The organism is Ectothiorhodospira marina (genome assembly GCF_900109495.1).
Classification (GTDB): domain Bacteria; phylum Pseudomonadota; class Gammaproteobacteria; order Ectothiorhodospirales; family Ectothiorhodospiraceae; genus Ectothiorhodospira; species Ectothiorhodospira marina.
Genome location: NZ_FOAA01000011.1, coordinates 1 through 57,459, shown reverse-complemented (window position 1 = coordinate 57,459; position 57,459 = coordinate 1). Strand labels below are relative to the sequence as shown.

Below are 57,459 nucleotides of genomic sequence, written 5' to 3'. Positions count from 1 at the left end.
AGTGGACGATGCCTTGCTGGCCGGTGTGGCCAACATGCGCGAACAGGGCTTCGAACTGGCGCTGGATGATTACGCCTTCCAGCCGCCGCTCAAACCCCTGCTGCCGGAAGTGCATTACATCAAGGTAGAGATCAATTCCGACACCCTCCCCGTATTGGCCAGGGAATTACCCGGCCTGCGCGCCGGCGGCGCCCGCCTGCTGGCCGAGAAAGTGGAAACCCGGGAGCAGTTCGAACAACTCAAGGAAATGGGCTTCGACTACTTTCAGGGCTACTTTTTCGCCCGACCGGTCATGATTCAGTCCCGCCGAGTGGAGGAAAACGCCTCCATGGTCATGCAACTCATTGCCCGTTTGAATGACCCCAACGTCCCCATCAACGAAGTGGTCAGCCTGGTCTCTCGCGACCCGGCACTCAGCTACAAGGTGCTGCGCTATGTGAACTCCAGCGCCGTCGGGCTGCGCACCCGCGTGCAGTCAATACAACATGCAGTGGTCTTGATGGGCCTGCAACGCATCAGGGCCTGGGCAACCCTGTTCGCGATGTCCGGACTGGATAGCCGCCCCAGCGAAATCATCAACCTGGGCCTGCTTCGTGCCAATCTGTGTGAGCGCCTGTGCCGACTCATCGGTCAGGGGACGCCGGAAACCGCCTATACCGTGGGTTTACTGTCGATCCTGGATGCAATGATTGGTCTACCCTTTCCGGATTTCATGGATGAACTCCCCCTGGCCGACGAGATCAAGAAGGCCATCACCGAACAGAGCGGCCTTTATGGCCAACTCCTTAAGGATGCCGTCGCCCTCGAAAACAACCAATTGCCTCATGCGGTATGCGCAGAGCTTGATCCAAACGACACCGTCGAAGCCTTCGCCGCCAGCTCCGACGCCGCCTTCCAAACCCTGGCACTGATGGACACCTCCCCCAGCCACTCGTGATACCTCACGTTCTGGAGTGGCCCACCACGCAGGGAGGGCTGCGTGGTATTTCGCCGTCGGTCATCCATCCCGATCATGCGGGTATCGATATCTTTTGGGATACAGACCTCCTCAGTCTGATAGTTTGACTCCACCAATACGATAAAAAGCCCCGTCAAGGCCTTTGATCGGCCCCTGGGGCACACCACCAAGGGAGTCCGACATGACCATGCCTTTCAAGCGTGCCACGCTCGCCCTGTGCGTCATGGGCATCATGGGCGCATCCGCCACCGCCCAGGCCACCAACGCCATGAACATGGACGCCTACGGGGCCATTGCCGGCGGCATGGGCGGGGCTGGCCTGGCCCACGAGACAGGTAACTCCGCCGTGATGAACAACCCGGCCACCCTGGGCATGCGCCGTGGCGAGGTGAACACCGTAGGCTTGGGCTACGCCCTGCTGGCCCCGCGAGTGACCGCCGAGCACCCCCAGGCGGGCAAGGACAAGAGCCGCGCCCGCACCTTTCACATGCCATCCGTATCCTACATCCGCACCCAGGATCGCTTCAGCTTCGGCGCCGCCGTGATGGCTCAGGGCGGCATGGGCACCGACTACCGCACCGGGTCATCCCTGTTCTCCGGTGGAACATCCATGATGGGGAACATGGTGCCCCTATCGGGCGAGCCCATCAAATCGGAGCTGAGCATGGGCCGCGTCATGTTCCCCCTGGCCTTCCGGGTGAACGACCGGGTCGCCGTGGCGGCGCAGCTGGATTACGTCTGGGCGGCGCTGGACCTGCAGATGGATTTCGATGGCCAGACCTTCGGCATGTTGGCGCAACCAGGCGGCACACCCAACCTGGGCTCGGCCAGCGGCAGCATGATCACGGAACGCTTTCAGCCAGCAGTCCAGGCAGGGAACATCCAGGATGTGAGCTACGCCCGGTTCGATTTCAATCGAGATAACCGCTTTCGGGGTGAGGCTAATGGAACGGGACTGGCAGGCAAGCTGGGCATCGTGGTCAAGGCCACCGATCGCGTCACCCTGGGCGCCAGCTACCACACCCGCACCCGGCTGGACGACCTGTCCAGCAGCAGCGCCAGACTGAGCCTCGGGGTGCTGCCCCAAGGCAGTACGGACTTCCAGACCCAGACCGTCTCGGGCCGCATCCAGGTCAATGACTTCCAGTGGCCGGAAAGCTATCACCTGGGCGTTGCCTTCCAGGCCACCGACCGCCTGCTGCTGGCCGGTGATATCCGACATGTACTCTGGTCGGACGTGATGAAGAGCCTGGACATGACCTTCACCGCCGACAACACCCCCGAGAACGGCGACTTCGCCGGGGCGCAACTGGACACCTCCCTGACCCAGCGCTGGAAGGATCAGACCGTGATCGCCCTGGGCGCCGCCTACCGGGTGAACGAGCGCTGGACCGTGCGCGGCGGCACCAACTACGCCAGCAATCCCATCCCCGACGAGACCGTCAATCCGCTGTTCCCCGCCATCGTGCAGCACCACCTGACCGGCGGCTTCAGCTACCGGTTCTCACCCCAAAGCGCCCTGCACGCCTCCCTCACCTACGCCCCCAAGGCCACCGTCACCCAGACCGGCCCAGCCTTTGGAGGCACGCGGATCTCCCACAGCCAGACGGTGTATCGGGTGAACTATGGGTATCGGTTCTGAGTCGGACATCTCGGAAGGCTTGTTCAGATGACGCGGCAAACACCGCCGCGCCGGGGGTCACCCGCCCCGCGAAATCCCCCTTCATGACGCTCCACGCAATGGGCGCCGCCGAAGAATAGATTGAGGTCCTGCCACACCTGGCAGGACCGGCCACCCTCCATCAGGGCCTGGCAGACAGAAGGCGCCAGGCCGCCCTCCAGGTTCAGCAGACCGGCTTCATAATGCACGCGCGGCGCACTCACGGCCGACGCCAGCGGCAGATCATGATCAATACAATGCACCAGCACCTGCAGGATCGCATTGCGCAAACGGTTGGAACCGCCGGAACCCAGGGCCAGCAGACGGCCATCGGGCCATCGGGCCACGGTCGGGGCCATCATGGAGGTCATGCGGCTATCCGTGGGCCAGCGGTGGAACCCCCCTGGATTCAGATCCTGCTCCCCCAGCATGTTGTTCATCATCACCCCCGTATGGGGGACGACCCAGCCACTCCCTTCGCCATTGGAAAGACTCATGGCCGCTGCGTTGCCTGATGCATCCAGCACGCTCACATGGGTCGTGCCCCGATGGGCCGGCGGCAGGCCGGTGAGCTGGCTCGCGTAGGCCTGCAGGGATTCCGGCGCCAGCAGGGTCTCGTCCAGGGGGCCTGACCAGTCCGCTCGCAGGCGCTCGGTGAGTTCCATGACCCGCGACAGGCGCTCCACATGGGACAACGAACCCGGCAATGCCGTGGCCGGATCCTGCGCCTCCAGCAGATGAAGGGCAAAGGCCAGGAGAAGCCCGCCGGATGATGGGGGCGGATTGATGAGCAGATCCACCCCCCGGTACATCCGGGCGATGGGATCACGCCAGACCGGTCGGTAGGCCGCCATGTCATCCCGGTGAAGATGCCCGCCCTGCTCACGGCTGGCCTCATGGATCTGGTGGGCCACATCGCCCCGATAGAACAGATCCGGCCCCTCTCGACCCAGGTTGTCCAGCAGGTCTGACAGGTCCGGGTTACGGTATCGATCCCCCGACCGGAGCATGGCCGCCCCATCGGACGTGAACAGGTCGCGGGCCCCTGGGGTGGCTACATAGATGGGTGCGACGATGGAGAAGATGTACTCCTGAAGCGGGTTGAGTTCCACCCCTTCCCGGGCCAACTGGACTGCGGGTGCCAGCACCTCGGTCATGGGCAGGCGACCATATCGGCCATGCAACGCGAAGAGACCGGCCACCAGCCCGGGCGTGGCCATGGACCCAAGACCGATGTGAAAGTCCTGGGTGGTCGTGCCGAAATCCGCCGTGATGGGATGAAAATCCAGCTCTTCCAGCGGCCGCCGCTGCCGCGGCGTCTGCACGAAACAATCCAGCGCCAGGGGCTCACCCTCACCCTCCTGCCCCACCAGAAATCCACCACCGCCCAGGGAGGCCAGCACCGGTTCGGCCACACAGGCCGCGAACACGGCGGCCACGGTGGCATCGAAGGCGTTCCCCCCCGCCTCCAGGATCATGGCCCCGGCCTCCACCGTATCCGGGTGGCCCGCCGCGATCACGCCACGCATCCACCTACTCTCCTATCCGATTCTGATGGCATCCGGGAACAGTAACATAGGCGCGAAAATTCTCTCCTCGGTCACCGGCACATGGCTGCTCAATACAGGTACTTCCGCCAAGTGCGCGCCGAGAGCTCCCGGCTCACCCTGGAGAGCAAGCAACTGCCGGTACTGATCATCGACGAGGCCCATCACCTGCGCAACGATGTCCTGGAGGATCTGCGCCTGCTCACCAACTACGCCATGGACTCCGATCCCCGCCTGTGCCTGTTGTGAGTTCAGCGCGGGTTTCGGCTTCGTTCATGGCAAATTCCGTTTAGGTCAAGTCGCCCCAGCGCGCCTTCGACAAAGCTCTGCCCGCCCACGCTGAGGGTGTAGGGTTTGATAAATCCGGGTAAGGACTGGCCCTGAAGTTCTTCAACCACCGCATCGGGTACGGCCACCGATTCAAAACAGTCGGCCAACACCGAAAGTGCATCCAGCTTGCCGAGGAAGATCAGAGGGCTGCTGTTGCTGACTACCCTCATTGGTTTGCGAGTGCCTCGACAGTATGAATATCCTCTTCCACGACCTGTTCATCCAGTCGGAAGCCGGTACCGAAGTGTTCGCGCAGGCGGGCAGCGAAATCTTCAAAGCTGAGATCGGCCAGCGAGGCAGCAGCGGCAAAGCTCAGCTTGTAAGCATGGTAGAGGGCGGCGGCAAGGAAGAAGTTGGCCGACTCCCTGCCAAAGGGCTCCAGCACTTCTTCAAAATCGGAATTGATGGCCAAGGGCATGGCATACTCCTCCAGCAGGCCCTCGTCGTAGCGCTGCAGCAGCAGAAAGGTCTGGGCGTAGCGGCTGACGATATCCACCAGGCCACGACCGCTGCCCGCGTCCAGCGCCGGGCTTTGCGCGGCCTTGCGTACCAGCGCCAGGGCCGCCTCCAGTTCGCGAGCGTTTTCCTCGAAGCGCTGGCGGCTCAGGGTCCAGCCCTGGGTGAGGTGTTCGCGCAGGACGCGGGTGGCCCACTGACGGAACTTGACGGCACGGCCTGAGTTGACCCGGTAGCCCACGGAGATGATGGCGTCGAGGCTGTAGTGCTCGATCTGCCTGATGACCTGGCGCTTTCCCTCGGCTCGAACTGTTTCCAAAATGGAAACAGTTGCCTCCCGTTCCAGTTCGCCATCCTGATAGATGTTCTTCAGATGCTTGGATACCGCCGCCTTCTGCACATCGAAGATCACCGTCATCTGCTCCTGGGTCAGCCAGACAGTCTCGCGGTCGGTATCCAGCCGCACCTCGACGGCCTTGTCGGCATCCTCGAAAATAATGATAACGTCGGCTCGCTCAGGCGTAACGATCCGCACCCAATCCCTCTGGGTCGATCCCCGGTGTCCGTCCACTGACCACGTCGGCCACGAATCTTGACGAGCCCAGGGACATGGTCCAGCCCAGGGTGCCGTGACCGATGTTCAGGAACAGGTTGTTGTAGCGGGTATGGCCCAGGATGGGCACGCTGTCCGGGGTCATGGGGCGCAGTCCGGTCCAGAACTCCCCCGCCTCAATCTCGCCCCCGCCAGGAAACAGATCGCGCACGACGTATTCGATGGCTGCGCGGCGTTGTGGCGGCAGGTCCTTGTTGTCGCCGGCGATCTCCGCGACCCCACCCACCCGGATGCGCTGGTCGAAGCGGGTGATGGCCACCTTGTACTTCTGGTCCATCACGGTGGACTGGGGGGCCCGGTCTTCATCCAGCACCGGCATGGTCAAGGAGTAGCCCTTGAAGGGGTAGATGGGCAGGTGAATCCCGATCCCCCTCAGCACACGGGTGGACTCACAGCCCAGCGCCATCACATAGCGGTCTGCGGTCAGGGTGCCGTTGGAAGTCCTCACACCGGTGACCTTTCCATTGTCGGTGGCGATGGCATCCACCCGGGTGTTCATCTGGAAGGCCACGCCCATGGTCTCACAGGCCTCGGCCAGGGCACAGGTGAACTTGTGGCAGTCGCCGGTCTCATCCCCGGGCAGCAACACGCCGCCGGCGATCTTTTCCCGCACATTGGCAAGCGCCGGCTCCTGGCGGATGCAGGCATCCACGTCCAGCAGTGCATGGGGAATATCGTAGCGCTTCAGGATGGCCACATTCGCCCCAGCATCCGCCAGGTCCTTTTCCGTTCGGTACAGCTCCAGAGTCCCCTGGCAACGGCCATCGTAGTGCAGCGGCAGCTCCTCCCGCAGCTGCTTGAAGCACCCGGCGCTGTAACGGGCCACCCGGAGCATGCGCGCCTTGTTCACCTGGAACCTGGCGGTGGTGCACTGCCCCAGCATCCTGGCCAGAAAGCGCAGCGCCCGCATATCGAGGGCCTTGGGATTGATGTACAGGGGCGCCATGTCCTGCAGCAGCCAGCGGATGGCCTTGAGGGGGACGCCCGGCGCGGCCCAGGGGGTGGAGTGGTCGAACGACAGCATGCCCGCATTGGCATGACTGGTCTCATTGGCCGGCCCCTCCAGCCGGTCCACCACCGTCACCTCATGGCCTGCCCTGGCCAGATACCAGGCGCTGCTGACACCAATCACGCCACTGCCCAATACCAGAACCTTCATCGGTGAGCCCCCCGCGTCGCGAGATGGAAGGATTGAGGTCTTTCCTGGTAAGAATGACTCACTACCGAAAAGTTTTCCTTGGATCCAACATCCTCACTATGGATTGGCTGCCTGGAAGGCAAACGGCTCGGCCGCTTCAAACAACGCCGACACCTCACCGGAAAGCACCCGCTCCATGTCCACACCCAGGTCCAGCTTTTGGGTGCCCGCGCCTTCACTGAAATCCAATTCATCAAGGTCGACCCAGAACACGCTGGGCGAGATCACCGACTCGGCGTAATAGCGCCGCTGCTTGTGGTCGGCGACCACGCGCCAGCGGGTGGTCGACAGGTTGGGGGCATCCGCGATGCTGATACCCCAGGGCACGGAGGTCTGGCGGATGACACTGAACACCGAGGCAGCGGCAACCCGCGGGTCGTCACTCTGCACCACGGCATTGATATAGAACTGGGCGCGCACGAAACGATCGGAGGCACGTACCGTACCGGGCAGGAACTCCCGCGGATTCACGTTTTCCCAGTACTCCAGGATGGCCTGCTGCCTCTCGTAGGTGGGCTCGTTCGTCATCACCTGATAGTCGCGGCTGTGATGGATGACCATCTCGCCGTCGATGAACTCGATCACCGCACTGTCGCCCGTCGCGTCCGACAGGGACACATGCACGGTGGCGAAGCGACTCGGGTCAATCGGCAGCGGGCCCGTCACGACGTCAATGGGGTTCGATTTCAGGTCGGCGACCGCCTCCTCCACCGTGGCGTAACGGTCGAGCAGATACTGCGGGAAAATCGCCACGGAGATGCGCGGCGTTTCACCATCATCGTCAGGATAGGTGGCGTTGACCTCCCACAGGAGATTGGCCACCAGACCGGCCTCGTTCATGCCGTCGGCGGTGGAAATATCGTAGCCGGATGTGATCAGGCTGCCAAAGCGGCTGTTCCAGGTCACCGAGCGATCCCCAGCCAGTCCCTCTCTCTCCATGCCGCGGGGAAATACCCACAGGTTGCTGACCATGGGCAGCTTCCAGTCCATGCTGCGTCCGGTGAGGATCCGATCGTCCGGGCCCTGATAGACCACCCGCGTACAGCTTTCCGCGGCAGCCGATCCCAGAAGACCCGCCACCAGGATGAAGGCACAGCTGAATAACCTTACGGACATGTTCAACTCCTTTCTGAATGTCATATTCACCGCCGGCCTGACCCGGTACACAGTCGAGACGCTGCACAAAAGCGATCGAGTCGGATGAAAGGCTACAACAGGAGGGATCGACTTACCATGAAAGCCTCAGCGTCGTTGAGGTTTATGCGAACCCAGCAGCGGCGGAACCTCAGCGAAGGCAGGATGCACGAGAGCCATGGGTTCAAGCGCTTTCCAAGCGCGACGCGGAGGCTTTCGCGCCGGTGCATGGCCTGGTTATATCTCGTGATCGCGACGAGAGGATAAATACTCTCTCCAGTCTCCAAGAATCCGACCGCGGACATCACGCTCTCTGGTGTGCTGCAAGGCCCGGAATGTTTCTATGTACTTCTCCCGAATCTCCGTGAAGAGTTCACCCTCGAACTGCATACGCATCCATTCCCGCTCCTCACTTGTCGGTGCATCCAGAAATTCTTCGATCATTTCGATGAAGTCCGGCTCAACCAAGTTGGATGAGTGCCACATATCCTGCTTTGGTAATGGCTGCGCGAACAAGTGGGGAAGCAAATAGATATTGCTCAACATCGCATCCAGAAGATACCTTCTTGCTTTGCCAAGCGTTCCCACACGATAGTACGCCAATGCGGCATATAGGAAGAATGCCGGGTCACCCACATCATCGGGGAATTCCTGTTCAAACCATTCCACAAACTCGACCGCTTTCTCCGGCGCATCACTGAGAACGAAGTCTATACACACCTGGTAACGTTTCCCGGACCCGTCTGAAATCGCACCAAACGTCTCCTTCTCTTTAAGAAGAGCTCTTCGTGCCCGGTTAGCACGGTTTCGATGTCTTTTCTGTTCTTCGGTTAGCATAGAACTTACCTCAAAAGATATAACTGATGTGCTCAGGCCCGACGGTTGCAAGCGAAGCGAGTAGCCGGTCGGCTGGGACGCTGACTGGTTGGGCGTCATTCCGGATTTACCAGACGCTGCCGACCCCGCATGCGGGGTGTTGTGGAGGCCGAGGGAGAAAAACCCCCGGTTATCCGATGATGCATTATTCGTAGTGGCTCCAGAGCCTGAGAACTTTCACCACTCGCTCGTCCTCGAGCACTTGGTAGACCAGTCGATGCTGAATATTGATGCGGCGTGAATAGGCCCCAGCAAGATCACCAATGAGCCTCTCAAACGGAGGCGGCTTGCGGTATGGATCTTCCGCTATCAGCGCTAAAAGTTCCTGAGCTTTTGGTTTAAGGCCGCCGCTGGATGCCAACTTCTTTGCATCTTTCTGGGCTTGCTTGGTGTAAACCAACTTCCATGTCACCAGTCCAGCTCCTCATCGCATTTGTCCACAGGGGTGTCCATCCCCTCACGAATAGACTCCCGCATACCTGGTACGGAGAGCAGGTAAAGTGTTTCCTGAATTGCAGACCAGTCTTCCTCGGATACCAGGACGGCTGTGTTCCGCTTACCCATGATGACGATGGGTTGGTGGGACTCGGCAGTCTCGTCAATCAACCGATAAAGGTTGCTGCGCGCCTCAGTTGCTGTGATTCCCGTCATGACGCACCTTTTGCGTGTTCAAACCTCCATCCAGTGTACGCCTATAGGTACGTACGTCAAGACGAACGGCAATACTCAGCGGCGCGCGTCAGCGCGTCCGTTGAAGCTCTTTGTTGGGATCGCTTTTTTGATGAATTGGTGACGCGTGCATTCCCACACCCAAAGCACGAATAACTTTCAAAACTGTATCGTATCGTGGCTTAGCTCCTGGGGTGAGCGCCTTATACAAGCTTTCTCGTCCAAGCCCTGTATCTCGAGCAAGTTGAGCCATTCCTCGTGCCTTTGCTACATCTCCGACTGCCGCCAGGAACACATTTGGATCTTTATCTTCAAGAGCAGCGTTCAGATACTCAGCAATGACCTCCTCACTATCGAGGTATTCCGCCGCATCGAATTTGGTCACTTTACTCATCACAATATCCTCGGTACTTCTCGGCTAAGCTTGTGGCTTTGATGACATCCTTCCTTTGAGTTGATTTATCGCCGCCGTACAAAAGCAAATATATAACTTCTCCTTCCCGCGCGTAGTACACCCTATATCCAGGACCGTAATGTATTCACATTTCAGATACACGCCCTCCGACGGACTCACAATCCCCAAAATTGCCGGCCTCTGCAGACCGAATTCGCGCAACAATGCGTGCTTTTCCTACCGGATCACGAAGTTTCTTCAGCCACGTGTCGAACTCAGGTGTGCGGAGGAAGGTATACATATCGCATACCGTATCCGTATGGATACGCCATGTCAAGATTGTAGAAGATCCCACCGACCACGGCTTGGTTATGCAGCATGTAGCGGCTTGATTCGATCCACTTCTTCCTTGATCGACTGCGCGGCAGTCCAAAGATCAACAGACCGTTGTGCGTTCAGCCAGAATTCCGGCGAATTACCAAACAAACGCGCAAGCCGGAGCGCCATTTCAGGGGTGACAGCACGACGCTCGCGCAGTAATTCATTAACTGACTGACGAGAGACACCCAAAGATTCGGCCAACCCTGAAACCGTCAGTCCATAATCTGAAAGAAAATCTTCCCTCAGCATTTCACCCGGATGTGTGGGTTTGCGTTGCATACCGGTCGTATTAAGAATCGCCATATCATCACCTCACTCAGTGGTAGTCACACACTTCGACTTCATACGCATCACCATCTTCAAAACGAAAACAGATACGCCACTGATCATTGATTGAAATTGCGTGCTGCCCCTGCCTGTTTCCCGAAAGCGGGTGAAGGCGATTGCCGGGCGGCACTTTCAAATCCTCTAGCTGTACAGCCAGATCCACGTATTCAAGTTTTCTAGCGGCTCTCGGAGCCACATCCGCAGGAAATTTCTTTGACTTGCCCTTGGAGTAGAGTTCTTGGGTTTGTTTGTCGGCAAAGGATTTGATCATGAAACAAAGTGTATTGCGTCACGTGACGCTTGTCAATGAGGCATGAGAATGACTGCATAACGCCCGGCTCACGCGCCGGTTTGGAGCTGCAAAGCAGCGGAAAATCGGTCGCTGTGAAGCCGATTGTGTACGCAGTACGCCCGGCATGGGCATGAACGGATGGGTTGAAAGTCCCCTGTAGGAGTACCTGTGATGTCCGCACACCGGATCATGGAAGAAACCGGCTGGGGTGACCTGCCCCTGCCCCTGATCGCCGAGCACTTGGCCAGCGGCAGGTTGCGCGTCATCCGCCACCCGGAAGCCACCTGGTGGATGACCTTCAGCGCGCTGGAGGCGGACCAAGCCCACGGGCGCCCGGTGGTCACGTGGCTCGGCAATGCCCTGGAGACGTGGTTCACTGAGCAGGGTGACTGCTGAAACCGATCGCTCTATGGGTTGCACGCTTGCATGCGCATTGCCATGCGCATACGATCAAAGCATGGTCCAAGCGCCACCTGGAGGCCCTCATGGCGGAACTCTACGATGCAGCCGCACCCAAAAAAGCAGCGAACCTCTCAATCAATAGCGATCTTCTGCGTAAAACCAGGAAACTGAACATTAACTTGTCTGCCACCCTGGAGCGAGCACTGATAGAAGAGCTTTCCAGGCAGGAAGCAGTTCAATGGGTTGAGGAAAATCGCGCCGCGATAAAACGTTATAACGATTTTGTGGAAAAATACGGATGCTTCGGTGATGAATTCAGGGAATTCTGATGGCACAGTTCGATGTGTACCCCAACCCCAGCAAAGTCAGCCAAGCGCACTACCCTTACCTTGTCGACGTTCAGAGCAGCCTCCTGAGCGACCTGGCAACTCGTATCGTTATTCCTCTGGGGAAAAGCTCCGCATTTGGAGGCGAAGCCATGCAAGGACTCACACCGGAAATCAGTTTTGCCGAACAGAACCTGATACTGCTCACGCCCCAAATTTCCTCTGTGCCAGAAAAGCATCTCAAAAGCCCCGTTGGCTCCCTCTCCCATTTTAGAGATCAGATTGTTGGCGCCTTGGATATTGCCATCACCGGCTTTTGAGGCCGCAAACAGCGGTTTTCGGTTTAACCCAACCCAACGAGCAAAGGCTCACACCGTGCCGAGTGTTGTTAGGACTGTTGTGGCAACTGATATGAGACATTCCCGTTACTGACCTTTATGTACTTGCGACACTCAAGGTCTTTAACGATCGAAGTTAGCTGCTGCTCCGATAGCTTCTCAGTAAATAGCGAGTTGATCGTATTTGAGAGCGTCTTCACCTTACGAGGCCGCGACTGCCCACGACCGATCAAGTTCTTAACGATCGCAGAGACCATGTCCTCGGTAGAAGTGGCAGTCGACATCCTTACGATGGGGATCTCTGCTAAGTCGCTCTCGCGCTGGACTTTGATGCCACGCGTTTTGAGATGCTTGATTAGCGTATCGAAACCACTATCGCGGGAGATAATGTGGAAATAAGCGCTAGAGTCCTTGGCTACTAACTCACCAATGTAATACGCAATATGAAAATCCAGCGCATTTTTCCCAGTGCCGGCGATCTTTATGTATTGCGCTGAATCGCCGAGGGCCTGCATAGCAGCAGCCAGCTCGAATGGTACTTTTGCTTGGTTTGCACCAACAAAGACCACCACTTTGAAAGTATGCTGCTTGAGGACCTCCAGGTTGCTCGGCTGCACATTCTCAAAATCTATCAGAACATAGTTCGTTGCCAAGCAGAACCCTCCTTGCTTTTGGCTTTACCTTTGGATTAAACGCCCGCGCCTCCTGTGCGATGGGCGCAGATACGGCTTGCGCATCACAGCTGCCTCAGAATCACACCCAGCAGATCCACATTACCGGCATGCAGGCCGGTGATCGACACACCGCCGGGTAAGAGGACCGTCAGGCCGTCCGCAGCTTCCAAACCTGGAAACTGGGGCCACCCGGGCAAATCCGGAGGATGCAGATTCCCGAACGTATACAGATAAAAAGCCAGCGCTCACCCGCGCATGGGACGAGCGCCGGCTGCAGCCCCTTCGTGGGCATGATCTGGAATATGTATCGCTTCGGCATGCAGCTTCAGACCGAGCGCCTTCATGACCTTAAGGATCGTGTCGAACCCCGGAGTCCGCTCACCCGAAAGCGCCTTATATAGGCTTTCGCGAGAAACACCTGCATCACGTGCCACTTGCGACATCCCTCTCGCACGGGCGATATCACCAAGCGCCTTTGCAATAAAGGCGGCGTCACCCTCTGCCTCTTCCATACACGCGTCCAGATATGCTGCCATTTCTTCCGGCGTACGGAGATGCTCAGCAACATCGTAGCGGGACGTAGCTGTCTTTTTCATGGGTCACCCTACAGATTGCGCGCGAGGCGCAGTGCGGCCTTGATATCTAGAACAGGGACAGCCATCATTTCTTCTTGACTGAATAATACACACAACTAGACTAGAGACAAGACCGGAATCGGTTTTCAAGGAGGAAACCCATGACCCGCGCCAGACATCAACTCATCTGCCCCGAAGCCACTCCCTACTACCATACTACGATATCCCGGTGTGTCCGCCGTGCCTTTCTCTGTGGCGAAGACTCCCTCACCGGCAAGAGCCACGAACACCGCAAAAGCTGGGTGACCGAGCGCCTGCGTGAACTCGCTGATGCCTTCGCCATCGAGATCTGCGCCTATGCCATCATGTCGAATCACTATCATGTCGTGTTGCGCATCGATCAGGGCAAAGCCAAACATTGGGATAGTGAGCAAGTCATTAAACACTGGGGAAAACTCTACAGTGTGCCAGTGCTGGTCACCCGTTACCGATGTGGTGAAACCACCAGCAACGCAGAGAACATCAAGGCCGAGAAAATCATCGAGACCTGGCGCGAACGCCTGACAGACATCTCCTGGTTCATGCGCAGCCTGAATGAATACCTGGCCAGACGGGCCAATGAAGAAGACCACTGCAAGGGCCACTTCTGGGAGAGTCGCTTCAAAAGCCAAGCCCTACTCGATGATGCCGCCGTGCTGGCCTGTATGAGCTATGTGGACCTCAACCCGGTACGTGCCAAGATGGCCGACACACCGGAAGCCTCCGACTTCACCTCCATCCAGCAACGCCTACGCGACATGGCACCGAAGCAGACAAAGCCGACAGATGAGGTCCCCATCAACCCCATCCCTTTGATGAGACTGGTCCCACAACGCCATGACCCGCACCCCAACAGTATTGGCTTCACCCTACCCGACTATCTGGAACTGGTCGATTGGGCCGGTCGGGAAATCCGTGAAGGCAAACGCGGCTCCATCAACACAACTGCGCCCCCCATCCTGGAACGCCTCCATCTTGACCCCCATCGCCTGATGGATCACCTGCATGGTGAGGCGATGATAGAAACATCTGTCATGCTTGGCTCGGTAGAGAAGCTGAAACAGACTGTCGCAACATTCGAGCACAAGTTCGTGAAAGAGATCAGCGAAGCAAGGCGACTGTTCCGACCACCGATTGTTACCTGACCACCCGCAATACCGTCATCACGCGTTCAAAACCAGCCACTCCACGCAGATGTGGCGGAAGTCCTATTGTCAAAATATCCCACCTATCAATTTGCAACGCCGAGTAGACAGCTTTCTACTCCATACATGCGCTATGACGGCATGATCGACACTATCTTCTGACTGAAAACCCAAACAATGCACCTAGAATTAGCTTTTTAAATCATGCCTGTCCCAGCCTTGTTGTGTCCTCTTTGATGAGACTGGTCCCACAACGCCATGACCCGCACCCAAACAGTATTTGGCTTCACCCTCCCCGACTATCTGGAACCGGTCGACTGGACCGGTCGGGAAATCCGTGAAAGCAAACGCGGCTCCATCCACGCGGCCGCACCGCCCATCCTGGAACGCCTCCATCTTGCCCCCCATCGCCTGATAGACCACCTACGTGGTGAGGCGATAATAAAAACACCTGTCATGCTAGGCTCGGTAGAGAAGCTGAAACAGACGATTGCAACATTCGAGCGCAAGTTCGTGAAGGGTATCAGCGAAGCAAGGCGACTGTTCCAACCACCGATTATTACCTGACCACCCGAAATACCGTCATCACGCGTTCAAACCGGTCACTCCACGCAGATGTGGCGGAAGTCCTATTGCCAAAATATCCCACCTATCAACTTGCAAGGCCGAATAGAAAACTTTCTATTCAATAAATGCACTATGACGGCATGATCGACACTATCTTCTGACTGAAAACCCAAACAATACACCTAGAGTTCGCTTTTTAAATCATGCCTGTCCCTGTCTCATGTGTGTCTCATGTGTCCTGCCTCATGCTCGTTTGTCCCTGCCTCATGCTGCCTCATGCTGCCTCATGCGACTCCTCGTCACGCTCTGCTTGCCAATCGGTTCTTCACCTTGGGCAAGGAGCGGCATCGCTGCCTCGCGCACGAGGTCTCCCAGGTTCCGTACGAGAGACATCCACACATGCTCCGGGTCTACGACTCCGGGGAATCTGCCCGCTGCTCGCGTCTAGCGCAGCTGGCAGTTTTGCTTTCCCGATCAGATAACGCGGTCAGCATTCCCAACCTTGATTTCCGAGCTCAATACCGAGCCTGTATGTTCCCCTGTCAACGTTTAGCCCCTGCCCTCGCGAGCAGCCGCCCATGACTCGGGCTCCCGGCGGTTCGCTACACCTTACCGGGTAGAGGATTTGCACCTCCAATCTCTCGCCAGCTTATCCCGGCGCACTGCCTGTCCCTTACTTTGTTTAGAGTGACCAACCCCATCATATGTGACTCATAGTCCGTGGACTCATAAGCTTCAAACACTGAGAATCAAAAAAGCATTTCAAGGAGAGGACGGTCGTGGCCAGCACCGAACCAAGCCAAGTTTTTGGCGAAAACCTCAAACGAATTCGCCTGCTTACCGGGATGACTCAGGAGCAGCTGGCTGAGCGTTCTGGGCTAGATCGCACATACGTTTCCAGCGTAGAAAGAGGCAAGCGCAACATCAGCCTGAATAACATCTTCAAACTCGCAGAAGCGTTAGATGTGACTCCGGTTGAGCTGATACAAACGACTTATTCTAACGACAATTAGCAGGAGTTATAATGAGCATTAAGGAATGGTTGCATAGGGAATTCACAGAGTTAGAGCTCGAGACTGTTAGCGATGCATTTGGGGGTCAATCTATAGGAAATCGAGCACCAAATTTCGCGTTTGGACGCTTGATGGCTCATCTAGGAGAAAATATCAACTCATGCGAAGAACCATTGAGAAGCGGCTTGGATTCCTTAAAAAGGACGATGAATCCAGGCGAATTCAAGTATGCAATGGCTTGCTTGGGAAGATTCGCATTCTGTATTGAATTGACCAACCTCAAAATAACTTCCACCAAGATGAAAACAAGATGGGTTCCTGGGTCGATAACCAAAACAAGACCTGGCAGCTTCCAAAATTACCAGGGAATATTTGCTCCGGGCGAAGATGATCGAGCATCCACTTTCAATGAATGCTATAACATATTGTGCAAATGCGTAGAATTGCTGGCAAACTCCCCCCCCCACTTGATGCTCTTAAAACTATTTTCTAAAGTGCAGAGAGGTGTCTCATACGAACATGTTTTTACCTACTATAACCCTGCGTCAGCGCCTATCCATATAGCCGATAACGTTAAACTAACCGGATTAAATGACGCGTCATGGCTCGCAAAAGCGAGACCCATTATCTATCCACTACTATCCTCGGACCTGGCCAAAAAAATCAAAACCAAAAGCTATAAAACGGACAGGTCGCAAACTGGCGAGGTTCAGACTAACCGTGCTAAGCGATGGGAATGTGTGTATGTCGATTTTCAACGCGCCTCTATCGAGGAATGCTGGTCAGTCGAGAAAAAGCTACTCTCTGATGTAGCACATTTTGAGGGGTTCCCAGAAGCAGGCAAGAGGGATTTAATTATATCGGGGCTCTTTTTCGATCAGGAACCTACGGTATGCCCAATCACCTTCAAGCCACTTCAATTCTCTGAACTATTGGGGCGAGGTGGCCATGGTGAGTCTCAATTCCAAGTAGGGCATATGACGCCTCTGAAAGCTGGAGGTCGCCATGTTGGGTCAAACATTAGTTGGATATCGTACGACGGCAACCGCATTCAAGGGAGCCTCAGCGTGGATGAAACCCGAGGGTTAATTGCCGGTACCTGCAAGCGAATGGTGCAAAGGAATTTAATAAACCTTCAAGATTTTCATGATCTGTTGTAAAGTGTCTCGCTAACAGATCATGAAATGAGGGTGTAGCGTTGACTAAAAAAGCATTAAACGTGGCATTTCGCGAGATTCGAAATTACCTGGCAGGCAAGGCAATTGGTATCACTAGGGACAAATCGCTAATGCATGAGGTGGTCAAGTGCCTGTTTTGCAAGGTTAATTATCCGGAAATAGGCATTAATCGATCCGACAATGAAAGCCTGGCTAGGCTATACCATGACGCTTTCACTGACATAAAGTCTCAGGTCCAGTCGATCTTCTCTGATGACGAGCAGTTTTTGCTTGATCCTGCATCAATTGGTTTTATCCACGACACTTTGTCAGAAGTTGATTTAGACGACCCTCGCAACGATCCTCTCAGTGAGCTATATCAGGCGTTTGTTAGCTCCGATGCACGAGGCGCAGAGGGTCAGTTTTTTACACCCACAGGAGCTGTATCCTGGCTGGTGGATGCCATTGCTCCCCAAAAGGGCGAGAAGATAATCGACCCTGCATGCGGGGCGGGAAGCTTCCTTAGCTACTCAGCTCGACATATGAGAGCAAACGGCGTATCGCATTCTGACATCAACGCTGCACTTTACGGTATTGAGAAGGACACATACCTATCGAAATTAGCAAACACCCATATCGCTCTTTCAACCTTCGGAGAGAGTAATGTTGTTTGCGCCGACTCAATTGAAAGGAAGGACCGTAACGGAGATCCAATCCCGTTTGAGCTAGACGAGCATTTTGATGTTGTCCTCGCCAACCCCCCTTTCGGCTCAAAAATAAAAATTGGTAGCGACGATGCGAAACGCCAATTTGATTTGGCTCATCGTTGGACGCTGGATAAGAAAACTGGTCGATGTGTGAAATCAGAGAAGCTTGCAACGAACCCGACTCCTCAAATTCTTTTCATTGAGTTATGCCTTAAACTACTGAAACCTGGTGGCAGAATGGGCGTAGTCGTACCCGAAAGCATGCTATCAAGTTCAACCGGAAGTTACGTAGTTCAATATTTGCTTGAACATGCCCGAATTGATGCTGTAGCCGGTATGCCAGAGAATCTATTTAAAACCTCTGGAAAAGGTGGCACTCATACTAAGACCTGCTTGATGCTCGCGACTAAGAAGTCAGAAGCAAATGACGACCATAAGATTTTTATGGCTGAGGCAAAGTGGTGTGGTCACGATAGTAGGGGCAACAACATCCCGCATGATGACTTGCCTATTATTCTGGATAACTTTAGAACCAAGAAAAAACCAAGTAATGGTGAATCCCATTTAGGGTACTATCTGACAACTTCAGACATCAGAGGAAACGTTCTCGCTCCGAGATACTACAACCCTGAACCCGTCGAAGCTTTGAATCTCATGAAAAAAACCCATGACTTAATTTGCCTGGGAGACCTGGTAGAGCAAGGCGTGGTTGAAATAAAAGTCGGCGATGAAGTTGGCAAACTCGCATATGGTACTGGCACGATTCCCTTTGTAAGGACTTCTGATATCTCAAACTGGGAACTTAAGACAGATCCAAAGCACGGTCTCTCAGAAGCTATCTATCAAAAGCTATCAAAGAAGCAGGATGTGCGAGCTGGCGATATTCTCATGGTGAAAGATGGCACTTACTTGATCGGAACATGTGCATACGTCACGAAGTATGATGAAAAAATAGTTTACCAGAGCCACCTGTATAAAATCCGGGTCAAGGATGAGACGGTTATTTCACCATACTTGCTTTTAGCTGCACTTTCATCAAAGCCGGTCATTGACCAAATCCAGTCAAAGCGATTCACCCAAGATATCATTGACTCCATCGGGAAAAGGGTTCTTGAACTCGTACTACCTATACCGAAGGACAAATCAAAGAAGAAAAAAGTTGAGTCTATCGTTAAGACATCTATCGATGATCGAGTTGAATCTAGAGAACTGACAAGGAAAGCAAAGATTTATATCGCAGATATCGACTGACATCAACTGCCATGTACTTTGCAATAATGATGCAGGAGTGCTGTTGAGACTGTAAATAATTTTGTGTAACCGCTCAGACCCATTGGTTACTGGTAGTCGGCAAGCCGGTCACGATTAAAAACTCAAGAGTGCCTATCCACTGCCCCTGAATTTAGTGGTCACGCGATCGCTCCTCTCATTGAGGCATCCGCCGTAGGGACGCCGGTTAGCCGGCGCCCCCCCCTGTCACAGTCCCGGACGTGCAGTTTTCCCGCATCCGGTTCCTCGCGGCTCGGTTGTACTCGCTTTCGCGACGGACGCTCCCTTATGTAAAGGCCACATGCTCGCGCTGTCGCTCCGTAGTTCGGGGGAAGACGACATCCAACCGCTTCTGGGCCCGGTTGAACTGGGCCCAAGTGAAGCTGCTCCGCTTGCCACCGCGACGATTCAGCCACTTGAAAGCACAGCTGATCGCCCACTGATAGAAGCTGTGCAACACCTGCTCGTTGCTGCGCAGCCCATAGTAGTTGTAGTGCCCCACCAGTCTCCGGTTCAACTCCCGGATGAATCCGCGCCCCGGCAAATGCCGATGGCCCTTGATCCACTCCTTGATCCACTCCTTGCGGCGCATGGCAGCACTGTTCCCGGAGCACTGCCCGTCGGATCAGGATGCTGCTGTTGTTGGCGTTCTCCGACGCAAAGACACGCCCATAAACCGCCCCCCTTGCGGGATTGGAATTAGGCCGCCTTCGAAGCCGGCAACTGCATATTCCAGGGTAGCAGTGCTTCCAGCTTCACCACCGCTTTTTAAATCATGCCTGTCCCTGCCTCACTATGTAAGATGCTCGCCCCAAGACCGACCTCAGGCCTGTTGCTGCACAGATTCTTATATATTTTCGTTTTCCCAACTCATTGTCCCAAAAAGTCGGGCCCCCGTGTCGGTCCCACCCCTTCCGCAATATGACCTATCTGAGGCACGACCAGCGACGAATGTCACAGTTGGATTTCCCTCTGCCATAGCTTCCAGGGTAGGCCGGTATCCTACAAGCGTTGCCACGATGATGTTCTGACTACCCCTTTCTTTCAGGGCATCAAGGGCCAGTTGCATAGACCGGCCTGAGTTGATAACAGCATCAACAAGGATCGTTGGGCGTTCGCTAGGAAGCGTAGGTATGGCAGTTGTGTTTGGGAACCATGGCATTAACGCCGCTCCCGGAAGCATTTCCCAAATACCTTCGGCAACGAAGAGCCCTGCCCTCATCAGGGGCACCACGACAGGCTGGCTTGTTTTGAGCAGACGTACGCCGTCTTGCCTGGGGCCCGTGCTGTGCTCGATGATACATTCCTCTATCGCCAACTGATTAGCTATATCAGCAGCGAGTAAGCGCCCGACGTTGCGGTGCGCATTGGCGAGTTCTGGCCCCGTCACGGCGCCCTGGCGTGTACGGTCAACAGCGAGACGCATGACTGAAGTCGCGGTATTGTCGATTAGCATCGTTGCTCCATGAGATCGGATAAAAACTCCTGACTTTCTACTCGAGGAATAGCGAAGCTGCGATCATCAACAGCCAAGTGCCTCAAACTGTGGTCGAGTCCATCTAGGGACTGAAAGAGCCGGGGACTGCCCTTAAGATCTGGAACGATGAAACCTTTATCTGCGGCCAATAACATAGGAAGATCGATGACACTGTCCCCGGCAGCAATAACATGAACCCCTCGCTGCTTTAAGCACCTTACGAGGCGAGCCTTCCCTTCGGGACAGACGAAATAGCTATCTGTCCCAAAACGACAGCCCCCAATGACTGTAATCCATGGCAGACCGGCGATTTCGAGGACTCGCTTCCATAGCTGGGGAATGCCGGATGTAACAACAACAACTTGCACAAAGCCAGCGACTCTGGGCAAGAGGCTTGTCCAGAAAGGGTAGAGAATGCATTCTTTAGCGACGCGCTCGATCTCGACCATGTAGTGTTGTTCAGGAATACGCCCCCAAGCGCGAGCTGTCGCTAGGAATGCTCCACTGGAGTAACCCTGAAGCTCAAAGATTGAACGAATTTCAGAATTGAGTGCAAGCGCATGGCCGACAGCTCTCCCGGTGTCGATCTGCGTCAACGTACGATCAGCGTCGAGCACGAGAGCGGTCTTTATTTCTTCAACCGGCAACAGCTGATCAACAAGATCGTCATCGAGGCTTCTCATAGTGGACAGACCTTATTGAGAAACGCAGAGAGCGCGCCAAGACGCGCCTCCAGATTTGTTTCATTAATTACAAGCAGCGGAACATTCATCTCTCTAGCTAGCTGAGTGGCAACCAGCTTTTCCAGAGATTGATGCTGATCAATCCCCGTCACCTCCTCACCCAAACGGCAACGAGCATCCCGCGCTCTCCACTCTAGTATCTGGCAAGGTTCTGCTTCAATGAAAATCAGTGCATCGAAGAAGGACTTGTCACTGGGTGTAAATATCGGCTCTATTGTACCCGTAACCCGATTCCGCAGAGTGAAATGGCCATCTAGGACAAGGCGACCTGGGCACTCCCCGCGGATACCATTTAGGTTAAGGATTGACGATTCACGTATTTTTTCCCGACGCCATTCAGGCCAAGTGTCGAAATCGGTAAATGTCGTTGGGGCAATAAGGGATTTGATCACGGACGAGCCTGTGATCTGCCAATCAAACGGGTGACGGGCAGTGTGCTCAACCAATAGTGTGGTCTTACCTACCCCGGGTACGCCACTAACGCATGCACAAAAGCCCTGCGTTCGCTCTTCACGAGTTCTCATTTCAAGCATGATCGTTCCAGCCGCTTCTTCAAAATGTGCAGCGCCCGTGGTGCAAGCCGCTCAAGGCGTTCATCAGGCTGAACACCTGCTGGCACCCTCGGCAAACCCATCATAGGGATGCAGGTCATACATGAGGGTAGCGCACGATCCGCATTGAGCCACTCGCGAACGTCATCAAGGCTAACGACTTCCTTGAGCTGCAACCCTTCGTGGTCTCTGCCAAGCTTGGCAATGCGTGAGCACGAAAAGAGGCAGCCACGTTCGAGGGTAATGCAGTGCTTCCGATACCAGCAGGAGCGCCAGAACTCGAGCGCCTTGTCGGCTTCCACGCACGCATCGCCCGTCCACTGATCCCAGGTGGCATGGCGACGGCCAATTACCTCAGTTTCGGGAGCGACCATCTCAACCCACGCCCGCCAAGTGTCCAATAGCTCAGGGCCATCAAGGTACTCACTGATCACAAGCCGATCCACTTGATGCAGAAGTCTTGCATCAACGCGGTCAGGACTAAGGCCATTCGTGACTAATTCGAGTTCTCGGATTCCTTCACAAGCGCTGGCGTAGCGACAGACCTCGCTTAGTGTCTCTCTTGCGAGGGTTGGCTCCCCCCCTACGATGACAAGCCGCTGAACGACCAGGCCAAGCCGAAGCAGTTGATCAAGTCCCTCGGTAATCGCGACATGTGCTACGCCTTTATGGGGAACGGGCTGTTGACGCACGAAAAAGCCACACTCGCCGCAAGCGAGTGTGCAGCGATGAGTCAATGAGACTTCAAGTTCCCGGAGAACGTTCGTATGGGGTAGTGGCTCTAACAATGTTGCTCCAAATTGGCAGTCAAAATCGAATAGCTACCAGGGGTAACTCGCCGGGGCTGATTCTCCAAGGCGCCACAGGTGACGAGACACATTCTCTCGCCACTGACACCGGAGCTTGCTGGCGAACGACGTTCGGCGTGAACATGCAAGAAACGCGGTTCTTTTTCTCTTTTCACGACCTCTAACGCCATGCGAAGCGGCCGCTTTGGAGGCGCAACTGCGCCGGAAAATCGGTCCGCTTGCGCTACTTGTTACGTTTCTCTGGGTTCACTCCCCAGCCCTCAAGGATTTCAACAACTAAATCGAGTGCTTTATTTGTGAAGTGAACTCCATAACTAAAATGGCCACAAAGTATTACTCTGTCACTATCGTAAACCACAATTTTTTCGTCACCATATTCTTTAACATCATATGGGTGCTCAACAAAAACCTGCTTAAACTCTGACCAACACTCTTTCCCGAAACAGACGATTGCCTGTGGCTTCGCATTTTCTTTTAACTGCTTTATTTTGGGGTAACGAATTTCTCTTACTAGCTCGATATAATAGCCAAGGTCATTAGCTGATATTCCAAAAAGACGTTCGTAATCGTCGCTCCATTGTTGACGGGACGCCTTTCCGAGCGGTAGCAAATTGCCGTTAAATGAGCCACTTCCCCCTCTCCATAAAATCTTATCCCTATAATCCGCTACGCTTGGTGCGCCAGTGATCTTCGTTAAAATAGTCGCAGTCTTATTCGCTACTGGCCAATCCAAGTTTTTCTGCTCATCTATTGGGACGAAAGCTTTACCATCAATCTCATTAAGATAGGTTTGCTGAAATGCCGCCCCCTCTTCTAAGCCAAAAAACCAGATAGAATTAGCCGGATCGCCCCATCCAATAAAGTTCATCGCTATTTCAAGATTATGCGAAATACTCAAGGTTTACCCCAATTAAACGTAACAGTTAGATCGACAGAAACTTCTGTTTCCCGTGATATACAGAGTCTGCATAGCGTACCGGCCTGACTTCGCCGCAAACCACAGATTCGGCAACCCCCCCCACCGCTAAGACATTGACTCCACGCCGGAAGACAAGCCCGAATTGATTCGACCTAAAGGCTGTCAGGTGACCGTTGAACTGCCCGGGACTGGTGTTATACAGAGTCCGCGCAAATCGACTTAGGCGGACTAGAAAACAACGTCGATCGGGTGAGCTGCACGTACTTCGGTGAAGCGCACTGAGGGAATGCAGCTCAGGTTGAGCCGAAAGGAGGGTATGTCCATGCAAGTCGCGGCTTGACGGATCAGTGGCAACCGCGAAGGATGGTTGACACCACCGCCCCGAATGGAGCGGGATACAAAAGTGCATCGCGGCCTGGCCCTGTGCCAATGATCGTGCGCCTCGCCTTGAAGGCCGCGCAGGGTTCCTGTGTTCCATGTCCGGTCCATCGCATGACTATCGATGAAACACTACCGGATTTTGTGACGGATTTCATGTTTCAGTTCAGTGCGGTGACGCTGCTGGTGCAATGTGCTCAGGAGGTTGGGAACGGGACATGGGCTGGAGGCTCTCGACCATCGCTGCGAAACCACTCCTACACCCCCCCAGCAAACCTCCCCACCAAAAAATCAATCAACGCCCGCACCCGCGGCGGCAACCACCGTCGATCAGCGTAAACGGCATAAACAATCAGCTCCGGCGCCTGCCAGGCATCCAGACAAGTCACCAGCCGGCCCTGCGCCAAAGCCTCGGCCACCAGGAACCGAGGCACCAGCACCAGGCCCAATCCAGCCTCGGCGCCGGCCACCAGCATCTCGCCATTATCCGAGCGCAACGAGCCTTCCACCCGCACGGCCACCTCCTCCCTCCCCTGTCGGAAGCGCCATTCATGGCTGCTGGGCTCGTTGGTGTAGACGAGGCATTCATGATCCACCAGGTCATGGGGATGGCCCGGGGCACCCCGTGCTTCCAGGTAGCCGGGGGCGGCGCACAGGACCCTGTCGGTGGTGGCCAGGGGGCGGGCCACCAGGGCGGGATCCAGGGATGAGGTGATGCGCACCGCCAGGTCGACCCCCTCCTCCACCAGGTTGACCAGATGGTCGTTGAAGGTCACATCCAGTGTGACCGCGGGATAGGCCCGCTTGAAGTCCGCCAGGGCCGGCGCCAGGTGTCGGATGCCGAAACTCACCGGGGCGCTCAGGCGCAGACGGCCGCGCACGGCGTCGGTCTCCAGGGCCAGGTCCTGCTCGGCCTCGTCCACCAGTTGCAGGATCTGCGCGGCCCGGGGATAGAAGGCGCTGCCGGCCTCGGTGAGGGAGTGGCGCCTCGTGGTGCGCTGCATGAGGCGGGTGCCCAGATGCCCTTCCAGCTTGCTCACGTAGCGGCTGGGTTGGCCGCGCGCCAGGCCCAGGCGCTCCGATGCGGCGCTGAATCCCCCGGCGTCCACCACGGTGACGAAGACGCGCAGGGCGCGGATCAGGTCGAAGTCGGGCAGGTCGATGCGTTTCATGCATCAATCTTATGCGTTACGAGGGGTTTATCAACCTGCCGCCATGAATTCCAATGACATGCACGCCCCGGTCAGGGGCAGCGAATTCTTTTGCACACGGAGGCAAGGACAATGAGCAAAATTCTGGTTTTGTATTACTCCATGTATGGCCACATCAAGACCATGGCCAATGCGGTGGCCGAGGGTGCCCGTGGGGTGGAGGGCACCACCGTGGACATCAAGCGTGTGCCTGAACTGATGAATGAGGAAGATGCGCGCAACGCCGGTGCCAAGCTGGATCAGGCAGCCCCCATCGCGCAGCCCGAGGAACTGGCGGAGTACGACGCGGTGATCTTTGGCACCCCCACCCGGTTCGGCAACATGGCCTCGCAGATGCGCAACTTCATGGACCGCACCGGTGGCCTGTGGGCCCAGGGCAAGCTGGTGGGCAAGGTGGGCAGTGTGTTCACCTCCACGGGCACCGGTGGTGGCGCCGAGACCACCATCACCTCCTTCTGGAACACCCTGGCGCACCAGGGGTTCGTGATCGTGGGGGTGCCCTACACCATCCCCGAGCTCACCGATGTGTCGGAAACCCGGGGTGGCGGCCCCTACGGCGCTGCCACCGTGGCGGGCCCCGATGGCAGCCGTCAGCCCAGCGACAAGGAGCTGACCATCGCCCGCTTCCAGGGTCAGCATGTGGCCGAGGTCACCCGGAAGATGACTGGCGGAGCGGTTTGAACTGAGGCCCTTCCCATGGCAGGGCAGCCCCACACTCAGGGGCCGCCCCGCTCTCCTTGAGGCGCGATGCTTCCTTGGGTGAATGAAGGCACAATACCTTCATGACCCAACGAATGTTCTTCGCCCTGTGGCCTGACGATGCCTTGCGGGAGGCAATCCAGGCCCGCGTGCCTGACGGGCATGGCGGGCGCCGGGTCGCCCGAGACAACCTGCACCTCACGTTGGCCTTCATTGGCGCGGCCGATACGGCCTATGCCGAGTGTCTGAGCCTGGCCGCCAGCACGGTGACAATGGAGCCATTCGAGTTCGAACTCACGGGGCTTGGGTGTTTCAGGAAGCCGGGGGTGTTGTGGCTGGGGGACGTTGTCCCCCGCGACCCTCTGGTGCGGCTGGCACAGGACCTGAACACCGCCCTGATACCCTGTGGCTTCAAGCCGGAGGCGCGGGAATACCGTCCCCATGTCACCGTGGCCCGCAAGCTGAAGGCCCCCGTGGCACGGGCCCCCATTCACCCTATCCGGTGGTCGGTGGACGGCTTCTGCCTGGTGGTATCCCAACCCGGCCCGGACGGGGTGCGCTACGAGGTGGTGCAGCGCTATCCCGTGTGATCACCATGCGCCCCCGCAGTTGCAGGCTTCATGATCGGTTGAGCGCTCCCCAGGAGACGCCAAGGGCCACCACGATATAGCCAGAGAGCACCAGGGCAACGGATTCCATCGTGGCGGAGGCATCCAGAGCAAGCCCCACCGTCACGGGCATGATGGCGGTGGCGATCATCATGGCCGAGTGGACCATGGCACGGATGGCGCCCAGGTGTGCCACGCCATAGAGCACCGGCCACAGCGCCCCCAGCAGCGTACCGGCACCACCGATGGATGCCCCCAGGCAAATCATGAACACCCACGCCCAGAGCGGATGATCCAGCCAGGCCACCACCAGCAGCCCGGCCAGCATGGGGAACAGGAACACCCGCAACATCAGCCGCGCCCCAAAGCGATCCAGTACCACACCCGAGACCAGCAGCCCCACCACATGCGCCAGGGCAAAACCGGTGAAGGTCGTGGCCAACCACTGTATGGACCATCCCTTGCCCTCACCCAGATGGGCCAGGTGAAAGATCATGGCAGTCACGATCAAGGGCGGTGCCAGCACCACCGGCAGTAGTCGGTAGAAGCGCAGGTCCCGCAACACCTCGCTGCGGGTCCATTGCCGGGGACTCACAGGCACTCCGGGGGCCTGCGTGGGATTCGCGCCTGTCGAAGTGTTCTCGCCCCGCACGCCCCGCCCATGCAACAGCCACAGCAACAACGGGATGAAGAACACCACCATCACGACCGCCGAGGCCAGCCACGTATGGCGCCAGCCGATCAGGGCGATCAAGGCCACGCCGGCGGCGGGCATCACTGCCTCGGCCAGGGGCAGGCCCTTGGAGGCGATACTCACCGCCTTGCCCCGATTGGCCGCAAAATGACGGCCCATGCTGGTAGAGGCCATGTGCATGAACAGCCCCTGCCCGAAGAGTCGCAGCAGGAAAAAACCCATTCCGATCATCACCGCAGAGGCCGCCAGGCCCATCACCACGGCCCCGGCGGCCACGCCCAGCCCCACCAGCACAGCGAATTGCTGCAGGGACATGCGGTCGATCCAGGCCCCCGCCCACACCATCAGGATCCCGCTGCCCAGTGTGGCCACGGAATACAACAGCCCGTATTGGCCGTGCGTGAGATCGAAGGCCGCCCGCAACTCGCCGCCAAACACCCCTACGTAGAAGGTCTGTCCGAATCCGGAGAGGGCGGCGGCCAGCACGCCAAAGAGCAGAAAGCGCCAATGGAGGGCAACAAAACGAAGATAGTCGGTCATATGGAGACGAAGTGTATCCGATCCGGTGGGCGCGCCCGAAGCAGACAAAGCCGACAGATGAGGCTCCCATTAACCCCATCGCCTGATGGCCCCCCTGCAGGTGAGACGATGATGGAAAAATCTGCCATGCTTTTTGAATCATGCCCTGGACAGACTCCCGGCCAGGCGCCTATCCCCTGCGGTAGTGCGACCCCCGGCCTGCCCGATGGCCAACAAGGAGACGCTCGATGACGGCCACCCCCGATGCACCCTCTCAGGAAGACGCCCCCCGGCAGGATGATCCCCCCCGGGTCCTGCCCGGCGCCCCTTATCCCCTGGGCGCCATGTTTGACGGCCAGGGCACCAACTTCTCGGTGTTCTCGGAGGTAGCCGAACGGGTGGAGTTGTGTCTGCTTGATGAGCAGGGGCAACAGACCGAATCCTTTGACCTGACGGAGATCTCGGCCCTGTGCTGGCATGGCTATGTGCCCGACATCGGCCCGGGGCAACGCTACGGGTTTCGCATTCACGGCCCCTGGGACCCGGAGCAGGGTTTGCGGTGCAACCCCCACAAGCTGTTACTGGACCCCTACGCCAAGGCGATTGCGGGGCGGGTGAAATGGAACGAGGCGGTGTTCCCCTACCGTTTCGATGACCCGGAGCACAGCTTCAACGACCAGGACAGCGCCCCTTACGTGCCCCATTCGGTGGTGGTGGATACGGGGTTTGACTGGGAGGATGACCGCCCTCCCCGCACGCCCTGGCACCGATTGGTGATCTACGAGACCCACGTCAAGGGCTTCACCATCCGTCATCCGGACGTCCCCGAGGCGGTGCGCGGCACCTATGCGGGCCTGGCCCATCCGGTCGCCATTGAGCATCTCAAGTCACTGGGCATCACGGCGGTGGAACTGATGCCGGTGCATCAGTTCATCCATTACTCACACCTGGAGGAGAAAGGCCTGCGCAATTACTGGGGCTACAGCAGCATCGGCTATCTGGCACCCCACAATGAATATGGCTCCAGCGACGATCCCAATGAACTACTCCGCGAGTTCAAGGGGATGGTCAAGGCACTGCATGCGGCGGGACTGGAGGTGATTCTGGACGTGGTCTACAACCACACCAGCGAAGGCAACCACCTGGGGCCCATGCTCAGCCTCAAGGGACTGGACAACGCCGCCTACTACCGGCTGATGCCGGACGATCCTCGTCACTACATGGACTACACGGGCACCGGCAATTCCCTGAACATGCGCCATCCCCATGTCCTGCAACTGATCATGGACTCGCTGCGTTACTGGGTGCTGGAGATGCACGTGGATGGGTTTCGCTTCGACCTGGCCTCGACCCTGGCCCGGGAGCTGCACGAGGTGGACCGGCTCTCGGCGTTCTTCGACATCATTCAGCAGGACCCCATCATCAGCCAGGTCAAGCTCATCGCCGAGCCCTGGGACATCGGCGAGGGGGGCTATCAGGTGGGCAATTTCCCGGTGCTGTGGTCGGAGTGGAATGGCCAGTACCGGGATACCGTTCGTGATTTCTGGCGCGGCAAGGACCAGACCCTGGGTGAATTCGCGTACCGGTTGACGGGCAGCCCCGACCTGTACGAGTCCTCTTCCCGGATGCCCCACGCCAGCATCAACTTCGTAACGGCCCACGATGGTTTCACCCTGCGGGACCTGGTGTCCTACAACAATAAACACAACGAGGCCAACGGCGAGGATAGCCAGGATGGCGCCGATGACAATCGCTCCTGGAACTGTGGCGAGGAAGGGCCCAGCGATGACGCGCAGATAAACGCCCTGCGCGCCCGGCAGCAGCGCAACTTCCTGACCACCCTGATGCTATCCCAGGGCGTGCCCATGCTGCTGGGTGGAGATGAACTGGGACGCACACAACAGGGCAACAACAACGTGTACTGCCAGGACAACGAACTAGCCTGGTATGACTGGTCGCAGGTGGACACATCGCTACTGGAGTTCACCCGCCGTCTGCTGCGTTTTCGGCATGACCACCCGGTGTTCCGGCGGCGAGGCTTTTTCGAGGGCCGGGCCATCCATGGGCACCATGTGGAGGACATTGCCTGGTTCACGCTCGACGGTGAGCGCATGGAAGAGGATCACTGGGGGGAGGGCTTTGCCAGTTCCCTGGGGATATTCATCAATGGTGAGTCCTTGCCCTCCCCCGGCCCGCGCGGCGAGCGCATCGTTGATGATCGATTTTTTCTGGCCTTCAACGCCCACCACGAGCCCCTGGAGTTCACCTTGCCCGAGGCCAGCTGGTGCAAGCGATGGCGGGTGGAACTGGATACGGCCGAGGGATGGGTCGATGAGGATCGGCATCACGACGCCGGGGGCACGTTCACCGTGGAGGCTCGCGCCATGATCCTGCTGAGGCGTGCCGGCGAGTAATCGCTGGCACGGTGCCCCCCCGGCCTTGGTGTTGGCCGGTGCCGACACCCTGGGTCGTCCGTTGCGGCCCAATCAACCGCGACTGGGCTCGCCGGCGTAGGGCACGTGGGCCAATTCCACCAGGTCGCGATTGAAGGTGATCAGGTCGTCCCGGTCGAGGTCTGCCAGACATGACCGGCCAGTTGCACGCGTCAGCACCTGCATCAGCTGCAGGGAGGCCCCGAGGAAGCGGACGAGTCCGGCGCTCCCTGCATCCGGATCCAGGCGCTTGCGCAGTTCCGGATCCTGAGTCGCCACGCCTGTTGGGCAGCGGTTGGTGTGGCAGATGCGGGCACCCACACAGCCCACCGCCTGAATGGCACTGTTGCCCAGTGCAATGCCATCGGCGCCCAGCGCCAGGGCCTTGACGAAGTCCGTCGGGGTGCGCAGCCCACCGGTGATGATCAGGGTGACCCGCCCGCTCGCACCGCGAAGGTCCAGATAACGTCGTGCGCGCGCCAGTGCCGGGATGGTCGGCACGCTGATGTGATCCCTGAGCAGGGCCGGCGCGGCCCCGGTGCCGCCACCGCGGCCATCGAGGATCACGTAGTCAGCGCCTGCCTCGAGCGCGAAGGCCAGGTCCTGTTCAATGTGGTTCGCGGAGAGCTTGAAGCCAACGGGAATGCCGCCGGTGCGTTCGCGGACCGAATCCGCAAAGCGTCGGAAATCGGCGGGCGTTTCCAGGTCCGGGATCACCGGCGGAGACATCGCATCCTGGCCGGCCTTGATCCCGCGCACCTTGGCGATCTCTTCCGAGATCTTGGCGCCCGGCAACAGGCCGCCGACCCCCGTCTTGGCGCCTTGACCACCCTTGAAGTGGAAGGCCTGCACCTTATCGAGTATGTCCTCGGAGTAGCCATAACGCGCCGGCCCCAGTTCGAAGAGGTAGCGCGAGTTCTCGGCCTGTTCTTCCGGCAGCATGCCGCCTTCGCCGGAGCAGATGCCGGTACCGGCTTGTTCGGCGCCTCGCGCCAGCGCGATCTTGGCCTCGCGGGAGAGCGCACCAAAGCTCATGTCCGTGACCAGCAGCGGCATCTCCAGACGCAGCGGGCGCCGGGCCTCCGGCCCAATCACCAGTGCGCTGTCCACATCCGCCTCGCCGGCAAGCGGGCGGCGGGCGAACTGTGCAGTGAGGATCTGGATGTCATCCCAGGACGGCGTGCGATCCCGCGGCACACCCATGGCCACCGTGGGCCCCATCGCCCCCACCTCCTCCAGCCCGCCGCGCGCGAGGGCATGGATGAACTCCACGTGGGGTTCCGTCTCGCTGTTGCGCGGCGCGGGAGCGGCATCGTCGCCGGCCTCGTCCGCATCATCGCTCACGCCGTCGAGTTCCTCTCCCACCGCGCTCTCCGGCACCTGGGCGTGCGTGCCATCGCAATAGGGAAGATCGCCCGACTGCTTGCACATGCACAGCCAGTTCTTGCCATCCTTGCGGGGCTTGAAGGCGATCGGCTCGATGCCGGTCCCCTGATGGGACCCATCGCAGAAGGGTTGATCGCTGGAGCGCCCGCAACGACAAAAGTAATACTCCTTGTCCTTTTCGAGCGGAACACCCGCGGGTTTTACTGCCGCTACGATTGGCTTTGTCATCTCGCCCCCCAACAGTGAACTCAGGATTTGCGCGTGGTTCCATTCCAAAACGACCTGAAGCCACAATACTCCATCATTTCAGCGGCCACTTGGCCTGCAACGGCCATATCCGCCTCCGCCAGGGGTGCGGATCACGAACACGTCGTCGGTGTTCATCTCGGCCAGGTGCGTGCCTTCACTGCAAGGCAGGTGGCCCCGCATCGAGACTATCCCATGCCCGGTTTCCGGGCTTGATCATCGCGTTGATCCAGTCGCGCAGCGAAACACCGAGCGCACCCACCGCATAGAGGTGTTCATCCGATGCAAGGAAGGTATGGAAATCGTTGTCCGAACATTCCCCGCGTCCTGCATTCCCCCGCCAGCCGAAGGGCGGCCTGTGCAATCCGCATCGCCAGGTACTGGTGTAATCCACCGCTCTGGCACGCCATACATGTCGGGCCCAGCTTACTGCAACGAACTCGCGTTACGCCAATGGCTGATGACGAACCCAGTACGTGCTGCAAAGCCGCTATAGCAGGATTACTGTTGCCAGCCCGAGGAAACTGAGGAAGCCGACAATATCAGTCACGGTGGTCAGGATCACCGCGCCGGAAAGCGCCGGGTCGATGCCCACCCGCTTCAGTCCAAGCGGTATCAATACGCCGGCCAGGGCCGCAATCAACAGGTTCAGGATCATGGCGCTGGCGATCGTGACCGAGATTCCGGTACTGCCAAACCACAGGTAGGCAACGAATGCGACTACCACGGCCCAGGCAATGCCGTTCAACGCCCCGACGGCAATCTCCTTGCCGATCAGCCAGCGGACATTCGCGTTGGCAATCTGATCGAGGGCAAGTCCGCGGATCATCAGCGTCAGGGTCTGGCTGCCGGCAATACCGCCCATGCTCGCAACAATCGGGAGCAAGACGGCGAGTGCGACGATCTGGTCGAGTACCGCTTCAAAGCGACCGATCACCGCCGCAGCCAGGAACACGGTCATCAGGTTGATACCCAGCCAGAGGCCCCGCCGTCTGGCACTGGGCATCACCGGGGCAAACAGATCCTCATCTTCGTCAAGGCCCGCCCTGTTCAACAGGACCTTGTCGGATTCTTCTCGGATGATATCGACGACATCATCGATCGTGATGCGTCCGAGCAGGTGGTCCTCCTGGTCAAGTACGGGGAGCGAGATCAAGTCGCGGCGTTCGAACAGCGCCGCGACCTCGTGTTCGCTCATGTCGGCGCGGACGACTACCGTGTCCTGGCGCATGAGTTGCCCCACGATAGCCTGGGGATCACTCGTCAACAGCCTGTCGACCCCCAACGTGGCCAGGTAATGTCCCTGTTCATCGATGACCATCAAGGTATCGGTATGCGGTGGCAACACCTGGTGCCGACGCAGCCAGCGCAACACGACTGCCACCGAAACATCCGGTCGAACGCTCAATACATCGGTACTCATCAGGCGCCCGGCCGTGTTCTGACCGAAGGTCAGCACCGCCTGTAGCCGCTGACGATGATCACCATCGAGGGTTTGCAGCAGCGCGGTATGGCGCTCGTCCGGGAGTTCTTCGATGACCTCGGCCAGATCCTCGGGCGCCATGCTCCGCGCTGCAGCCACCAGCTCGACGTCATCCATCTCTTCGATGATGCTGGCACGGGCCTCATCGCGCAGGTGGCTGAGAATCTCGCCCTCCTGCTCGGCCGGAATCACGTCCCACAACCCGCTGCGCTGATCGGGTGGAAGTGATTCCAGCAGATCAGCGACCTCTGCCGCATGCGCGGCTTCCAGGTGCTCGACAATGTCGTCGCGGCGTCCGGCGTCAAGGTGCTCGACCACTTGGGCGAGCAACTCTGCCTGGGTCGTTTCGGGTGGCTTGGTATTGGCTTGCGCCACTGTCTCGTCGATCATGATGGTGTCCACTCCGGGGGGGGGCGCTGAGAGGTGTTGTGACGCTATCCTTGGCCGGATTGAGCGCCGCTGGACTGCCCCGGCACCCCGGGCTGCAACTGCTCGAAGAGGCTGTCCACAGTGAGAGCCAGGAGTCCGATCATGACGGCCCCCTGGATGATGTAGGCGGTGTTGCCGTTGACGATGCCGGAGATGATCGGATCGCCCAGGTTACTGGCCCCTACGGTCGCGCCCAGGGCCGCAGTGGCCACATTGACGGTCACCGAGGTGCGGATACCCGCCAGGATCACCGGCGCCGCCAACGGCAGCTCCACCTGGAGCAACACCTGCCTTGGGGTCATGCCCATGCCGCGAGCCGCCTCCAGCACCTCAGCGGAAATGCCCTGGATACCCGCCAGGGTGTTGCGCACGATGGGCAGCAATCCATACAGCAGCAGGGCCACGATCAGCGGCACCGTGCCAAAACCCAGCACGGGCACCGCCAGCGCCAGCACTGCCACGGGTGGGAATGTCTGACCGATGGAGGCCAACTGCGCCACCATGGGCATGAAATCGCGCCCGGCCGCCCGCGTGACCGCCACCGCTGCCGCCACGCCCACACAGGTGGCCAGAAGCGCAGCCACCGCAACCATCAAGACATGCTCACCCAGCAAAACCCAAAAATGCTCACGGTCGTAAATCACCTGGCGAAGATCTGGCTCGAACAGGCGAAACAACGGTTCCAGGGTTGTCATGCCCACCGCTAACAGCAGCAGCGCAGTCAGCCAGATCAGTGGCACGGCAAAACGCCAGCGCGAACGCCCGTTGACCGAACCGGGACCGTTGAAGGCCGCTTCACTCATGATGTGCCTTTTGCAGCAGGGCATCCAGGGAGAGTCGTCCCACGGGGGCGTCAGCGTCATCCACCACGAGCAGATGGCGAGTTTGATGCCACAACATCAGTGACAGGGCCTGGTTCAACGTGGCCTCCCGGGACACCCACGGGGCCTCGCCAACTTTCGGCGTGATGGGCTGCATGCGCTCCCCCACCCGGACCAGGGCTGCTTCCTTGAGTCCCCGATCGTCACCGCCCAGCAAGGACGCCACGAAATCATCCGCCGGCGCCCGCAGCAGTTCGATAGGGCTGCCCTGCTGCACGATACGGCCCTCGTGCATCACCACCAGACGATCGGCCAGCGCCAGGGCCTCGTCCATGTCGTGAGTGACAAAGACGATGGTCTTGTCCAAGCGATCCTGCAGATCGCGTAACTCCACCTGCAGGGTCTGGCGGGTAATGGGGTCCAGGGCCCCGAAGGGCTCGTCCATCAGCAGAATATCCGGATCGGCCGCCAGGGCCCGTGCCACCCCCACGCGCTGAGCCTGACCGCCTGACAATTGGTGCGGGTACTTGTGGGCAAATTCCGGTGGCAACCCCAGCAATGCCATCAGCGCCTCCACCCGGTCCTGAATCCGTGAACCGGACCACTGCAGCAGGCGGGGCACCAACCCGATGTTCCGGGCTACCGTCCAGTGGGGAAACAATCCGGTACTCTGGATGGCATAGCCAATGCGACGACGCAACTGATCCTCCGGGAAATCACGGATCGGCTGACCATCCAGATGGATCTCACCCTCGCTGTGCTCAATGAGTCGGTTGATCATGCGCAAAGTGGTGGACTTGCCGCAGCCGGACGTGCCCACCAGCACACAGAATTCACCCCGCTCCACCCGCAGTGAGATGCGGTCCACCGCCGTCTCGTCGCCAAACCGGCGGGTCACGTCAAAGAGTTCGATCATGCGGCCTCCCGCCGTCGCAGTCGTTCGGCCAGGGCACCCAGCAACGCATCCGCCATCAGCGCCATGGCGATTATGGGCAGTGCCCCCAGCAACACCAGATCCATTGCCGCCTGCCCCAGCCCCTGGAAGATGAAGGTGCCCAACCCGCCGGCGCCGATAAGGGCCGCCACGGCCGTCAAGCCGATGGCCTGAACAGTGGTGATGCGGACCCCCTCCAGCATCACCGGTAAGGCCAGAGGCAGACGCACCTGGAAGAAGACCTGCAAACGGCTCATGCCCATGCCACGGGCCGATTCGATCACACCCGGGTCCACCCCTTCCAGGGCCACGTAGGTGTTGCGCACCATGGGCAGCAGACTGTAGGCCACCAGGGCCAGCCAGGCGGGTGCCCAGCCGATCCCACTCACACCCAGAGCACCCAGCCAGGGCACCTGATGACTCAGCCAAGCCAATGGCGCCAGCAGGAGCCCGAACAGTGCGAGGCTGGGAATGGTCTGCAGAAAGTTCAGCACCCCGAAGCCCAGGCGACGCAGGCCATCGAAACGACGCATGGTCAGCGCCATGCCCAGACCAATCACCAGACTGGCCCCCACCGCCGCCCCGACCAGGGCCACATGGTAGGACACGGCCTCCAGAAACTGATCGCTACGGGCCTGGTATTCCTGAACCAGTGCCAGCGGTGTAAGCCAATGGCTCAGGGCAATCCCCCAGACCACAAGGACGAACAGCAGCAGGCCCCACACCCACGCGCGCCTTAATCTCAGCCGGATCCGCAACTCCACCAGCACCAGCAACCACAGGAACAGCAACACCCAGAAACCAGGCCCGATGCCCACCCGCGCCTGGGGCAGCTCTGGATCCAGCACGGCAACGACGGCACCGGACAACCACAAGGGCATGGCCATGAGCAGCCCCACCACCACCCCAAGGCTGGCCCACAGTCTGAAGGCTGTGGGACGCCAGGCCAGCCACACCACACAGACCATGGGCAGGGCACCCACCAGGGTGACCCACCACCCCAGGGCCTCAACCGGATTCAGGGGGGTCCCCTGCACCAGCCGGTTCGGCGCCACGCTGAGGGCGTCCAGTCCCAGCCAGGCCAACAGGCCCAGGCTCATCAGGCTGACCAGGACCCGATTGGGCCTGGCATCACGGATCATGGCTGACCTACTCGCTCAGGCCTGAGAGAAAATCCGCTGCGACCCGCTGGGGAGACAGCCCCTGCACAGCCACCTGGCCGTTGAGTTGCTGCAGGGTCTCCATGTCCAGCGCTCGGAACACGGGCTCCAGCAGATCAGCAATCTCGGGAGAGGCCTCGAGAACGGCCTGCCTCACCACCGGTGCCGGCTGGTAAACAGGCTGCACACCCAGGGTATCCTCCAGCACCACCAGGTCCAGGGCCTGCAGGCCACCATCGGTCGCGTAGGTCATGGCGGCGTTGACCCCGCTGGTCTGACGGGCCGCCGCCCGCATCGTGGCGGCGGTATTGCCGCCGGACAACACCAGCAGTTGATCGGAGCGCAGTGTGAAACCATAGGCCGACTGGAAGGCAGGCAGCGCCTGCTCCGACTCAACAAACTCGGCACTGGCGGCAAATTTGAATTCCCCCCCATCATTCAGGTACCGGGACAGATCTTCCAGAGTGACAAGCCCATGGGCCCGAGACAGGTCGCCACGCACACTCATGGCCCAGGTGTTGTTGGCATCAGCCGGGGTCAGCCAGATCAATCCGTTTTCTGCGTCGCGCTCCCGCACAGTGGCGTAGGCCTGGCCGGCGTCATGCCATACGTCGCTATCGGTCATATCGAAAAAGAAGGCACCGTTGCCCGTGTACTCGGGATAGATATCGATATCCCCCGAATTCAACGCACCGCGCACGATACTCGTGCCCCCCAGTTGCAGCCGGTCACGGACCTCGATCCCCCCCGCCTCAAGCCGCTGAAGGATGATCTGTCCCAACACCGCACCCTCGGTATCAATCTTGGAGGACACCACCACCGGGTTGCCCGCTTGCGCCATGGATATGCCGCACACGGCACCCAGGGCCAGTGCAAGAAATCCTTTCATGAGACGAGACATGAGTATTCCATTGATTGTGGATCTGGCGGCAGTATAAGGGCCGCCCCGTGATCGACTCCAGCGCATGGGGTATGGCTTTTCGGTTCCAGTGCCGCAACAATCCCCTCATCAGTCGGCCGATCCATGCCGCCACGAAACGGACCTAACGGGTGGGACCCATGCCCAGGCAATCCCTCGATACGCTGCTTGAAACCCTCAACACGGAAGAACATCCGGGCCTGGTATCCCTGTTGAGCACGGTGGTGGACTGGCTCCGGCCTGATAGCGCGGAGACCGCCGAGGACGTGGTGGCGCGCATCCATCAACTACATCGAGCCCAGAAAAGCCAGGACCGGGAAGGTGGCAAACCTGCCGCCCCTCACCTGCGCGATCATGTGCAAACCTCCCTGGCGGAGGCACGTCACCTCTCCCTGTACACGGAAATTGGCCTGTTCTCGCGACGGGGATTCGTGCGGGAGCTGGGTCAGCGCTTTTATGATCGGATCAACCCGCGACCGCTCGATCCTGACAACCTGCGGGATGTGCTCTCCCAGGTCTTCCACCGGCCCGCTGATCCAGCCTGGGTGGCCCAAGTACCCGATGATGCCTGGATCCTGCTGCTGGATGCACTGGTAGACCTGGATGACACCACCGGACCGGCCCTGACACGCGCCAGGGAACAGGTGCTCTATTCGCTGGAGATGCTCGCCTTGTGGGTGGCAGCCGAGGAACTGGAGCCGGAGCTGCTGCGCCTGGACCCGGGCATCACCGAACGAAACTCCCCCTTCGTGGCCCTGGAACGGGAACTGTCGGCCTATGTACGGGATTACGCCCGGTGGCTTGAAGACCCAAACCAGGAGCCCCACAACGACGAACACGCCCGGGTGCTGATGCAACAGTGCATGGATCAGGTGGATCGCTTTCACAAGCGCGCGGTCACCCACGGCAGCAGCATGAGTCTCACCCATTTGCTGGAACGCCTGGATCAGACCCTCACCCGCATCAGTGATTTGCTGGACATCCTCAAGCGCAACGACGATACCTGCCGGCGCTGTGCGGCGGCCCGACTGTTCAGGGAAATGGTGGTGCAAAACGCTCGGCAGCGCAGCCTGGGAGCCCTGTGGCAGGACAACATCAAGCTGGTGTCGCGCAGCATCACCGAGCAATCCGGCGAGACCGGTGAGCACTACATCACCCGCGATCGACGTGAGTACCTGCAGATGCTGGGTTCCGGCGCCGGCGCCGGACTGATCATTGCCTTCATGGCACTGATCAAGATTCAACTCCTACAGATGGGCCTCTCCCCTGGCGTCGAGACCTTCTGGGCGAGCCTTAACTATGGCCTGGGTTTTGTGTTGATTCACATCCTGCACTTCACGGTGGCCACCAAGCAGCCCGCCATGACGGCTGCCCGGCTCTCGGCTGCCATTGAGGCCGGCGAGAAGGGGGCAGCAAACCAGGCGCAGATTGCCCGGCTGCTTATCCAGGTAGGTCGTTCCCAGTTCGTGGCGGTGCTGGGTAATGTGAGCCTGGCGCTGCCGGTGGCCTTGTTGGTGGGCTGGGCCTCTCTGACCTGGCTGAACCAGCCCATCATGAACGAGCAGCAGGCACACTATCACCTGCTGGAACTGCGCCCGCTGGCAGGCCTGGCCGTGTTCCATGCGGCCATCGCCGGGGTCTGGCTGTTCGTGGCGGGGCTGATCGCGGGCTATTTCGACAATCGCAGCGCCTATCTGCAACTGGGGGCCCGGCTGCGGGACAACCCCCTGCTGACCCGTGTGACGCCCATGGGATTGCGTCATCGCATTGCTGACTATCTGGACAAGAACTACGGGGCGCTGATGGGCAACTTCCTCTTTGGCGTGCTGCTTGGGGTGACCGGGTTCATCGGACTTCTGCTGGGGCTGCCCCTGGATATCCGCCATGTCGCCTTTGCCTCGGCCAACCTGGGGTACACGGTATCCGTTGAGGGCATGGAGGGCATGACCTTTTGGATGTACTTCCTGTTCGTGCTGGTGATCGGGGCAGTGAATCTGTGGGTGAGTTTCGCCTTGGCCATGTATGTGGCCCTGCGCTCCCGTGGTGTGCGCCTGGGAGATCTGCGCCAATTGATGCGTGCCTACGGGCGGGAATTACGCAAGGACCCACGCGCTCTCCTCCTGCCCCCCAGGCATACCTCGGACGATCCCCCAGCCAAGGATTGACCGGACTGGCCCCCGCTCGGGCCCACGGCGTAGAATGGCGCCCCTTTCTACCGCCAACCTCTCCAGCCAACACCTGCGGACAGTCCCATGGCCAACTCCCTGCATGAACAGCTCCTGAAAGCGGGGCTGGTGGATGAGAAAAAACTCAAGCAAGCGCGGCATGCCTCGCCAAAGAAGAAAAAGAAGGGCAAGGGCGCGGCAACGACGGAACCTGCTCAGCCCAGCGCCGCTGAGGAAGCCCGACGCCGGGAGGCAGAACGCTCCCGCGAACTGAACCGCCAGCAAAAGGAGGCCGCCGAACGCAAGGCGCTGGAAGCGCAGATCCGGCAGTTGATTGATGCGCACCGCCAGGACCGGGAAGGCGGTGAGATCCCATACAACTTCCAGCACGGCAAGACCATTCGACATCTCCATGTCACTCCGGAGCAACGGGATCGGCTGGGCAACGGGCGCATGGCCATCGTCACCCTGGAAGATGGCTACGAGGTGGTGACCCGGGAAGGCGCCGACAAGATCGCCGCACGTGACGCCACCCGGGTGGTGGTTTGCAATGACCCGGAGCCCCGGGACAAGGCGAAGGATGAGGATGACCCCTATGCCGGTTACGAGATCCCGGATGATCTGATGTGGTAACACTCCATCAGCGGCCCGGCCTCAGGTGTTCTGCAGGCGTCTTTGCTGAAGCGCCAGCAGTCGACCATAGAAGTCCGCCACATCCTCACTGATACGCACCACCTCGTATTCACGTGCAAAGTCCACGGCGCGACGCGACATCGCTTCGCGTCGCGCCGGATCCTCCAGAAGCTCCAGCAAACGTGCGCTCCATTCGGCAATATCTTCCTGTGTCTTGTAACCATTGACGCCGTCCTCCAGAACATCATCGATGCCGCTGGCGCGCACGGCCACTACGGGCAGGCCGGCAGCCATGGCCTCCAGGATCACCATACCCTGGGTTTCCGACTTCGAGGCAAACAGGAAGGCACTGGCCAACAGGTAATAGGCCGTCATTTCCTCCGGTGCCACAGCCCCCACCAGCGTCACATGGTCATCCAGATCCATCTCCTGAATCCGTCGTTCCAGCTGTGCGCGCTCGGGGCCGTCCCCCACGATCAACAGCCGGAAGGGCTGGGCACACGTCTCCCGAGCCCGGTGGATGGCCCGCAACATGAAGTCGATATTCTTCTCCTGACTCAGCCGTGACACGCTCACGAAGATCGTCGCACCGTCTGCCGCGTGTTTGCGCCGCAAGGACTCAACGGTCTCGACACTCACCCTGTCGGGTGCGGAACAATCCACGCCGGTGGGTTTCACCAAAATATGGGCGGTCACCCCAAGGACATGCAGATACTCTTCCGCAGAGCGTGTGGGCACGATCACCCCTTCGCACTTGTTGGCAAAACGCTTCACCAGTGAATGGGCGATCAGATTACGAAACAGCCGTCCTGGAATGGGGACGTAATGCGCATAGTGCTCCAGCCGGGTGTGATAGGTGTAGATCACGGGAATGCCCAGGCGTCGTCCCACGAACAAACCGATTGAGCCCAGCCAGAATGGGTGGTGTACATGGATGACATGGGGTCTGAATTCCCTCACTGCCCGTGCAATGCTCGGCGAGAAGGGGTTAGCCAGTCGAAATTCACCTTTCGACCCCCAGTGCAAAAGGGAGGGAATGCGCATGACCACGTCATCCGGGCGAGCCTCCGCACCATAGGAAGGAGCCAATACCTTGAGCTGGCACCCCTGCCGAAGCAGCCCCCTCACCAGTCGATCAATGGAAATCGGCACGCCACCGATAAACGGCAAATAGTTATTGGTGAACATCATCACGCGCAGGGGCTCCGACACCACCGTCTCTTCGTCAATCCTGTAATCGCGATAGTATTGACGCTCTGCTGATAATGCCTTGTACAGACGAATCATCACCAGCAGGAAAGCACAAACAATCAAGATGAAATTGATATAACCCACATAAAAAAGTGAATAGATGAAGAACCAAGAAGTTTCCAGCCAACGGACAATCTCGCTTTGTCTCTGACCAACAAAAACCGGCTCGATGTTTGCACCTTCCTGTCCCACCATCACACGCGCGTAGTGGTGGTCGTCTTCTCCATCACCCACGACCAGGCCTCCCCCGCCACCGGTCATCAGAAATTGCGTGTCTCCACGGGCTTGCCGGTCGAACATGGAGCGCGACCCGGCAAAAACGGCCTCGACTGAATATTGATCAAGCAAGTCATTCAACTTGCTCACAAACACCGGCTCCAGTTCCAGCTCACCGTCTTCAGACAACCGATCCCGATGCTCCAAGAGCACCGGTTCCGCCATAAAAATAAAGACATGACGTGCCTCCCGGGAAAAGGCCTCCAGCTCATCTTCCAACCATGATAATTGCCATTTCAAGGGTGTCTTACCAGTGGTATCCAGAAAGATGAAACGATCCGAATGAACCGAAAATGAGAAAAAATAAGGGCCCAACATGTCATAGAACCGAACGCTTCCGAATTGACTATATTCTTTAGAACCAAAAGTCAGAAGATAAGGAATGTTCAGCTTCTGAAGTGAACCATATAACGCCTGATAGTTATCCTCTCCCCCGCCACGCAGCGCATTTCCGACGGAGACCATGAATTCCATATCAGACTCGTTGAGGTGGGGAATGATCTGCCGTTCGAACACCCCAATAGAATTTCTGATATTACCGATCACGGCGAAGCCATACTCATCTTCCGCCATCTGATGCGACTGAATCCTTTCTATCTGTTCGCTATGCAGGGCCTCCAGTGAATCATTGAAGAAAATGAGATAGATCTTGTAAGCAAGCAGCGCAATAAAAACCAACAATACCAGAAAAAAAGCCACCCGCAGGAGACCGGTGCGTTTAAGCATTGGTGACTTCCCCCTTACCGGAGAGGCGACTGATCAGATCACCCTTGATCAGCACCAATGCGATCAGCATGCCCGTATAGATCGTAAGCAATCGCCAGGCAAAGGTGAGGATGAGTAGATGTCCTGCACTCACGATATCGGAAAAGAAATGCCCGAACACACCCTCGGCAATACCTGAAGCCCCCGGCGTGGGCGAAAAATACATGATAAACGTGGTCACCACCTGGATCCCCAACACCTTCAGATAAGACAGATCATAGTCCAGCGCCAGCAGCAAGAGCATGGGGAAGGAAAAAAGGCTCAGCAAAAAGATAAAGGTGCAACAAAGTGCCAACACACTGAATAATCCCCTGGAGGAGATGAAGTCAGTGAATCCACGATTCAACAGCACCAGCTCCCTCCGTATTCGGAAATAAAGACGCCGAACCCGTTGCTGATCGAGGACTCGCCAACGGCACAGCCGATTCAGTATCCACGCGATCGGCACCAGCAGCCAGCGGTTGCGGAAGATCGCAAGCAACAGCACTGACACGTAGATCACCACGAAGGCCAGCAAATAAATGGTCAGCCGCGGGTTCCAGTTGATGGCCTCCGTCAGCGAATCCATGAAGAGCAGAAAAACCGGCGCCAATGTGAAAATGACCAGAACCGCAAGGGTTGTGCGTATTGTTGTGGCGGCCGTGGCGGTGCCGATAGGTACGCCTGCCTTTTGCAAATACCAGACTTGAACCACGCCACCTCCGGTGGCCATGGGCGTCAGATTCGAAACCAGAATGTTCACAAAAACGAGGCGTGCCATCAGGCCCGCAGGGACTTGATACCCCAGCGCCCTCACCGTGAAATAAAGGCGCAGGCCATCCGCCAGAAAATAGATGACCAGCAGCAGCAACGATGCCACAAGCAACTGGGGCGAAAGCAAGCGCCGGTCAAAGACCACCGGTCCATTATCAAGATGGAGAAATACAACCAGCACCCCCAGGAGCGTGAAGCCCAGGAACAGTGCCGTAAACATCAGCAAGCGCCGTCTATCCAGCCCCTGCGAGGCCAGTACTCCTTGATTCTCTTCCGGCATCATTATCCCCGTCCAATCGCGCAACCTGCGGCATGTCCGGATGCCCAGGCCCATTGAAAATTAAAACCTCCCAGGTGGCCGGTCACATCCACTACCTCACCAATGAAATACAGTCCCGGAAAGGCCCGGCATTCAAGGGTCTTGGAAGACAGGGCATCGGTATCCACCCCGCCCACCGTGACCTCGGCCACCCGATACCCCTCGGTACCCGAGGGCCAGATCTTCCATGACTGGCAGGCCTGCTCCACCTGGGCGATATCCGTGTCGCTGAGTTGGTCCAGGGGTTTGCTCTCCACCCAAAGATCGCACCAGCGTTGCGCCACCCGTCGGGTGAGCCGCTCTCCCAGCAGGGTCTTCAATTCCATCTTCGGGCGCTGCTGACGCACACTGCGGATGTGATCGCCCAGATTCACGCCCGGGAACAGATCGATCTCCACCGGCTGCCCGGGCTCCCAGTAGGACGACACCTGCAGCACCCCGGGACCGCTCAGCCCACGATGGGTGAACAGCAGGTTCTCCCGAAAGCACGCGCCGTTGAAACCCGCCTCGGCATCCAGGGCGATACCGCTCAGGTCTTCCAGGCGCTTGAGGGCCTTTCCTTCCAGCGTGAGAGGTACCAGGCCCGGGCGCGTGGGGCGCACGGGGATATCCAGGGACCGAGCCAGATCAAAACCCAACCCGGTGGCCCCCATGGAGGGAATGGAATAGCCCCCGGTGGCAATGACCAGGGCATCGGCCTGTACGGTCCCCGTGGGGGTATCCACCTGATATGGTGGGCCGACGCGGACATCCTTGATGGCGGTGCGGGTGCGGATCTCCACGTGGCCCATATCGCATTCCGCCAGCAGCATGTTGAGGATGTCCTTGGCAGAGCGATCGCAGAACAGTTGACCATGATCCCGTTCATGGTAGGGAATGCCGTAACGCTCCACCAGGGCGATGAAGTCCCATGGGGTGAAACGGCTCAGGGCGGATTTGGCGAAATGGGGGTTGGCGCAGATGAAATCCTCGGCCGTGCAGTGCAGGTTGGTGAAGTTGCAACGCCCGCCGCCGGACATGAGGATCTTCTTGCCAGGTTTGTTGGCATGATCCAGCACCAGCACGCGCTGGCCCCATTGCCCGGCCACCCCGGCGCACATGAGGCCGGCGGCACCGGCACCGATGATGAGGACGTCATAGTAGGGATGGGCGGTCGGCATGGTGGCGAAGTTTAACGAATCAGCGGGGGTTGATGGGATAAAACCCGGCTGAGTGCCCGCCGCTTCCCCCTCATCCCCAACCCTTCTCCCCGAGGGGAGAAGGGAGTCATAGCCCCTCTCCCGCTTGCGGGAGAGGGGTTGGGGTGAGGGCCGTCCATGGCAGAAGGGCATCGGGCTCAATCCGACTTGATGGGCCCCCGTAACGCCTTCGTCCGTCCCCGCTGAATCTTCTTCTCCAGACGTCGCCGCTTGGAGCCCAGGGTGGGCCGGGTGGGTTTACGCTTCTTGACCGGTCGACCGGCTTCCTGAATCAACTCCCGCAACCGCTCCAGAGCGTCTTCGCGGTTCTGTTCCAGGGTGCGGAAACGCTGGGCCTTGATGATGATCACGCCATCCTTGCTGATGCGCTGATCCGACATCCGCAGCAACCGGTCCTTGTACAGGCGCGGCAGTGAAGAACGCTGGATATCAAAACGCAGATGCACCGCCGAGGCCACCTTATTCACATTCTGACCGCCCGCCCCCTGAGCGCGGATCTGGCTGATCTCTACCTCCCAGTCGCCCAGCGTTACATTATTGGATATCGATAACACCATGGGTCACCGCCCTGTCGGCCGACCACTGAGGGCTGACAGGGGAATCTGACCCGTCTCCTCCATGGTGATCAGTCGGCTGAAACCACCCGCATCCAGACGCGCGCGGACCTTGTAATCCAGGTGGTCGCGATCGGTTCGGGCGATCAGGTCATTGAGCAGACGCAGGCTGTTGATCAGATCCAGTCCTGCCTCCACCTCAAAGCGGGACTCTCCAAACGCCGGAATGGTCTCAAGATCACTGGCCACCCCGGTGATCAGTTGATGCCCCTCGAAGTCCACGGCGTAGCTCATGCCCCGCAGGGGCAGACTGGCCGGGTTGGGGTTGACCACCCGCAGCCCCAGGGCAAACCGGGGTGCCATGCCCTGGTTGGGCACGGCGCGAAACGACTCCAGGCTCACCGAGGGGGTCTCGAAGTCGCTGCGCATGGCGGCACACCCGCCCAGCAGCAGGGCGCCGGAGGCCAACAGGAAGCTGCGTCGTGTGATGGGCATGAAAGAACTCCACTAGGCCATTGAACTCAATGGCCTCAGCTTAACGCAACTGCCCCCTTGAGGGCGCGGGCACTGCGCCCGTCGGTTGCGAAGCTAGCCTGCCCCATGCGAAAGTAGTCGGTTTTCCTGGCCACTTACCCGACGAACCCGCCATGCTGATGTCGCTGCTGCTCATGTTTGTCATCCTCGCCGCAGGCGCGGGCCTGCTGCTATGGCATGCGCGGGCTGCCTTTGTGGTGCAATTAAAAAATGGTGCCACCCAGGTCAAGCGCGGCACGCCCCCGCCCGGCTTCGTGCGAGGCTGCGGGGATGTGGCTCGCATGTACGGCCTCAAGCAAGGCCGGATCAGCGGCATCCGCACCGGCCAGGGAATCCAGCTGCGTTTTTCCCGAGACATCCCCGAACACACCCACCAGCCCTTTCGCAACGTCTGGACCCCTCCCCCGGGCGGCAACGGTGGCGGTGGCCGCCGAGCCGCCGGTTAACCGCACCCATTCGCGGCCAAGGGCCGCTCCCACGGGGGTAGACCGGCCTCCGGTGCCAGCCTCACTCAAAAAAAGGGGACAGACCCCTTTTTTGGCCCCCTTCCCCCGCCTGAATCACAAGGTCAGCTTTTGATGTCCACCCACAATCCCATGCAACACACCTCCCTCCTTGGTCAGCAAGGCCCCGGCCATGGCGTGGCCGTGGGCGCCCTGCTCATCGGTGCCGGGCTTTGGGGATGTTTCTGGATCCCCCTGCGGTGGCTGGAACAGGCCGGCCTGCATGGCTTGTGGTCGGTGGCCTTCATCTATCTGGGTGCGAGCCTGCTGGGGCTGGTGGTGGCAAGGCGCCATCTTGGCTGGGTGCGTCGCCACCCAGGGCGATTTGCCGGCATTGCGCTCACTTCGGCGCTGTCGGGTACTGCCTTCTCCCTGGGCGTGATCGAGGGTGAAGTGGCCAGGGTGCTGTTGTTCTTCTACCTCTCGCCGCTTTGGGCCGTCGTCCTGGCGCGACTGCTGCTGCGCGAACCCCTCACCCAGCAGGCCATGATCGCCCTGACCCTGGCCATGGCCGGCGCCCTGGTCATGCTCTGGCCCACCCACACCAGCCTGGCCATGAGCCGGGCAGACGTCCTGGGCCTGCTGGCGGGCATGGCCTTCGCGGCCACCAACATCCAGGTGCGCTATGCCTACTGGATGCCGCTCCGGATCAAGACCCTGGCGGCCTGGTCTGGTGCCCCGCTGCTGGCGGCAGGCACCGCAGGCACCCTCGGGATCGGACTGGCGCCAGACCCATGGACCCTCGCCGTGGCCCTGTTGGTAGGCATGACCATCATGACCACCATGACCCTGACGGTGCAGGTGGGCGTGACCTGGCTCCCGGTTCGGCAGTCATCGGTCTTCCTGATATTTGAGTTGATTGCCGGTGCCCTCTCCGCCGCCTGGCTGGCGGGGGAGATGCTGGCGACAAGGGAATGGATCGGTGGCGTGCTCATCGTGCTGGGCGGACTGGTCACCGGGTGGCAACGTTCCCGCTAGACCGGATCATGGGTCGGTCCAGCCGACCGGCGGCCCCGCAAGGCAATTGACGAAACCCTGGTAATGCTCAATTCTGCAGGCCTAACGGCCACTTGATGATGCCATGGAACCTGCTGCTGCCCCCCTGCCTTGCGCCGACGCCCCCCCGCTTCCTGGGGGCCTGATCCGGCCTGCCCGCATGGCGGATATTCCCGCCCTCGTGGCCCTGGAGCAGCGCTGTTTCCCCACCGACCGCCTCTCCCGACGCCAATTCCGCTACATGCTGACCAAGGCCAATGCCCACACCCTGGTACACGACGCCGGCCAGGGGCCTCAGGGTTATGTGCTCGTGCTATTCAGCCGCGGCACCTCCAGCGCGCGGCTGTATTCCATCGCCCTGGATACCGCCAGCCGGAGACAGGGTGTGGGTAGGGAACTGATCCAAGCCGCCGAGGCCGATGCCCGGGCACGGGATTGCGCCTACCTGCGCCTGGAGATCCGCAAGGACAATATGGCCTCGCAGCGGTTGTTCGAGTCACTGGGGTATCGACGTTTCGGTGAGTACGGCGACTACTACGAAGATCACATGGACGCCTGGCGTTACGAGAAATCCCTGGCAGCCGATCTGCAGCCGGAGATGGTGCGTGTGCCGTTTTACGAGCAGACCCTGGACTTCACCTGCGGCCCGTCCTGCCTGATGATGGCCATGAAGGCCCAGGACCCGGCTCTGAACCTGGACCGCAAGCTGGAACTGCGCCTGTGGCGGGAGGCCACCACCATCTTCATGACCTCAGGCCATGGTGGCTGCGGGCCCTTCGGGCTGGCCCTGGCGGCGGCACATCGGGGCTTCTCCGTGGAACTCACCCTGGGTGATGAACAGATACCGCTACTGGATTCGGTGCGCAGCCAGGACAAGAAGGAGGTCATGCGCCTGGTCCAGGAAGACATGCTGGATGAGATCCAGCGCCTGGGCATCCCGATGCACTACGGGCACCTGACCCCGACGGATCTGCGGGCGCGTTTCGATGCCGGGGGCATTCCCGTGGTGCTCATCAGTTCCTACCAGATCTACGGCGAGAAGTTTCCCCATTGGGTGGTGGTGACCGGCTTTGATGAGCACTTCATCTACGTGCACGACCCCTTCGTGGACTACGAAAACGGTGAAACCTGGCTGGATTCGTTGAACATGCCCATCCTGCAAAGGGACTTTGAGCGCATGGCCCGGTATGGGAAGGCGGGACTCAAGGCGGTCCTGGTGATCGGCCCCCCGAACCGGTCTGCCACCGCACGGGCCTGAGCCCCTGCACCACAAGACTGCGCCACAATAGCCAAGGACAAGACAAGGAAATACCGATGTCGGATCACATTCTTCTTATTGAGCAACACGGAGACTGGAAACCCCATTTCCCGGACTACCCGGTAGTCCTGGCTGCGGACTATCTCACCCACCCGGACTACTCTGCCGGCAACAGTCGGCTGCGGGTGATCAACCTGTGCCGCGGGCATCGGTATCTGAGCGTGGGCTACTACTGCTCGCTGCTGGCCGAGGCCCGTCAGCACAAGGTGGTGCCTTCGGTGCGCACCCTGCAGGACCTGTCGCGAAAGTCCATCTACAGCCTGGATACGGAGAACATCGATCGCAAGGTGGCCCGGGTGCTGGGCCGCAAGCGTTCGGGACTGGAACCCACGGCCTTCGAGATGACCGTGTTCTTTGGTCAGTGCGCGCCCAAGGAGATGCAGGAGATCGCCCAGCAGTTGTTCTCGATCTTCCCCACTCCGTTGTTCAAGGTGGAGTTCCGCCTGGTGGGTCAGTGGCGCATCGAGGCCATCAAGCCCCTGGCCCTGAACAGCCTGGATACAGAACAGGAGGAGGCCTTCTTCATCGCCCTGGATGCCTACCTGAAACGCCCTTGGCGCAGGCCGCGCGGGGCCCGCGCCTACAAGTATGACCTGGCCATCCTGCAAAACCCGGACGAGGACCTGCCCCCCTCCAATCGGGCAGCGCTCAACCACTTTGTGCGCCTGGGTCGAGCGGCGGGGCTGGAGGTGGACCTGATCGACCGGCGGGATTTTGGTCGCCTGGCGGAATACGACGCCCTGTTCATCCGCGAGACCACCCGCATCGACCACCACACCTATCGTTTTGCCCGCAAGGCGGACAGCGAGGGCATGGTGGTGATCGACGACCCCGACTCGATCCTCAAGTGCACCAACAAGGTCTACCTGGCGGAACGGCTCTCGGCCAACAAGGTGCCCACGCCACGCACGCGGGTGCTGCGCAGGGAGAACCTGCTGACCGCCGAAGAAGACATTGGGTATCCCGTGGTGCTGAAGATCCCCGACGGGTCGTTCTCCCGTGGGGTGTTCAAGGCGGAGAACCGCAGCGAGCTGGAAGACATCGGCCGACGGCTGTTCAAGGAATCGGATCTGATCCTGGCCCAGGAATTCGTCTACACGGAGTTCGACTGGCGCATCGGCATCCTCAACAAGCGCCCGCTCTATGCCTGCCAGTACCTGATGTCTCGAAAGCACTGGCAGATCGTCAATCACCAGGCCAAGGGAAGTCTGAGACAAGGGGGCTCAAGAACCATGGCGGTGGCCGATGTGCCCCCGGCAGTCATCAAGACCGCCGTCAAGGCCGCCAACCTGATCGGCGACGGGCTTTATGGTGTGGATCTGAAGCAGACGGACCGCGGCATGATGGTGATCGAAGTGAACGACAACCCGAGCCTGGAGGCAGGCGTGGAGGATGCCATGCTCAAGGATGACCTGTACCGCCGCATTCTGGAGGATTTCGTGCGCCGGCTGGATTTGACGCGCAAGCGCTAGCAATCGTATCTGATGGATGCATTTCGGAATTTTTATGCACAACGCGGGAGACCTTGAATCAGGACCGATCCCTGGCGGCCCTGGCCTCTTCCTTTACCGACGCCGGCCAGGCGAAGGAGATGCGCTTGCCGCTGCCGCGCTGCTCGCCGCCGCGCTCGATTCCTTTTTCCGTGAGTTGCCAGGCGCCGTCCTGCTGCTCCAGCAGGCCCTGTTCGGCCAGGAGATCCAGCAGGGGCCCCGTCTTCATGCCCAGGGCGGAGGCGATACGGGAGGAAGGCAGTTTCTTCTCGGACGCTTGGCTTTCATCCGGGGGGGGTGTATCCGTGTCCTCGTCCTGTGCTGTCTGCTCCGGTGCATCCCCCGGGGAGGGAGGCTGATCGCTGATGTCGAACTCGGCCTGATCATCCGGCGCACGCGCCACGTGCCGGCCTGCCAGTGCCTCGGCACAGCCCTGCAGGGTCCCCAGGGTCACCGTGGAGGCCATGGCCCGCAACATGGCCAGGCGGCCGCCACCCTGCCCCGGCTTGCCCCGCAGGCCGTGTTCCAGCACATCCTCCAGCCAGGTAACCTGGCCGCCCGGGTTATGCTCACCTGCCAGGTGCACATGGGCATCGGGCCCCACCACGATCCGGCCATGGACCTGTGGAATCAGCCTCACCCCCAGTCGATGGGGCCAGGACAGGTACAGCACCGCGTTTGCCAGGGCATGTACACGCTCGGCCAGGTCGTTCAGCGGGTCGATGATCTCCAGCGGGGCGCCACCCACTACCTCGTCCACATGGAAAAAGCGCTCCTCGGCCTCCACCCGGACGCCGGTATTGAAGAAGCGAGAGTCCAGCACGAACGCCTCCATGCGTCGGTTGATCACCACATGATCAAAGTGAGTTGACGTACCCTGCATCTCCAGCCGCAGGTCATGAATCACCACGGCCTGATCGGAATCGGCCAGTTGCCTGTCCAGTTCGGCAGCCGCGGCCAGCCGGCCTTCCAGGGCCAGGATTCTGGCGCGAATCTGACGGGCCTGTTCATCGTTGGCCCGCTCAAGCAGATGCTGCAGTACCTCAATATGGGGGGCGAGATCGTCAACAGGCTTGATCAGCATGGAGCACTTACCTGTGGTTTTCCGGAACACGTGCGTGGAAGGCCAATATCCCACGAAAAATAGGTCATATCTACCCTGCCCCAAGGCCCTGAAGCTACAAGGCCCAGACCAGATACATACTGATGGCACCAAACAGCAGGACCGAGACAATGGCCCACAGGCTCAGGCCTTCCACCTCGCCTGCCCGCTGACGTCGAAAGCTCTCACTGAGGCGATACCGCAGGGTGAACAGGGCGGTATAGCCGATGATGGCTGCCGCCGGCACATAGATGAGCGCCAGCAACACGCCCCAGGCCACGAAGGGTGGGCGGGTCTGGGCAAAGATGTAGCCCAGGATGATCCAGAGGGCCAACAGGCCCAGCGGGATGGCGGCGATCACGGGGTTGAGGAGCGAGGGCTCCTTCAATCGTGCCCAAAGGCCGATCCGGGCGCGCTTGGGTGGTCTGCCCCGGTGCACACCCCCAGAGCCGTCGGGATGCGGTGTCCCCTCGCCGCGGCCCTGAGCCAGGTGCTGATCATAGAGCACTGCCGCCTCGTTCAAGTACTGGGCCTTGGCTTCGTTAGGGTCCTGATGGCACTGCTCCAGGCAGCGTTGCCAAAGGCTTTCACTTCGGTTCTCGTCAAACTCGCGCGAAGCCAGCAACCAGGCCTCGCGATGCTGAATCTGGGTCATGGGGTTTCCTTGCAAATGACTGAATGCCTACGCCCAACGTCGCGCGCTTCGCCGCGGCCCCGGGTGAGGCGACACCACACCAAACGGCCAAACGATCACACGGAGAACATGGCCTCAAGATCGTGCCGGGAGTAGGCCTTGAAGGCCAGCAGGGTGTTGGTCTTCTCCAGCCCATCAATGGTCAGCAGGTGACGGGTGACCACCTCGGCCAGGTCGTCGTTCCTGGGTACGCGCGCGATGGCGATCAGATCATACTGGCCACTCACGGAAAAGACCTCGGTGATCTGTTCCATGTCCGCCAGTTGCTCGGCGATCTGGTTGACCTTCTGACGCTGGACATTGATCAGGATGATGGCAGTGACCATGGGGCTCCTCGCTTGGGAAACGGTCGGGATGGACAGCAAAATACCTGAACAGGCAGGCACAACGCCAATCCACCGAGCGGCCCCGACATGGGAGCCGTCCGAGGCATTCAGCCGCACTCAGTGGATTCGCGTGGAAAGGCGATAACTGCCCTGCCCCTCATGGCGGTAAATCCGCACATAATAGGTCGCCGGCTCCAGATCCTCCCGCTCCAGACGGCGGCTGGATGCCCGCCCCGTGTAGTCCTGGACCAGGGTGCGGGATGCGCTGGCGTCCCGCAGTTGCGCCGCCAGGCGCAGACCTGCGTCGGCGTGGATGTTCACCACCAGCCGTCCGGGGGTCCGGGTGGTGAAACGGAACCAGTCCTCCGTGTCGTGTCCCGAGGCATCCCGGTAGCCCAGCAGGCTGGTGACCTCGCTGCCGGGTTCGATCACCCGGGCCTGCTCGGCACTGTTGTTACGAGCCGGCTCACCGGCGGCGACCACGGATTCCAGCCGAGGGGTGACTGTATAGCCACCCTGACCCTCGTGGCGATAGATACGCAGGTAATACGTCCCGGGCGCGAGGTCGGCACGCTCCAACTGTCTGAGCGCGGCACGACCCGTATAGTCCTGATGCAGGACACCACTGCCCGCCTCGTCCCTTAGCTGGGCCGCCAGCCGCAGGCTTTCCTCGGCTTCAATATTCACCACCAATCGTCCATGCTCCCTCAGCGTCACCTGATACCAGTCCTCGGTATCCCGGCCATCGGCATCGCGATAGCCAAGCAAACCAGTGGAAACCTCACCGAGGGGGATCGCCTGGGCCTGTTCAGCACGTTCATTGGGCGCCGAATCCGCGGCGAACGTCACCGCCTCCACCCGTGGCAAGACCCGATACCCCCCCTGACCCGTATGGCGGTAGAGGCGCAGATAATAGGTTCCCGGAGCCAGGTCCGCCCGCTCCACGGTACGGTGGGAAGATCGCCCGGTGTAGTCCTGATGGAGTACGCCACTGCCCACCTCGTCCCGTAGCTGGGCCGCCAACTGCAGCGTGTCCTCGGCCTGGATGTCCAGCACCAGCCGCCCGTGGACGGGCATCGTGATTTGGAACCAATCCTCCGTATCCCGGCCCTCACTGGTGCGATACCCCATCAGCCCCGTGGACACCCCATCCACGGGAATGAGCCTGGCTTCCTCGGCAGCATTGTTCGGCTCCTGATCATTCGGTGTGGAGGCCACCTGCAAACGCGGCCTGATTTCATACGCCCCCTCGCCTGTATGGCGGTAGACCCGAACCTCATAAACACCGGGGGCCAGGTCGGCTTGTTCCACCCGGCGGTTGGCTTTGCGCCCGGTATAATCCTGGTTCAGAACACTCCCTCCCTGAAAATCCCGCAGTTGCGCTGCCAGTTGAAGATCACCATCCGCCTGCACATCCACGATCAGATGCCCATGCCGCTCCACCTGGAGTGCATGCACCCGCTCACGTTGCTGGCCATCCATTGATCCGCGCTGGGCAGGCAGCGCCACCTCCCGGGGCGGAGTCAGCGTCGCTACCGTGGGATCGCTCCCGATGTTCACGGTCGTGACCCTGGGTTGCTCGGGTGACTGCTGCCCCCCCTCGGCATTGGGGCGCTCCGACCGGCCAAGGGCTTCCTCAACATCCTGAAGCGCCAGGTAGCTCTCCAGACGTGCCACCCGAGCCTGCACTGCATCGTCCGGCCAGATGGACAACCCGGCCTTGTAGGCCTCCAGCGCCTCTTGATAGGCCTGCCGTGCCTGGTGGGCACGGGCCCGCTCCCAGTGCTTTTCGGCCTCGTTTCGCTCCGCCTGACGGGCGTAAAGACGCTCAAAGGCTTCCTTGAGCGAGGGATCATTGGCCCGCGGTGGCAGATCACGGTTCATGCTCTCCCGCACCCCGACCAGATGCTGCTGGGCCTCGTCGAACCGGCCTGCCTCGATGAGTTCATCCACTCTCGGCAGCGTGTCATCCAGGAAGGTTTGCCAGCCTTCATGCCAGCGTTCGAGTCGGTCAATCACATCCTGTGGGTAATGGGCGTTGATCTCCCTGGCGCGATGAATCTTTTCCACGGCCTGGCCCGTGGGATTGCGTTGACTGACGTCCGCCATGAGCGCCCGGGCCTGCATGGCCAGGCCCACCGAGATGCGTCCCTCCAGGTGCCGATCCAACTGTGTGTACATCGCGCCGCCATCAATGGCAAAGGAGCCCACGTACCCCTCCACCAGGGGTGCAATGGACTGGTAGCGCCAGGCAGCCTCTTCAAAATCACCCGCCTCAATGAGACCAATGACCTCCTTCACCTGCGCCTCGGCACTTTGATAGTTCTCGCTGGCAATCCGCTCCCGCCAACGATTGAAGATGGCCTGAGCCTCGTAATGATGCTTCCGGGTGACGGCATTGAAACAGTGAAGGCTTTCCTCCATGCCCCTCGGGATCGGCGTGTTCCAGGTACTGAGGGGGCCCTTGCACACGCAGGGGCCCGTGCCAATGGAATGATTGCAGCCTTCCCCCACACAGAAAAAACCGCCCAGGCTACCGCCACAACCCCGGCACAGACAGTTAAGGAAACCCTCCGCGTCCTCCGGCCTTACGCCCATCTCCTCGGCGTGGGCAAAGGCCTCATCGATCTGCTCACGATGACGCACCAGCCGCTGCACCTCGGCAAGGAAGGCCTTGGATGCCTGTTCGCGCGCCTCTGCCTCCTTGGCCCCGGTGATGGCCTCGACGACGGCGTCCGGTAGATACAAGATTCCTGTGACGGCATCCCTGGCCATGAGATAGGGGACCTTGAGCAGGGTCACGGTCACATGGCGGGTGAGGCTGGGATCATTACCTCGCTCCACCTCCCGCATGAACCGGGCAATCTCGGCCTTTTCCGCCTCTTCGTAGGCATACCCGACACCCGTGCCATACCAGGCGGCGTTCTGGTACACACGCATGAAGAAGTCGAACGTGGTGTCGTCTGCCTCTGTCTGATCCAGGGCGTGATACACCCCCTCCTTGCCCATGAAATAGCCCGTGGTACCAATCGCCATGATCCTGACTGCCTTGCCGCCCCACCCGCTGGAGGGCTCGGGTGCCGGGTCGGCACGGGAGGCCGATCGGAGGGTGCGGGTCTCCTGAGCCACGCCCTGGGCAAAACGGCCTCCCACACTGCGCTCCAGCCGACTGATGGCCTCCCCTGCCTTGGAGGGGCTCATGCGGCTGATCTCCTGGGCGATGGCCCGGGTGAATTGCTCACCCTGACCGGGATTGAGGCGAGCCAGGGTGCCGAAGGTGTCCACCAGTTGATCCGAGGCCCGCTGCAGGCCGTGCTGATTCATGGCGCGCACCGCAGCCGCATCCAGAGCCGTTGCCATGCCTCGATCCAGGCTTCCGAGCCGGGACAGGGCCTTGTCCAGCCCGGAATCTCCAAGGCCCACCGAGGGCAGTTCGTGCTGAAGACGCACGTGGTTGTTCAGACTGAACTGACGGGAGATGTACTTGGCTGACTGCGATTCAGCCAGTTGCGCCCGGGCCCGGAACAGTGATGCACGGTCAGGGTTGATGTGCTGCACCGCCTGCGCCTCCCGGAGCCACGCATCCGCGCTGCGCTTCTTGGCCTGGCTCAGCCGACGCATCTCGGCGGAATAATCCATGGCATCATCGATATTGATCGGGTTGAGGCGAGCCGGCCCATCCTGGCCGAGGGCGATCTGGGCGCGCACCGAGCCCGGGGTGGCGTAGGCAGTACCGCCACGCTGGTTGATGTGCTGAACGATCTGATCGAACTGATCCGTATGATCGGGATGAGGCATGAAATCCGTGTCGGTATCAAACCGGTCCACGGGTGTCTGCACGCCCTGGCTGCTGAAATGATCGCGTGCAATGCGCTGATAATTGGCCTCGATCTGCCGGATGTCATCCACCTGAATACGTCGATTGCCCGTGGCCAGCACATTCACATCGGTATCCGTCCCTGGATTGAAACTCCGGGCCCCGAAGTCGGGCCGGAACCCGGCATTCTCCACCGCCTGACGGGAAAACTGCCGATTCAGGGCATGGAAACGCTTCTGAACCGCGTTGTACTGGTCGATGGACAACTCGCCCCGCACGGCGGCCAGGTTCACCTCCCGGTTGGCAAAAAACACCAGCATCTCCTGGTGTGGCGTCGCCACGCCCTGGGCCACCCTCTGCGCCGCACTGTTCAACCCGGGCGTCCAGGCCTGCACCGCGCCAGCCAGGGTGATCAGGACAAGGGCAAGAACACTACAACTGACAAACCTGCGCATGATGACATCACTCCAACGGATGGACCGGACCGCCTCAGGGCAGATAATCCAGGTGCAATGGGTAGACCCGGTCCCGATCGTCATCCGTGTCGTTGAGCTGGAACCACACATCCACCTGCTCGTTGATCGCCCGGTACTGCTCCAGCTTGGCCAGCAGGCTCCACTCCAGCTCCGCACGCTGCTGCGTGGTCATGCTGGCAAACATCTCATCGGTCAGTGACAGGATATCGCTGCGATAGGGCAGGCTCTGGATGAACGCCGGCAACAGGCCCGTGTCCGCCAGTTGTGCCCCCTGTCCGATCTCCTCAGGCTGCTTCATGGTCTGCCCCGCCACCCCCTGCAGCGCCTCGAAGAACTGCGCCTGGGTGACCTCCGCCCGCATCAGCGCCTGCACCACCCGATCCAGGGACTGGGACAGGCTGCTCAACTGCTCACGGGTCACCAGGACACGCACATCCAGGGCCCGGTCCGCCGGGTTCACCAGGTCCCGGTCCAGTGACCAGGCAACGATGTCCTTGGGCGGGGTGGCCTCACGGCCGATGTATTCCACCAACGCCGCCTGCCACAGGGCCGATACCGAATCCAGCTCCGCTCCCCCCTCGGATACCGCAGGCGCGGCAGCCTGCCCTGCCCCAGGGTTCGGGCTCGCCTGGCCCGCCATGGCCTGGCGCAGCAACCCATTGATATCGTCGGTCACCTGCTCCACCAGGGCCAGGTACTGCGCCTGCTCGAAGGCATCCACCGCCTCGATGGCGGAACGCCCGGCATCGCCCCGCACCCGGGACAGGTGTCTGAACTGGGCATCGGCAACGGGATGGTCCGCCTCGGCACGGGGGTCTTGCAG

The 57,459-nt window shown here is 59.6% G+C and carries 54 protein-coding genes and 2 pseudogenes (1 of these 56 only partly in view); 20 read left to right on the top strand and 36 right to left on the bottom strand.

What is annotated here, in order from left to right:
• Both BMY52_RS10215 and BMY52_RS10210 read left to right on the top strand, forming a co-directional pair.
• Positions 1–937 carry the 3' portion of an EAL and HDOD domain-containing protein gene (locus tag BMY52_RS10215; protein WP_090254070.1) on the top strand. Its footprint begins 308 nt before the window's first position, so the window shows 937 of its 1,245 coding nt (coding positions 309–1,245); its start codon lies beyond the left edge, outside the window; its stop codon occupies positions 935–937.
• Between the two features lie 202 nt (positions 938–1,139).
• Positions 1,140–2,600: an OmpP1/FadL family transporter gene (locus BMY52_RS10210; RefSeq protein WP_090254067.1), complete on the top strand. Its 1,461-nt coding sequence runs from the start codon at positions 1,140–1,142 to the stop codon at positions 2,598–2,600.
• A gap of 23 nt (positions 2,601–2,623) precedes the next feature.
• On the opposite strand, the gene BMY52_RS10205 is transcribed toward BMY52_RS10210, so the two are convergent.
• A complete protein-coding gene (locus tag BMY52_RS10205) occupies positions 2,624–4,147 on the bottom strand; it encodes a gamma-glutamyltransferase family protein (protein ID WP_090254064.1) in 1,524 nt (507 codons plus the stop codon).
• Positions 4,148–4,228: 81 nt separating this feature from the next.
• Between BMY52_RS10205 and BMY52_RS10200 the strand changes: the two genes are divergently transcribed.
• Entirely contained in the window at positions 4,229–4,414 is a 186-nt protein-coding gene (locus BMY52_RS10200; RefSeq protein WP_143050465.1) for an AAA family ATPase, read from the top strand.
• A gap of 2 nt (positions 4,415–4,416) precedes the next feature.
• On the opposite strand, the gene BMY52_RS10195 is transcribed toward BMY52_RS10200, so the two are convergent.
• From BMY52_RS10195 to BMY52_RS10145, 10 genes and pseudogenes are all read right to left on the bottom strand, one after another.
• Complete coding sequence (locus tag BMY52_RS10195; RefSeq protein WP_090254062.1) at positions 4,417–4,665, bottom strand: PIN domain-containing protein; 249 nt, start codon at positions 4,663–4,665, stop codon at positions 4,417–4,419.
• A 254-nt stretch (positions 4,666–4,919) separates the two neighbouring features.
• Positions 4,920–5,480: pseudogene (locus BMY52_RS15695) on the bottom strand (virulence RhuM family protein); the annotation flags it as partial.
• Entirely contained in the window at positions 5,467–6,723 is a 1,257-nt protein-coding gene (locus BMY52_RS10185) for a D-amino acid dehydrogenase (protein WP_090254060.1), read from the bottom strand. The pseudogene BMY52_RS15695 and the gene BMY52_RS10185, both read right to left, overlap by 14 nt.
• Before the next feature lie 96 nt (positions 6,724–6,819).
• Positions 6,820–7,878: a linear amide C-N hydrolase gene (locus tag BMY52_RS10180; protein WP_090254058.1), complete on the bottom strand. Its 1,059-nt coding sequence runs from the start codon at positions 7,876–7,878 to the stop codon at positions 6,820–6,822.
• Positions 7,879–8,133: 255 nt separating this feature from the next.
• Complete coding sequence (locus BMY52_RS10175; protein ID WP_090254056.1) at positions 8,134–8,733, bottom strand: hypothetical protein; 600 nt, start codon at positions 8,731–8,733, stop codon at positions 8,134–8,136.
• Positions 8,734–8,917: 184 nt separating this feature from the next.
• The gene (locus tag BMY52_RS10170; RefSeq protein ID WP_090254054.1) at positions 8,918–9,184 is read right to left on the bottom strand and encodes a Txe/YoeB family addiction module toxin; all 267 of its coding nucleotides are present in this window, start codon (positions 9,182–9,184) and stop codon (positions 8,918–8,920) included.
• Positions 9,181–9,423 carry a type II toxin-antitoxin system Phd/YefM family antitoxin gene (locus tag BMY52_RS10165; RefSeq protein WP_090254052.1) on the bottom strand — a complete coding sequence of 81 codons (243 nt, stop codon included), beginning with the start codon at positions 9,421–9,423 and terminating at the stop codon, positions 9,181–9,183. The genes BMY52_RS10170 and BMY52_RS10165 overlap by 4 nt, the downstream gene beginning before the upstream one ends.
• 88 nt (positions 9,424–9,511) lie before the next feature.
• Positions 9,512–9,835, bottom strand: coding sequence for an addiction module antidote protein (locus BMY52_RS10160; RefSeq protein ID WP_090254050.1), 324 nt, complete (start codon positions 9,833–9,835; stop codon positions 9,512–9,514).
• 369 nt (positions 9,836–10,204) lie between these two features.
• The gene (locus BMY52_RS10150; protein WP_090254049.1) at positions 10,205–10,519 is read right to left on the bottom strand and encodes a HigA family addiction module antitoxin; all 315 of its coding nucleotides are present in this window, start codon (positions 10,517–10,519) and stop codon (positions 10,205–10,207) included.
• Positions 10,520–10,532: 13 nt separating this feature from the next.
• Positions 10,533–10,814, bottom strand: coding sequence for a type II toxin-antitoxin system RelE/ParE family toxin (locus BMY52_RS10145; protein WP_090254046.1), 282 nt, complete (start codon positions 10,812–10,814; stop codon positions 10,533–10,535).
• A gap of 192 nt (positions 10,815–11,006) precedes the next feature.
• Here BMY52_RS10145 and BMY52_RS10140 point away from each other — a divergent pair, with 192 nt between their 5' ends.
• From BMY52_RS10140 to BMY52_RS10130, 3 genes are all read left to right on the top strand, one after another.
• On the top strand, positions 11,007–11,231 hold the full coding sequence (locus BMY52_RS10140) for a hypothetical protein (RefSeq protein ID WP_090254044.1): 225 nt from the start codon (positions 11,007–11,009) through the stop codon (positions 11,229–11,231).
• An 89-nt stretch (positions 11,232–11,320) separates the two neighbouring features.
• Positions 11,321–11,566, top strand: a complete 246-nt coding sequence (locus BMY52_RS10135; protein WP_090254042.1) for a type II toxin-antitoxin system CcdA family antitoxin — start codon at positions 11,321–11,323, stop codon at positions 11,564–11,566.
• Complete coding sequence (locus tag BMY52_RS10130; RefSeq protein WP_090254041.1) at positions 11,566–11,883, top strand: CcdB family protein; 318 nt, start codon at positions 11,566–11,568, stop codon at positions 11,881–11,883. Before BMY52_RS10135 ends, BMY52_RS10130 begins: the two co-directional genes overlap by 1 nt.
• A gap of 68 nt (positions 11,884–11,951) precedes the next feature.
• Here BMY52_RS10130 and BMY52_RS10125 read toward each other — a convergent pair whose 3' ends face one another.
• Positions 11,952–12,554 (bottom strand): PIN domain-containing protein, encoded by a 603-nt coding sequence (locus BMY52_RS10125; protein ID WP_090254039.1) that lies wholly within the window; start codon positions 12,552–12,554, stop codon positions 11,952–11,954.
• A 266-nt stretch (positions 12,555–12,820) separates the two neighbouring features.
• On the bottom strand, positions 12,821–13,171 hold the full coding sequence (locus BMY52_RS10115) for an addiction module antidote protein (protein WP_090254038.1): 351 nt from the start codon (positions 13,169–13,171) through the stop codon (positions 12,821–12,823).
• A gap of 140 nt (positions 13,172–13,311) precedes the next feature.
• Between BMY52_RS10115 and BMY52_RS10110 the strand changes: the two genes are divergently transcribed.
• The 5 genes from BMY52_RS10110 to BMY52_RS10095 all read left to right on the top strand — a co-directional run bounded on the left by BMY52_RS10110 (position 13,312) and on the right by BMY52_RS10095 (position 19,029).
• On the top strand, positions 13,312–14,334 hold the full coding sequence (locus BMY52_RS10110; RefSeq protein ID WP_090254036.1) for a transposase: 1,023 nt from the start codon (positions 13,312–13,314) through the stop codon (positions 14,332–14,334).
• A gap of 258 nt (positions 14,335–14,592) precedes the next feature.
• Positions 14,593–14,901: a hypothetical protein gene (locus BMY52_RS10105; RefSeq protein ID WP_090254034.1), complete on the top strand. Its 309-nt coding sequence runs from the start codon at positions 14,593–14,595 to the stop codon at positions 14,899–14,901.
• Positions 14,902–15,680: 779 nt separating this feature from the next.
• The gene (locus tag BMY52_RS10100; RefSeq protein ID WP_245740772.1) at positions 15,681–15,914 is read left to right on the top strand and encodes a helix-turn-helix domain-containing protein; all 234 of its coding nucleotides are present in this window, start codon (positions 15,681–15,683) and stop codon (positions 15,912–15,914) included.
• An 11-nt stretch (positions 15,915–15,925) separates the two neighbouring features.
• Positions 15,926–17,074: a hypothetical protein gene (locus BMY52_RS15195; RefSeq protein WP_143050464.1), complete on the top strand. Its 1,149-nt coding sequence runs from the start codon at positions 15,926–15,928 to the stop codon at positions 17,072–17,074.
• Positions 17,075–17,112: 38 nt separating this feature from the next.
• Entirely contained in the window at positions 17,113–19,029 is a 1,917-nt protein-coding gene (locus tag BMY52_RS10095) for an N-6 DNA methylase (RefSeq protein ID WP_218140421.1), read from the top strand.
• 304 nt (positions 19,030–19,333) lie between these two features.
• Here BMY52_RS10095 and BMY52_RS10090 read toward each other — a convergent pair whose 3' ends face one another.
• The 6 genes from BMY52_RS10090 to BMY52_RS10065 all read right to left on the bottom strand — a co-directional run bounded on the left by BMY52_RS10090 (position 19,334) and on the right by BMY52_RS10065 (position 25,096).
• Entirely contained in the window at positions 19,334–19,639 is a 306-nt protein-coding gene (locus tag BMY52_RS10090; protein WP_090254031.1) for a hypothetical protein, read from the bottom strand.
• Positions 19,640–19,894: 255 nt separating this feature from the next.
• Entirely contained in the window at positions 19,895–20,473 is a 579-nt protein-coding gene (locus BMY52_RS16025) for a uracil phosphoribosyltransferase (protein WP_425429232.1), read from the bottom strand.
• A gap of 23 nt (positions 20,474–20,496) precedes the next feature.
• Positions 20,497–21,207 carry a haloacid dehalogenase-like hydrolase gene (locus tag BMY52_RS10080; protein WP_090254027.1) on the bottom strand — a complete coding sequence of 237 codons (711 nt, stop codon included), beginning with the start codon at positions 21,205–21,207 and terminating at the stop codon, positions 20,497–20,499.
• Positions 21,204–21,800, bottom strand: a complete 597-nt coding sequence (locus BMY52_RS15190) for an AAA family ATPase (RefSeq protein ID WP_143050463.1) — start codon at positions 21,798–21,800, stop codon at positions 21,204–21,206. Before BMY52_RS15190 ends, BMY52_RS10080 begins: the two co-directional genes overlap by 4 nt.
• 1,050 nt (positions 21,801–22,850) lie before the next feature.
• Positions 22,851–23,525, bottom strand: coding sequence for a hypothetical protein (locus tag BMY52_RS10070; protein WP_143050462.1), 675 nt, complete (start codon positions 23,523–23,525; stop codon positions 22,851–22,853).
• A 656-nt stretch (positions 23,526–24,181) separates the two neighbouring features.
• Entirely contained in the window at positions 24,182–25,096 is a 915-nt protein-coding gene (locus BMY52_RS10065; protein ID WP_090254022.1) for a LysR family transcriptional regulator, read from the bottom strand.
• A 111-nt stretch (positions 25,097–25,207) separates the two neighbouring features.
• On the opposite strand from BMY52_RS10065, the gene wrbA reads away from it, so the two are divergent.
• Both wrbA and thpR read left to right on the top strand, forming a co-directional pair.
• Positions 25,208–25,816 carry an NAD(P)H:quinone oxidoreductase gene (gene wrbA, locus BMY52_RS10060; RefSeq protein WP_090254019.1) on the top strand — a complete coding sequence of 203 codons (609 nt, stop codon included), beginning with the start codon at positions 25,208–25,210 and terminating at the stop codon, positions 25,814–25,816.
• A 101-nt stretch (positions 25,817–25,917) separates the two neighbouring features.
• The gene (gene thpR, locus BMY52_RS10055) at positions 25,918–26,424 is read left to right on the top strand and encodes an RNA 2',3'-cyclic phosphodiesterase (protein WP_090254016.1); all 507 of its coding nucleotides are present in this window, start codon (positions 25,918–25,920) and stop codon (positions 26,422–26,424) included.
• Between the two features lie 28 nt (positions 26,425–26,452).
• Here the strand turns inward: thpR and BMY52_RS10050 are convergent, their stop codons facing one another.
• Entirely contained in the window at positions 26,453–27,676 is a 1,224-nt protein-coding gene (locus BMY52_RS10050) for an MFS transporter (RefSeq protein ID WP_090254014.1), read from the bottom strand.
• Positions 27,677–27,903: 227 nt separating this feature from the next.
• Between BMY52_RS10050 and glgX the strand changes: the two genes are divergently transcribed.
• Entirely contained in the window at positions 27,904–30,069 is a 2,166-nt protein-coding gene (glgX, locus tag BMY52_RS10045) for a glycogen debranching protein GlgX (protein WP_090254012.1), read from the top strand.
• 72 nt (positions 30,070–30,141) lie between these two features.
• On the opposite strand, the gene BMY52_RS10040 is transcribed toward glgX, so the two are convergent.
• The 6 genes from BMY52_RS10040 to osmF all read right to left on the bottom strand — a co-directional run bounded on the left by BMY52_RS10040 (position 30,142) and on the right by osmF (position 37,447).
• Positions 30,142–31,701, bottom strand: a complete 1,560-nt coding sequence (locus BMY52_RS10040) for a glutamate synthase-related protein (RefSeq protein WP_090254166.1) — start codon at positions 31,699–31,701, stop codon at positions 30,142–30,144.
• Positions 31,702–32,209: 508 nt separating this feature from the next.
• Entirely contained in the window at positions 32,210–33,592 is a 1,383-nt protein-coding gene (mgtE, locus tag BMY52_RS10035) for a magnesium transporter (RefSeq protein ID WP_090254164.1), read from the bottom strand.
• Between the two features lie 44 nt (positions 33,593–33,636).
• Entirely contained in the window at positions 33,637–34,434 is a 798-nt protein-coding gene (locus tag BMY52_RS10030; protein WP_090254010.1) for an ABC transporter permease, read from the bottom strand.
• Positions 34,427–35,368, bottom strand: coding sequence for an ABC transporter ATP-binding protein (locus tag BMY52_RS10025; protein ID WP_090254008.1), 942 nt, complete (start codon positions 35,366–35,368; stop codon positions 34,427–34,429). The genes BMY52_RS10030 and BMY52_RS10025 overlap by 8 nt, the downstream gene beginning before the upstream one ends.
• The gene (locus BMY52_RS10020) at positions 35,365–36,528 is read right to left on the bottom strand and encodes an ABC transporter permease (RefSeq protein WP_090254005.1); all 1,164 of its coding nucleotides are present in this window, start codon (positions 36,526–36,528) and stop codon (positions 35,365–35,367) included. The genes BMY52_RS10025 and BMY52_RS10020 overlap by 4 nt, the downstream gene beginning before the upstream one ends.
• 7 nt (positions 36,529–36,535) lie before the next feature.
• A complete protein-coding gene (gene osmF, locus BMY52_RS10015) occupies positions 36,536–37,447 on the bottom strand; it encodes a glycine betaine ABC transporter substrate-binding protein OsmF (RefSeq protein ID WP_090254002.1) in 912 nt (303 codons plus the stop codon).
• A 158-nt stretch (positions 37,448–37,605) separates the two neighbouring features.
• Here osmF and BMY52_RS10010 point away from each other — a divergent pair, with 158 nt between their 5' ends.
• Together BMY52_RS10010 and BMY52_RS10005 are read left to right on the top strand one after the other, a co-directional pair.
• Entirely contained in the window at positions 37,606–39,630 is a 2,025-nt protein-coding gene (locus tag BMY52_RS10010) for a site-specific recombinase (protein ID WP_090254000.1), read from the top strand.
• Positions 39,631–39,717: 87 nt separating this feature from the next.
• Positions 39,718–40,263, top strand: coding sequence for a DUF2058 domain-containing protein (locus BMY52_RS10005; RefSeq protein ID WP_090253998.1), 546 nt, complete (start codon positions 39,718–39,720; stop codon positions 40,261–40,263).
• A 21-nt stretch (positions 40,264–40,284) separates the two neighbouring features.
• On the opposite strand, the gene BMY52_RS10000 is transcribed toward BMY52_RS10005, so the two are convergent.
• The 5 genes from BMY52_RS10000 to BMY52_RS09980 form a co-directional block, all read right to left on the bottom strand.
• The gene (locus tag BMY52_RS10000) at positions 40,285–42,516 is read right to left on the bottom strand and encodes a glycosyltransferase (protein WP_090253996.1); all 2,232 of its coding nucleotides are present in this window, start codon (positions 42,514–42,516) and stop codon (positions 40,285–40,287) included.
• Positions 42,509–43,591: a lysylphosphatidylglycerol synthase transmembrane domain-containing protein gene (locus tag BMY52_RS09995; RefSeq protein WP_218140420.1), complete on the bottom strand. Its 1,083-nt coding sequence runs from the start codon at positions 43,589–43,591 to the stop codon at positions 42,509–42,511. The genes BMY52_RS10000 and BMY52_RS09995 overlap by 8 nt, the downstream gene beginning before the upstream one ends.
• Positions 43,591–44,787, bottom strand: coding sequence for a BaiN/RdsA family NAD(P)/FAD-dependent oxidoreductase (locus tag BMY52_RS09990; RefSeq protein WP_090253994.1), 1,197 nt, complete (start codon positions 44,785–44,787; stop codon positions 43,591–43,593). The genes BMY52_RS09995 and BMY52_RS09990 overlap by 1 nt, the downstream gene beginning before the upstream one ends.
• Before the next feature lie 176 nt (positions 44,788–44,963).
• Positions 44,964–45,383 (bottom strand): alternative ribosome rescue aminoacyl-tRNA hydrolase ArfB, encoded by a 420-nt coding sequence (gene arfB, locus BMY52_RS09985; protein ID WP_090253992.1) that lies wholly within the window; start codon positions 45,381–45,383, stop codon positions 44,964–44,966.
• A 3-nt stretch (positions 45,384–45,386) separates the two neighbouring features.
• The gene (locus BMY52_RS09980) at positions 45,387–45,875 is read right to left on the bottom strand and encodes an LEA/WHy family protein (protein ID WP_090253990.1); all 489 of its coding nucleotides are present in this window, start codon (positions 45,873–45,875) and stop codon (positions 45,387–45,389) included.
• A 152-nt stretch (positions 45,876–46,027) separates the two neighbouring features.
• Between BMY52_RS09980 and BMY52_RS09975 the strand changes: the two genes are divergently transcribed.
• The 4 genes from BMY52_RS09975 to BMY52_RS09960 all read left to right on the top strand — a co-directional run bounded on the left by BMY52_RS09975 (position 46,028) and on the right by BMY52_RS09960 (position 50,203).
• Positions 46,028–46,360 (top strand): DUF3634 family protein, encoded by a 333-nt coding sequence (locus tag BMY52_RS09975; protein ID WP_090253988.1) that lies wholly within the window; start codon positions 46,028–46,030, stop codon positions 46,358–46,360.
• A 132-nt stretch (positions 46,361–46,492) separates the two neighbouring features.
• Positions 46,493–47,395, top strand: a complete 903-nt coding sequence (locus tag BMY52_RS09970; RefSeq protein WP_090253986.1) for a DMT family transporter — start codon at positions 46,493–46,495, stop codon at positions 47,393–47,395.
• A gap of 103 nt (positions 47,396–47,498) precedes the next feature.
• On the top strand, positions 47,499–48,671 hold the full coding sequence (locus tag BMY52_RS09965; protein WP_177169930.1) for a GNAT family N-acetyltransferase/peptidase C39 family protein: 1,173 nt from the start codon (positions 47,499–47,501) through the stop codon (positions 48,669–48,671).
• Positions 48,672–48,727: 56 nt separating this feature from the next.
• Positions 48,728–50,203 carry a RimK family protein gene (locus tag BMY52_RS09960; RefSeq protein WP_090253984.1) on the top strand — a complete coding sequence of 492 codons (1,476 nt, stop codon included), beginning with the start codon at positions 48,728–48,730 and terminating at the stop codon, positions 50,201–50,203.
• Positions 50,204–50,261: 58 nt separating this feature from the next.
• Here BMY52_RS09960 and BMY52_RS09955 read toward each other — a convergent pair whose 3' ends face one another.
• From BMY52_RS09955 to BMY52_RS09935, 5 genes and pseudogenes are all read right to left on the bottom strand, one after another.
• Complete coding sequence (locus BMY52_RS09955) at positions 50,262–51,305, bottom strand: nuclease-related domain-containing protein (protein ID WP_090253982.1); 1,044 nt, start codon at positions 51,303–51,305, stop codon at positions 50,262–50,264.
• A gap of 94 nt (positions 51,306–51,399) precedes the next feature.
• Positions 51,400–51,978: a hypothetical protein gene (locus BMY52_RS09950; protein ID WP_090253980.1), complete on the bottom strand. Its 579-nt coding sequence runs from the start codon at positions 51,976–51,978 to the stop codon at positions 51,400–51,402.
• Between the two features lie 95 nt (positions 51,979–52,073).
• Positions 52,074–52,343: an Lrp/AsnC family transcriptional regulator gene (locus tag BMY52_RS09945; protein WP_090253978.1), complete on the bottom strand. Its 270-nt coding sequence runs from the start codon at positions 52,341–52,343 to the stop codon at positions 52,074–52,076.
• A 117-nt stretch (positions 52,344–52,460) separates the two neighbouring features.
• Positions 52,461–56,615, bottom strand: coding sequence for a tetratricopeptide repeat protein (locus tag BMY52_RS09940; protein ID WP_090253976.1), 4,155 nt, complete (start codon positions 56,613–56,615; stop codon positions 52,461–52,463).
• 34 nt (positions 56,616–56,649) lie between these two features.
• Positions 56,650–57,459: pseudogene (locus BMY52_RS09935) on the bottom strand (VWA domain-containing protein); the annotation flags it as partial.

Coding starts and splice junctions, on each gene's coding strand:
- BMY52_RS10210 (WP_090254067.1), top strand. CDS start 1,140: ATGACCATGCCTTTCAAGCGTGCCACGCTCGCCCTGTGCGTCATGGGC.
- BMY52_RS10205 (WP_090254064.1), bottom strand. CDS start 4,147: ATGCGTGGCGTGATCGCGGCGGGCCACCCGGATACGGTGGAGGCCGGG.
- BMY52_RS10200 (WP_143050465.1), top strand. CDS start 4,229: ATGGCTGCTCAATACAGGTACTTCCGCCAAGTGCGCGCCGAGAGCTCC.
- BMY52_RS10195 (WP_090254062.1), bottom strand. CDS start 4,665: ATGAGGGTAGTCAGCAACAGCAGCCCTCTGATCTTCCTCGGCAAGCTG.
- BMY52_RS10185 (WP_090254060.1), bottom strand. CDS start 6,723: ATGAAGGTTCTGGTATTGGGCAGTGGCGTGATTGGTGTCAGCAGCGCC.
- BMY52_RS10180 (WP_090254058.1), bottom strand. CDS start 7,878: ATGTCCGTAAGGTTATTCAGCTGTGCCTTCATCCTGGTGGCGGGTCTT.
- BMY52_RS10175 (WP_090254056.1), bottom strand. CDS start 8,733: ATGCTAACCGAAGAACAGAAAAGACATCGAAACCGTGCTAACCGGGCA.
- BMY52_RS10165 (WP_090254052.1), bottom strand. CDS start 9,423: ATGACGGGAATCACAGCAACTGAGGCGCGCAGCAACCTTTATCGGTTG.
- BMY52_RS10160 (WP_090254050.1), bottom strand. CDS start 9,835: ATGAGTAAAGTGACCAAATTCGATGCGGCGGAATACCTCGATAGTGAG.
- BMY52_RS10150 (WP_090254049.1), bottom strand. CDS start 10,519: ATGGCGATTCTTAATACGACCGGTATGCAACGCAAACCCACACATCCG.
- BMY52_RS10145 (WP_090254046.1), bottom strand. CDS start 10,814: ATGATCAAATCCTTTGCCGACAAACAAACCCAAGAACTCTACTCCAAG.
- BMY52_RS10140 (WP_090254044.1), top strand. CDS start 11,007: ATGTCCGCACACCGGATCATGGAAGAAACCGGCTGGGGTGACCTGCCC.
- BMY52_RS10135 (WP_090254042.1), top strand. CDS start 11,321: ATGGCGGAACTCTACGATGCAGCCGCACCCAAAAAAGCAGCGAACCTC.
- BMY52_RS10130 (WP_090254041.1), top strand. CDS start 11,566: ATGGCACAGTTCGATGTGTACCCCAACCCCAGCAAAGTCAGCCAAGCG.
- BMY52_RS10115 (WP_090254038.1), bottom strand. CDS start 13,171: ATGAAAAAGACAGCTACGTCCCGCTACGATGTTGCTGAGCATCTCCGT.
- BMY52_RS10110 (WP_090254036.1), top strand. CDS start 13,312: ATGACCCGCGCCAGACATCAACTCATCTGCCCCGAAGCCACTCCCTAC.
- BMY52_RS10105 (WP_090254034.1), top strand. CDS start 14,593: ATGACCCGCACCCAAACAGTATTTGGCTTCACCCTCCCCGACTATCTG.
- BMY52_RS15195 (WP_143050464.1), top strand. CDS start 15,926: ATGAGCATTAAGGAATGGTTGCATAGGGAATTCACAGAGTTAGAGCTC.
- BMY52_RS10090 (WP_090254031.1), bottom strand. CDS start 19,639: ATGCGCCGCAAGGAGTGGATCAAGGAGTGGATCAAGGGCCATCGGCAT.
- BMY52_RS16025 (WP_425429232.1), bottom strand. CDS start 20,473: ATGCGTCTCGCTGTTGACCGTACACGCCAGGGCGCCGTGACGGGGCCA.
- BMY52_RS10080 (WP_090254027.1), bottom strand. CDS start 21,207: ATGAGAAGCCTCGATGACGATCTTGTTGATCAGCTGTTGCCGGTTGAA.
- BMY52_RS15190 (WP_143050463.1), bottom strand. CDS start 21,800: ATGCTTGAAATGAGAACTCGTGAAGAGCGAACGCAGGGCTTTTGTGCA.
- BMY52_RS10065 (WP_090254022.1), bottom strand. CDS start 25,096: ATGAAACGCATCGACCTGCCCGACTTCGACCTGATCCGCGCCCTGCGC.
- wrbA (WP_090254019.1), top strand. CDS start 25,208: ATGAGCAAAATTCTGGTTTTGTATTACTCCATGTATGGCCACATCAAG.
- thpR (WP_090254016.1), top strand. CDS start 25,918: ATGACCCAACGAATGTTCTTCGCCCTGTGGCCTGACGATGCCTTGCGG.
- BMY52_RS10050 (WP_090254014.1), bottom strand. CDS start 27,676: ATGACCGACTATCTTCGTTTTGTTGCCCTCCATTGGCGCTTTCTGCTC.
- glgX (WP_090254012.1), top strand. CDS start 27,904: ATGACGGCCACCCCCGATGCACCCTCTCAGGAAGACGCCCCCCGGCAG.
- BMY52_RS10040 (WP_090254166.1), bottom strand. CDS start 31,701: ATGACAAAGCCAATCGTAGCGGCAGTAAAACCCGCGGGTGTTCCGCTC.
- mgtE (WP_090254164.1), bottom strand. CDS start 33,592: ATGATCGACGAGACAGTGGCGCAAGCCAATACCAAGCCACCCGAAACG.
- BMY52_RS10030 (WP_090254010.1), bottom strand. CDS start 34,434: ATGAGTGAAGCGGCCTTCAACGGTCCCGGTTCGGTCAACGGGCGTTCG.
- BMY52_RS10025 (WP_090254008.1), bottom strand. CDS start 35,368: ATGATCGAACTCTTTGACGTGACCCGCCGGTTTGGCGACGAGACGGCG.
- BMY52_RS10020 (WP_090254005.1), bottom strand. CDS start 36,528: ATGATCCGTGATGCCAGGCCCAATCGGGTCCTGGTCAGCCTGATGAGC.
- osmF (WP_090254002.1), bottom strand. CDS start 37,447: ATGTCTCGTCTCATGAAAGGATTTCTTGCACTGGCCCTGGGTGCCGTG.
- BMY52_RS10010 (WP_090254000.1), top strand. CDS start 37,606: ATGCCCAGGCAATCCCTCGATACGCTGCTTGAAACCCTCAACACGGAA.
- BMY52_RS10005 (WP_090253998.1), top strand. CDS start 39,718: ATGGCCAACTCCCTGCATGAACAGCTCCTGAAAGCGGGGCTGGTGGAT.
- BMY52_RS10000 (WP_090253996.1), bottom strand. CDS start 42,516: ATGCTTAAACGCACCGGTCTCCTGCGGGTGGCTTTTTTTCTGGTATTG.
- BMY52_RS09995 (WP_218140420.1), bottom strand. CDS start 43,591: ATGATGCCGGAAGAGAATCAAGGAGTACTGGCCTCGCAGGGGCTGGAT.
- BMY52_RS09990 (WP_090253994.1), bottom strand. CDS start 44,787: ATGCCGACCGCCCATCCCTACTATGACGTCCTCATCATCGGTGCCGGT.
- arfB (WP_090253992.1), bottom strand. CDS start 45,383: ATGGTGTTATCGATATCCAATAATGTAACGCTGGGCGACTGGGAGGTA.
- BMY52_RS09980 (WP_090253990.1), bottom strand. CDS start 45,875: ATGCCCATCACACGACGCAGCTTCCTGTTGGCCTCCGGCGCCCTGCTG.
- BMY52_RS09975 (WP_090253988.1), top strand. CDS start 46,028: ATGCTGATGTCGCTGCTGCTCATGTTTGTCATCCTCGCCGCAGGCGCG.
- BMY52_RS09970 (WP_090253986.1), top strand. CDS start 46,493: ATGTCCACCCACAATCCCATGCAACACACCTCCCTCCTTGGTCAGCAA.
- BMY52_RS09965 (WP_177169930.1), top strand. CDS start 47,499: ATGGAACCTGCTGCTGCCCCCCTGCCTTGCGCCGACGCCCCCCCGCTT.
- BMY52_RS09960 (WP_090253984.1), top strand. CDS start 48,728: ATGTCGGATCACATTCTTCTTATTGAGCAACACGGAGACTGGAAACCC.
- BMY52_RS09955 (WP_090253982.1), bottom strand. CDS start 51,305: ATGCTGATCAAGCCTGTTGACGATCTCGCCCCCCATATTGAGGTACTG.
- BMY52_RS09950 (WP_090253980.1), bottom strand. CDS start 51,978: ATGACCCAGATTCAGCATCGCGAGGCCTGGTTGCTGGCTTCGCGCGAG.
- BMY52_RS09945 (WP_090253978.1), bottom strand. CDS start 52,343: ATGGTCACTGCCATCATCCTGATCAATGTCCAGCGTCAGAAGGTCAAC.
- BMY52_RS09940 (WP_090253976.1), bottom strand. CDS start 56,615: ATGCGCAGGTTTGTCAGTTGTAGTGTTCTTGCCCTTGTCCTGATCACC.